Genomic DNA, 57,671 nt, shown 5'->3' on the forward strand with positions numbered 1-57,671 from the left:
GGTGTTTCAGAAGAGCTTGCTCGTGAAGCGTTTAACCTTGCTGCTCGTAAGCTGCCATTCAAAACAACTTTCGTAACTCGGACGGTAATGTGATGAAAGCAAACGAACTAAAAGATAAAAGCGTAGAAGAGCTTAATGCTGAACTTCTAGGTCTTCTTCGTGAGCAGTTTAACCTGCGCATGCAAGCAAGCACTGGTCAGCTAGCTCAGACACACACGCTAAGAACAGTACGTCGCGATATCGCGCGTGTAAAAACAATTATTAACCAGAAGGCAGGTCAATAATGAGCGATAAAATTCGTACTCTTCAAGGCCGTGTAATCAGCGACAAGATGGAAAAATCTTTCACTGTTGCTATCGCACGTTACGTGAAGCACCCAATCTATGGGAAATTCATCAAACGTACGACTAAGTTACACGTACATGACGAAAATAACACTGCAAAAGCGGGTGACGTAGTTACTATCCGTGAATGTGCACCAATTTCTAAGAACAAATCTTGGACTTTGGTAGATGTTGTTGAACGTCCAAAACAAGCTTAATTTTTAATTAAGTCTGTTTTTATAAGAAACCCCAGCTTTTGCTGGGGTTTTTTTTGCGTTTAAAAAAGCTGTAAGCGGTAAGTTTTAAGCCGTCAGCCGTCAACTGCTCGGAGTGAATTTGAGGGCCGTAGCTTGGGTTTTTAGTCTAGAGCACTCGAGAAAAAGCACGCCGTGAATACGTAATTGTCCTAATACTTTATCAATTTGAGTGATTGAATCTGACGTTAATCGTGTTAAAAATTTCTGATATACGACAGCATAGATTTTGGAGGTAGAGTAATACTGGAGTAATTGCCAAGAGCAACTAAATAACAGCTTTATAATTTACCAAACCTATGACTTTGCGAGAGTAGAGCTGCAACAATAGATAATAAAATGCATACTGCGGAAGTTACAATTAGAAAGCGGTTTTCAATTCTACTGACTTGCCTTTCGCCTACAATTTGATAGGTCACGTCCCCCTCAATAAAACGTTCGCCTTGGTATTGCTGAGTGACATTAAACGCTAAAAAATCTTCTTGCTTTGCCTGATAAGTAAAGTAGGTTTCAGCATAAAAAATTTCATACGTTGCAATAGCCAAACCATAAGGCTAATTATTAATAGCGTAAAACTCAAAATAGGCAGTTTTTTCAGTGGCACTTTGGTTGATGTTGTTACAGGTAAATAGCAATCAAAACATGCTTCGCCATAGCATCGCTTTAGCTTTTCGATTACTTCGGGAGAAGGAATGAATTGGCCATTCTCTAGTTTTGATAAGTAAGACTGTTGGATGCCTATTTCACGTGCAGCAAATGCTTGAGTCCATTTTTTGTCTGATCGAAGACGTTTTAATTCTTTTCCTAGCGATTGCATACCCATATTCTCTTCTTAATTGCAGCCACATTATTATCACTAATTAGCTAAGCCAGAGATAGAGGTCATGCCTCTATTCATGCGAATGAATAAAAGAATATCATGAATATTAATAGATTAGCGATTTTTATGGGCTACTTTAAATTATGCTAGTATTCTCAAACTAACGAAAGGATATATTGTATTATGAAAAAACACGTTTATTTATTACTTAGCTCCATCGCTTTATTCTTTGTAAGTTATCAAACTAATGCTGAACCTGTTTTTGCAGTTAAAGCCGATATTTATAAATTGAAAAATGAAATAACAATTGATAGTAAAATTTCTGAAACACTAAATTCATTGACTCCAATTCACCAACCAATGCTATTAGCTCTATTAAACGAGAGTGCACAAATAGAAATAGGGGATAAAAAACAACTAACATCACTTGAGATAAAAGCAAACGAAGATGGATCGTTTTTCAATGCATCGATGAAGTTAAAAGATAAAACAGATGGCCAATGGCAATCGATAACGTCTTTTATGCCTAACATTCCCAGTGGTCAAGCTGTATATTTTAGCCGTACTTTTATCGATAGTGTTTGGTTGATAAAGTTAACAGGAACACGATATGAATCAGAAGAGCTGGGTCTAGCTAGTTTTAAAAAACAATAATAGTAATAGCTGAAGTGCTAGTAAGCACTTATTTTTCTACTGAGGTTTAGGCTTATATTGCTAGATATCTGGATCTTGGTTTTACTCCAATTTTTAAGATGTGTTATGTACTTATTAGTAATTATAATGCGCAGTTTATAATAAAAAGCCTCTGCGTAGGCAAAGGCTTGTGTTTTCTGCGAAGCCGGAAGCCCGTTTACCAAATCATCTCTACAAATTCAGGATGATCAATATACGGGTTACGATTTCCCTGAAATTCAAACGCTGCTTGGTTGCGGTCTAATTCCATTTGGCTAACAGGATCGTTGTTATGCCACTTTAACAGCATGGCCACAACCCAGCTTTCAAATACTTGGGTACTGGTGCCATTAAGCACGTCATTACTAGCTGCGGTGTTATTTTGCCAAGCACCAATTACGTTTTGATAACGGGTTGCCATGTAAAAATAAGCACGAGCAAAGTCACCTTTAAATTCATCAATAGGTTCAAACACAGTACCGTTGTAATTAATCGTATTACTTGCAGAGCCTAATTTACTGCCGTTGGTTGAGGTAAACGAAGCGCTTGCTACTTCACCGAATGGGAAGTTGCTTCGTTTTGAATTTACATAACCGTCAGTGGCGTAAATATGATGAACATCAGAGTTCATCGGTTCAACTTTTCCACCAAACCAACTTTTAGGGAACGAATGCTCTCGGTTGTAGCAATCTGCCTCACCACTGTAGGTGCCACATTGATCGCTAACAGCTGTGTATGTGTAGCTATCAGAGCCATTGGGCTTCTCGCTGTACATATCTAAAATACTATTATCGTTTTCATAGTATTTATCACGCGCCGATGCGTCGTAAAAATTCCAAATAGCGGAATACCCCTGAGCATTATGATTATTAATAATGTTATAAAGCTCAGTTTTTAGCGTGTAACCAGACAAGCCTTGAGTTGTCACATAGTAGCCGGTTGGCGTCGGTGTTGGCTCAGTGCTTCCTAATGAGAAAGCGGTAGCTTCGGTTGTTTGAAAACTAGCTCCACTGGCGAGCAATGTGCTTTCATTATTCAAGGCGTAGCTACCACTGCCATATGAACAGCAAATACCATCGCCATAGCTGTCATTAATAGTAAATGTATACTCACCATCGGCTACGCATAATTGTTCAGTATATTGGGTGTTTGCAGCATACCCACTTCCGCTTGCAACGACACCGGTTTGGTTGTGCGCTATTTGCCAGCTGGTTTCTTCGCCGTAGTTATCTGTGGTTAGGCTAAAAGTAAGGCCGTTATCTGCGCAGCTTGGAGAGCCAATGCTGTCATTATTAGGCAAGAAGTTATCAACATAAACTAACTCGCTACCATCAAATCCCGTTGTATCATAAAAGCGTAAGCCGACATCAATGGTTTTATTACTATCAGCTGTGTAGCTGTAAGTTATACTCTGCCATTGGTTGGTTTGTGCTGGATTTGAATAGCCTTGATAACCATCTATCAACAAACGCGCCTTAAGATGGCCTTCGGTATGATACACATCTACTGAGAACTCATAAGTTTTACCCATTTCAACAGCGACTTGCTGCAAAAAATCAGTATTGCTTTGTGTGCCTGTATTAACGCTAATCGCTGCTGCTTGTGAGCCTGTGCTTACGACTGTGCTGTTGGCAGATACGTTAATACCGCTATCAATCACTGTCCACGCATCTGGGGTGTTGCCACTGTATTGTTCAAAGTTGCCATTAACCACATTAGCCATCGCGGGTAATGGGGATAATAACAAGGTGCTCAAAAGTAATTTGTTTTTATATATACCGTGTAACATAGGTGTTCCTATTTATATTTTTGCGTAATATACCTTAGAATATTAAAGTTACAAAATTGTTAAATTAAAATTTCATAAAAGGCAATAAAACCCTTTTAGGCCTATTTCGTAGGTTTTTAGATAACTTAATAACTAAATGGAATATCAAAGCAGATTCTATTCTTTTTTTATCTATGCTTAGGCGGCTATCCTGCATACTCAATTAACCTCAACAGAACTTTCTGAGTGAGGTGGCACTCATTTTAAACAATGTGAACAAGCATTGTGTTTAACGTTCAGGGTTATGAGGAAAAATTCATGTTGTTAGGTCAACTCAATGCGCTAGCAAGTCCGCTTTCGCAAGAGCAAGTACAAAAGCTACAAGGTTTAGTGGCTGAGCTTAATCCAATTCAGCAAGCCTGGGTTAGCGGCTACTTAGCTGCTAATGCTAATTCTGCAGCGCTTGGCGCGCCAGCTTCAGGTGCACCTGCAACCTCGGAGGCGGCAGCACTGACCATTTTATATGGTTCACAAACAGGTAATGCTAAAGCGGTGGCGACTAAACTTAAAGAGCAAGCTGAGTCTCGCGGCTTAGCAACAAAGCTGGTTAGCATGTCAGATTACAAACCGACTGCCCTGAAAAAAGAAAAGTTTCTAACCGTGGTTGTATCGACTTACGGCGAGGGTGAGCCACCAGAAGACGCTGAAACACTGTATGAATTTTTAATTACTAAAAAAGCGCCAAAGCTTGATGGTGTCAAAGTTGCAGTATTAGGCTTAGGTGATTCTAGCTATGAATTTTTCTGCCAAACCGCTAAAGACTTTGAAGAGCGTTTAACTAAATTAGGTGCGGAGGTTATTCATCAACGTGCTGACCTAGACGTTGATTATGATGACGAAGCAGCCACTTGGATTGAGGGCGCATTAAATGCGTTTGAACCAGATTTAAAAGCCCAGCAAGATGCAACTAGCGGTCAAGTTGTATCAATGCCATTTGGCGCTCCTGTAGCAGCGGCTAGTCAGTACACAAAGCAAAATCCGTTTGCGGCAGAGCTAAGCTTAGTGCAAAAAATTACTAGTCGTGATTCAACCAAAGATGTACGCCATGTTGAAATTTCACTAGAAGGGTCAGACATTACGTATACACCTGGTGATTCACTCGGCATTTACTTTTTAAATGATGAAGCCCGTGTAGATGAGCTACTAGCGCAAACACAAATTGATCCAACTAGCCGCGTTAAACTTGGCGATGAAGAACTCAGCGTACGTGATGCCTTAATTGAAAAACTAGAGCTAACACAATCCTACCCTGGGTTTGTTGAAAAGTACGCCACGGCTACAGGCACGCCTGAGCTGCTTAAACTAGTAGAAGATAAAGGCGCAATGCGCGAATACATTGAGCCTCGTCAAATCTTTGATGTGGTTGCACAAAACCCAGCTAAATTAGAAGCGCAAACACTAGTTGATTGCCTGCGTAAATTACAAGCACGTTTATATTCAATTGCCTCTAGCCAAGCTGAGGTTGAAGATGAGGTGCACTTAACTATTGCATTAGTTGAGTTTGAAGCGTTTGGCACAGAGCACTTAGGTGGTTGTTCAGGGTACTTAGCACGCCGCGCAGAAGAAGGCTGTAAAGTAAAAGTGTTCAGTGAACATAACGATAACTTCCGCTTACCAGTAAGTGATGACACACCAATTATTATGGTTGGTCCAGGTACTGGTATTGCGCCATTTCGCGCCTTTTTACAAGAACGTGATGCACGAGAAGCAACAGGTAAAAACTGGCTGTTTTTTGGTAACCCACACTTTACTCAAGACTTCTTGTACCAAGTAGAAATTCAAGGATACTTAAAGTCAGGTTTACTAAGTAAGATTGATGTAGCGTTTAGCCGTGACCAAGCAGAAAAAGTTTATGTACAAGACAAGTTACGTAAAAACTCAAAAGAAGTATTTGATTGGTTAGAAGCGGGCGCTCATTTTTATGTGTGTGGCGACGCTAACCGCATGGCAAAAGATGTACACAATGCCTTAGTTGATATTATTAGCGAAAACACCGGTAAAAGCTATGAAGACGCAGAGCAGTACTTAAAAGACTTAAGAAGCGCAAATCGCTATCAGAAAGACGTGTACTAAGTACACATTGTTTACTTTATAAAAAGTAACGCTAACAGCCGTCACTGTAACAAATTTAGGATTAAACATGAGCGAACAAGATAAAAACGTAAAGCTTTCTGATAACGAGCGTTTGAAAAGAGAAAGCAACTTTTTACGTGGCACTATAGAGCAAGATTTAAAAGACGAGATCACCGGTGGTTTTACCGCCGATAATTTCCAGTTAATTCGTTTTCACGGCATGTATCAACAAGATGATCGCGATATCCGTCCTGAACGTGCTAAACAAAAGCTAGAGCCATTGCATAATGTGATGTTACGCGCACGTATGCCTGGCGGTATTATTAAGCCAGAGCAATGGCTTGCAATTGATAAATTTGCTGGTGATAAAACCAGTTATGGCAGCATTCGTTTAACTACTCGCCAAACATTTCAGTTTCATGGTGTATTAAAACCTGAAATTAAAGGTATGCACCAATTGCTTAATAGTGTTGGAATTGATTCTATTGCCACTGCCGGTGATGTTAACCGTAATGTGTTATGTACTACCAATCCGGTTGAGTCTGAGTTACATCAAGAGGCCTACGAGTGGGCGGCAAAAATTTCTGAACACTTATTACCTAAAACGAAGGCATACGCTGAAATTTGGCTTAATGGCGAAAAATCTGAAACTACAGAAGAGCCTATTTTAGGTTCAACGTATTTACCGCGTAAGTTTAAAACTACAGTGACGATCCCACCTAATAATGAGGTGGACGTACATGCTAACGATTTAAACTTTGTGGCGATTGCTGAGGATGGCAAACTCGTTGGTTTTAACGTGCTAGTAGGCGGCGGTTTGGCGATGACCCATGGCGATACAGCAACCTACCCACGTAAAGCGGACGACTTTGGCTTTATTAGCCTAGAAGATACGTTAAAAATTGCTGAGCACGTAGTATCTGTTCAGCGTGATTGGGGCAACCGCTCAAATCGTAAAAATGCAAAAACTAAATACACACTCGATCGTGTTGGCACTGAAGTATTCAAAGCTGAAGTTGAAAAGCGCGCAGGCGTGAACTTTGCACCAAGCCGCCCTTATGAGTTTACTCACCGAGGGGATCGTATTGGTTGGGTAGAAGGCATTGATGGTAAGCACCACTTAACCTTATTTATTCAAAGCGGTCGTATTTTAGACTACCCAGATAAGCCGCTTAAAACAGGGTGTCGCAAAATTGCAGAAATTCATCAAGGTGATTTTCGCATGACGGCAAATCAAAACTTAATTATTGCCGGTGTACCGGCCGATCAAAAAGCAGTAATTGAAGAAATAGCCCGCAATCATGGTTTGATTGACGATAAGGACACTGAGCAACGCAAAAATTCAATGGCGTGTGTGGCATTGCCAACTTGCCCATTAGCTATGGCCGAAGCTGAGCGTTACTTACCGAGTTTAATTGAAAAAATAGAGAACTTATTAGCCAAACACGGAGTGCCAAATGACAGCATTATTATGCGTGTAGTTGGTTGTCCGAATGGCTGTGGTCGTGCCATGCTAGCAGAAGCAGGCTTGGTCGGCAAAGGCCCTGGTAAGTACAACGTTTACCTTGGGGGGAATACTGAGGGTACACGTATTCCAAAGCTTTACCTTGAAAATGTTGGCGAAGAGGTTTACTTAGAAGCATTCGATAAACTCATTGGGCAATGGGTTAGTGAGCGTAATGATGGCGAATGTTTTGGTGATTTTGTTATTCGCAAAGGTATTGTTGCAGAAGTAAAAGTATCCGTTACCGATTTTTACGCATAATTTAAAAGCAGCGCAAAGCGCTGGTGAGGTTTAAAGTTGACCATGAGTGAATTTAAAAACATATTACAGCTAGATAAGCAAAGCCAACAGGCTATGTTAGCTGATGCGAACGGTTTGCTGGCTGACATGAGCGCAGAGCAGCGCGTTGCATGGGCACTTGAAAATTTGCCTGACACTGCGTTTTTATCATCGAGCTTTGGTATTCAGGCTGCAGTTATGTTGCATTTAATGACTGCACAGCGCCCAGATATACCTGTGGTATTAACTGATACAGGCTACTTATTTCCAGAAACCTATCAGTTTATAGAGCAAATGACTTCGCAGTTATCACTTAACCTAAAAGTGTATAAAGCGCAGCTGAGCCCTGCATGGCAAGAGGCTAAATTTGGAAAATTATGGGAGCTAGGTGAGGCAGGCATTAAGCAATACAACCAGCTCAATAAAGTAGAGCCAATGACACGCGCTTTAAAGGAGCTAAATGCGAGCACTTGGTTTAGTGGCCTACGTCGAGATCAATCCTCAAGCCGTGCTGAAAAGCAAGTACTAGAAATAAGCCGAGGTACGGTAAAAGTATATCCCATTATTGAATGGAATAATCGCGATGTATATCAGTATCTAACAAAGCACAATTTGCCATACCACCCATTATGGGAGCAGGGTTATGTGTCGATGGGGGATATACATACCACGCGTAAATTAGAGCCCGGCATGAGTGAAGAGGAAACCCGCTTTTTTGGCTTAAACCGTGAGTGTGGCTTACATATAGATGGAGATGGTATTTAATTATATTATTATTCAAAGCTATAAAATCAAAAAATCGCAGCCTTTGCTGCGTTTTTTGTTGTTTAATATTTGCTGAATTGGTTCTTTTTTATTATATTGGTTGTGATGATGGATTAAACACACAGCAGGAACGCTATGAAATACTTCACCTATTTAGCAATGTCAGTGATGATATTAGCTGTAGTCTTATTATTTTTTATAAAAAAGCCAAATGGCCAGCCTTGGTTAAGTACCTCTGTTATTCACAGTGAATCAGCAGAGATTAAAAATGAAATGATAGCGCTTTCATCTAGCGCGTTAGATAGTATTACCTCAGCAATTACCACAGCGGGTGAAAAAATCACTGGGGCTACCTTTGAGACAGAAACTCCTAAGCCAATTTATAAATGGCAAGACGAGCAAGGACAATGGCATTTCTCAGATGTACCAAACAAGAATGGTAAAAGCGAAGTGGTAAAGCTTAACCCCGCCGATATTAATGTCGTGGTTGCAGAAGATACCGCCATTTTGAGTGGCAGTGCTAAATCAGCAGTAAAGCCTTTTCCTCAGCGAGCACCAGCGATATACAACAGTGAATCAATTAATAAGCTGTTTGAAGATGCTGAAAAAGCTAAAAAGAGAATAGAGCAACGCAGTAAAGAGGTCGAAAGTTTTAGCGGCTTTTAATTTTGAGGTGTTTTTGCTGTGTCTTCAAATAACGCTTTTCTGCTTCCATTAATAATATAGTTAAGTATATTTTTGTGGGCAACGATAAAAGTACGCCAATTGCAATACAGGCAGCTGCAGTAATAATACCTTTAATGCCGAACTGGTTGGTAAAGTAGCTCGATACAATTAAACCATGGCCTGTCACTATTAAGCACAATCCAAGCAAAATCGATGTTTTAAGTAGTCTTATTATTACAATTGAAGACATAGCGACCTCTGCGCAGCGTGTCTTCTTAGTGTATGTAATCTTTATAAAGCGGCATTGATTTAGCGCAAGCATCCATTAATAATATAAAAAAGCCCAGCTCATTACTGAGCCGGGCTGCATTTTCGTTTTAAGTTGTTAGTCAAGCATATTGCGCAGTACGTACTGTAAAATACCGCCATGTTTGTAGTAATCCCACTCTTTCGGAGTATCAATACGCACATCGGCACTAAAGCTAACTTGTTTACCTTCACTGTTAGTGGCAATTACACTGACTTCGTCGGTTTTATCGTATAACTCTTGAATATCAAATTGCTCTTGCCCAGTTAAGCCTAGTGATTCATGGCTTTCACCTTCTTTAAATTGTAAAGGAAGTACGCCCATACCAATTAAATTAGAACGGTGAATACGCTCATAGCTTTGTGCTATCACAGCTTTAATACCGAGTAATAATGACCCTTTTGCAGCCCAATCTCGCGAAGAGCCGGTACCATACTCTTTACCTGCTAGAACCACTAGTGGTATTCCACTTTCTTGATATGCCATTGCCGCGTCATAAATACTTTCTAGCTTATCATCAGGTTGAGTGCGGGTAACACCGCCCTCGGTACCAGGGGCTAGTAAGTTTTTAAGGCGCACATTAGCGAATGTACCGCGCATCATTACTTCGTGATTACCACGTCGTGAACCATAAGAGTTAAATTGTACTTTTTCAACCCCATTTTCTTGTAGGTAAAGCCCTGCGGGTGCCTCTGCCTTAATTGCGCCTGCTGGTGAAATATGATCAGTAGTCACCGAATCACCCAGTTTAGCTAAACAACGCGCACCCTCAATAGTTGGAATACCTGGTGGTTCAACACTCATACCATCAAAGAAGGGGGCTTTTTTGATATAAGTCGAAGCACCGTCCCAATCGTAAAGTTTACCATCAGGTATTTGAATTTTTTGCCAGCGACTGTCGCCATCGTAAACATTGGCGTAGCTTTTTTCGAACATCTCTTTAGTTACCGTACTTTTTACTAGTTCACTTACTTCTTTAACGCTCGGCCAAATATTTTTAAGGTAAATATCGTTACCATGCTTATCTTGCGCGAGTGGCTCGTTGTAAACATCAATATCGGTTCTACCCGCTATGGCATAGGCAACCACTAAAGGAGGAGACGCTAAAAAGTTCATTTTAACATCTTGATGTATGCGCCCTTCAAAGTTACGGTTACCCGATAATATTGAGCTTACAACTAATTTGTGTTTTTGAATCGCCTCACTAATTTCATCGGCAAGTGGGCCTGAATTACCAATACATGTGGTACAGCCATAACCAACTAAATTAAAGCCAAGCGCATCCAAGTCATCCATCAACCCTGCTTTTTCAAGGTAATCGGTGACCACCTGAGAACCTGGTGCAAGTGAAGTTTTAACCCAAGGTTTTACATTAATACCTAACTGACGTGCTTTTTGAGCTACTAAACCGGCAGCTAAAATAACACTTGGGTTAGATGTGTTTGTACAGCTAGTAATTGCAGCAATAACACAGGCACCATCATTTAACTCAAATTCTTCTCCATTAAAGTTTACTTTTGCTGCGCCCATAAACTGCGCTTCATCGATAGGCTCATCAGGGTTGATAGTAGGACCTTCGCTTTCAATACGCGCTTGCTCTTCATCGCTTTTATCACGACGTGCCATACGCTCGTCTTGAAAGTCTTTTAAGTGCTGACCAATAACCTTGCCGGCTTTATCCAAAGTAATTCTATCTTGCGGGCGTTTAGGGCCTGCTAGGCTAGGCACAACATCATCTAAAGTTAGTTCAAGCTTATCGGTATAATGTGCTTCGTCGCCATCGTTACGCCATAAGCCTTGGTGTTTAGCGTAATCTTCAATTAGTTTGAGCTGCTTCTCATCGCGATTAGTTAAGCGTAAGTAATTAATCGTTTCATCATCAATAGGGAAAATACCACAGGTTGCGCCATACTCTGGCGCCATATTAGCGATAGTTGCTCTATCGGCAAGTGGTAAGTCGGCAAGGCCGTCACCATAAAACTCAACAAACTTACCTACCACACCGTGGTTACGCAGCATTTCAGTAACAGTAAGTACTAAATCGGTTGCTGTAGTGCCCTCAGGTAAGCGACCATTTAATTTAACACCCACAACCTGTGGAATAAGCAAGCTAATAGGTTGGCCAAGCATGGCGGCTTCGGCTTCAATGCCGCCTACACCCCAGCCAAGTACGCCTAAACCATTAATCATCGTTGTATGAGAATCTGTACCGACTAGTGTATCTGGGTAGGCTAACGATTTGCCGTTTTTTGTATCATTAAATACTACGCGGGCTAAATACTCTAAATTCACTTGGTGAACTATACCGGTTGCAGGTGGTACAACTTTTAAGTTATCAAATGCGGTTTGTCCCCAACGTAAAAATTCGTAACGCTCTTTGTTTCGCTCATATTCTAATTTTGAGTTTAAGTCGAATGAACCATCTTTACCGTAACCATCCACTTGCACCGAGTGATCGATTACCAGCTCAGCAGGAGAAAGTGGGTTTATTTTTGCAGGATCACCACCGAGTTTTTCCATCGCATCACGCATGGCAGCTAAATCAACAATTGCAGGGACACCAGTGAAATCTTGCATTACTACGCGGGCTGGAGTGAAAGCTACCTCGGCAGAGGGCTTCGCTTTTGGATCCCAATCTAATAAGGCCTGAATATCTTGTTCTTTAATATTCACACCATCTTCATTACGTAGTAAGTTTTCTAGCAATACTTTTAACGAGAAAGGCAGGCGTTTGGCTTTATCGCCAAGTCCCATGAGCGAGTTGATATGATACTGCTCGCCATTGATAGTGAGCTGTTGTTGGGTGTCGAAACTATTTTTCATTATTTGTCCCTTCAATAAATTAGATTAATATTCTTGTAAAAGTGACCTCTGTAGTGATTTGCAAAGTGTGTACCATGATAAAAAATACCATATTGGATAATTTATTTTGGTCGTTATTTAAATAGAGATGAAGGCCAAAAGTTAAAATTCAAGGGATACTCTGAGTAATAATTGGCCACAAAACTAAACTCAAAAAAGTGCTATTTAAAGTAGTCCTGTTGTTTTAAATGGAAACTTAAATACACCAATGCAATCGCAATTATGGTGACTGCAATAGGCATAAAAATAGCGCTAATACCAAACAAGTTGATGCTATTAATAATCATAAAATTATAGTATTGCTGAGCTAAAACCGCTGCCAAAGAGATTATTAATGTTAATCTGGCTAGAGACTTTTTGAATAACAAAAGTACGCATCCTAATGCGCCGCCAAATACCGCAATAGCAAACGCTAAAGTAGCCCATAGAGGTTGGCTGTTATAAGCAAGTTGTTGTTCTTCAGGTAGTTTACTTATCATCTCTGGAGAGAGAAACAGCCGCATGACAAATGCAAGAATACCTAATATGTTCCATAATAAGGCGGTAATAAGTACGGGTTTTATCCAGCGGTTTGAGGTGTTTTCTGACATGTAAGCATCTATTTTTTATTATTGATATTCTATTAAAGAATAAAAAAGCCAGTGATGCAAACTGGCTTTTAATAACACATATAACTTAAGCAAATGTTAGCCAAATGAAATAGGGCGACGACCCGTTTTTTCATCAACTTTAGGCTTTTTAGTGCGTTTGCGTTTATTTTTAGCCGGCTCTGTTGTTGCTACTGGCGCGGCTTTTTCTGCTGTAACTGTTTCATCAATAACTGGACGTTCTGCTGGAGTGGCATCTTCACTTAACGTTAATTGAAACAACTCGCCATCAAATGCAAGTACATCACCGCTGTATAATTTTTTCCGTTTGATTGTACAAATTTCATGGTTAACACCGACATAGCCTTCGCTAATTAGGTTTTTTGCTTGACCACCACCTTCAACAAGATCTAATACCTTTAATAATTTGCACAGCTCTATAGGCTCTTCTTCTAACTCAACTTCTATATATTCTTCGTTCATCATGTTTCTCAGTGGGGGTGGTATTAGCTGTAGTATAAAGGCTCAGTGGCTATTTTGCACCAAAGTGAGCTTGTTAGGTGAGTTGATTATGTGATTTTTTATGAAACTTTGTATCTCTTTTTATAGTCTTTAAAAAAACTGAAGTAATTCAGGGTTAAGCTTCTCGCGAAAAAAATTACACATTGGCGCGCTAATTGCCAATATCGGCCGTATAAGAGATTGAATATAAATAATGGAGTAAAACATGGGCATAAGATTAGCGATGAAAAAAGAGCTAATGGGCTTAGAGCATTCAGATCTGTTAACCGCTGATGATGTAAGAGCGCATCTAGCACAACAGGTAAAAGAAGACACTGAACGTGGCTTTTCAGTTATCTCTAAGTTTAACGATACCCATAGCCAGCTAACTAGCGGGCTTAAAACCAAACAAAGTGAGCTAGTATTTGAGCGTCATCGGTTATTTAATGAAGTGCTGTACAAACGTCAGAGTGTCGATGCATGGCTAAATAACCAGACTTCAGGTTAAACAGCCAAATAAATTAAGTTGCGATTTTAAATCACTCCTTTAGACTACACTTGTAATCAACGGGGGTGATAATGAAAAATGGAATTTTAGCGTGTGCACTCATGCTATTGTTGAGTGCATGCCAACAGCCTACAGTGTATATATTTAGTAAAGGTTTATCGGACTCACAGCGCCAGCAGTTAGAGGCCGCACTCAAAACACAATCCCTACCTTACGAATATGTTGAGCATGACATTCCTCGGGAATTTGGCGTAGCTACTTTACTATTATCAAATGATAGAATTTTACGCCAAGAAACAGAGCAGTTAGCTACTATTATGCAAGGGTTAGGCTATCAACCCGAAATTAGCTACACCACACGCGCAAATCACTTTTATGGTGATGGTAATATCGGTTTTTACCTAAAAAATACTAATGCAGACGACGCTTTTACCATGCCTTCTCGGTTGCGAACAACCCAGTGCGAAAAAGATGAGTTTAATGACCTAGTCGTAACCTTTACTGATCAACATGCTGAGTTCACATTAATCAGCGGCGCAAAAGTCACATTGAAATGGGAATATTTATACGGCTATTTAGTTATTTACTACAGCAATTATTCACAAACCTACACTCATTCACAGCCATTGGTTAAGACTCCTTTTGGCGAAAAACCATCAGACACATATACCATAACAGCTCATGTAAATAAGCCAGGCTGGCTTAATTGCTCAATGCAGGTTGTTTATATGGATTAAGTTAACTGTTAACCGTGCTCTTCTATATGCTCCGAGAGTTTTGCAATGCGCAGGCTCATACCTTCAATAATACGGTCTTTAATTTTTTCGCGTATGACATTAGGTAGGCGGGTGAGAGCATCTGCAGTTATAGCCAGTACTATGGCGCTTTCTTTGGCGCGTGCATTAATACTGCGCTCTCGGTTATTAATAAATGCACCTTCACCAATAAATTCACCAGGTTCTATACTGCCCAGTTCCAGTAGGTGATTGTGTTTAAACACCATTAAAGATCCACTAAGCACAATAAACAGTCGCTTGTCGTTATCAAACTCTTTAAATAAAAACTGATTTTTATTTATTAAATAAAGTAAACCAAACGACTCAAGCAAAATCTGGCGCTCATTGAGTGTGAATTCTTTAAAAAAATCTAAGCGATTTATAATTTCCATTTGCTTAAACAAAGGGATGTTTTCAATTAACTTCATGCTTTCTCTATGCTTCTAACAATCAGCTAATATTGCGCTCTTTTAATTTTCGGGTCAACGTATTACGACCCCAACCAATTTTTACGGCAGCTTCTTGCTTATGGCCAGAACAATTAGCGAGGGCTGTTTTGATTAAGCGGGTTTCTAGCTGGGCTTGAATATCCGGCCAAATATTTTCTTTACCTTGTTTAAATTCTTGATTAAGCCACTGCTGAAATGAATCTAGCCAATCCCCTTCTTGGGTTGCGGCGGCATTATCAATAATTTCAGGAGGTAAATCTTGCTCGCCAATCAGCTCTCCTGGCGCCATAACGGTTAACCAGCGGCAGGTGTTTTCAAGTTGGCGAACATTCCCAGGCCAATTAAATAAACACAATTGTTTAATTGCTTTAGGGCTTAATATTTTGCTATCTACTTGCAGGTCTTTTGCACTTTTATGTAAAAAGTGTAGCGCTAAGCGCTCTATATCTTCGGGACGCTCGCGTAAAGCAGGTAAACGCAGGCGAACCACGTTTAAACGATGAAATAAATCATCCCTAAACTTACCTTGCTTTACCAGCTCTTCTAAATTTTGATGGGTAGCAGCAATAATGCGTACATCTACTTTTATACTTTGATGACCCCCCACGCGATAAAATTCGCCATCGGCCAATACACGCAATAAGCGGGTTTGTACATCCAGTGGCATATCACCGATTTCATCCAAAAATAAGGTACCGCCATTAGCTTGTTCAAAGCGGCCTTTACGCACGCTATCAGCCCCGGTAAAAGCGCCTTTTTCGTGGCCAAACAGTTCAGATTCAACTAATTCTTTAGGGATGGCGGCCATATTAAGGGCTATAAATTGGTTTTCTTTACGCGGGCTGTGGTTATGTAAAGCGCTGGCAACCAACTCTTTACCTGTTCCTGACTCACCGTTGATGAGTACGCTCATACTTGATGCTGACAGCTTACCTATAGCACGAAACACTTCCTGCATAGCCGGGGCTTCACCAATAATATGGGCACTTTTGGGGGGCGCGCTTTTACGTTTGGTTTTTTTAGTTGAATTAGCTCGATACGCACTTTCCACCAGTGCAACCGCTTCATTTAAATCAAACGGCTTGGCCAAATACTCAAATGCGCCTTTTTGGAATGCATTAACGGCTGAATCAAGGTCTGAGTGAGCGGTCATAATGATCACAGGTAGCCCTGGCGTTTGCTCTGCTATTAGCTCAAGTAATGCCATACCGTCCATGCCAGGCATTCGTACATCGGAAATTAATACGCTAGGTTGACTAAATTTTAGCGCGTTAAGTACATTTTGCGCATCTGCAAAACTTTCTACTTCAAACCCTGCGCGAGTCAGTGCTTTTTCTAGTACAAAGCGAATTGAGGCATCATCATCTACAAGCCAAGCTGTTTTCATGCAAACTCCAAAGTATTAATCTGTAAACGGCAGATAAATATTAAATTCAGTATGTCCCGGCCAACTATCACATTCGATATAGCCATCATGTTGATCAATCAAGGTTTGCGCTATAGATAATCCAAGTCCCGAGCCACCTTCTTTATTGGTGGTCATAGGGTAAAATAAGGTGTCGCGTAAATTGGCATCAATACCCGGGCCGTTATCCAATACTTGAATAAGGAGTGCCTTTTTAGGGGCTTTGCCAGGACGACGATGCTGGTAATTAATCCGCGTTTTTATTTTTATTTCGCCACCATCTACCAATGCTTGTTGTGCATTACGCACAATGTTTAGCACTACCTGTTGAACTTTGCTCTGATCAATATAAACATCAGGAATACTCGGATCGTAGTCTTTAACTAACCGAATATCGCGGTTGTTATCTAAGGTACTGAGTTTTACAACCGACTCTAATGTTTGATGTATATTGCCATACGATTTTTGCGGCAGCTGATTAGGCCCAAGGAGCCTATCAACTAATTCACGCAATCGATCGGCTTGTTCAATTATCAGTTCTGCACATTGATCTCTTTCTTGCTGATCACCTTCATACTGCAATAATTGCGCCGCCCCGCGAATTCCACCCAGTGGGTTTTTAATTTCATGGGCTAAACCGCGAATTAAGTTGCGTGCAGCTTGGTATTGATGCATTTGATTTGAGACTTGATCGTGCTTTATTTCGTCATCAGTTTGTCGACATTCAAATAAAATATAAAAGGTGTCGTTATGCTTTATTCGTCGTGTGCTTACCGCTAACTTTGCATGGCGAGAATCGATAAACACCACGTCAGCTCTATGCTGGTGGCAGTCTACACCATCAACCAACGAATACTGTGCAATACGTTTTAAGTCTATAGAATGGTAATTAAATAAATCATCGAACGCTTGTCCTGGTAAGCGCTTTTCGCCTAAGCCAAGTAATTCACTGGCACTGGTGTTGGCGTAAATGAGTGTAAAGCTCTCATCAAGTAACATCAGGGCGGTGGTTTGGTTTTGCCAAATTATATTTAGTAGCTCTGGGTTAAAATGTGTTTTGTTAATCATTATTGCACCATTTTAGTGCGCCTGGGGAGGTAGGCAAGGTTTTTAGTAAAATATACGCTAATTGTGCGTACTTAACTGCAATTACCGACCTATATTAAGGCCTTTGCGATGCATAAAAAATATACTTTCAGGGCTAGTTGCAATTACCTGGTTTTGTTGATTATAAAGTTTAACTTGTAATATGTGTTGCCCGCGCTCTACATCTCTTAACGCCAGCGTAGTGGTGTCACTAGGTTCACCAATGGCAACGCCATTTAAAAATAAACCAATGGTAAATCCAGCTTCAAACCGAGGCGCAATCTGAGTTGAAACATATACAGAGCCGGTGTTTTCTCTTATAGCTTGGTTGGGCTCTGGTGATGTAATGCTAATTTTAAACTTTACCGCTGTTTTAGTTGGTGAAGTATCAAGAATATCAGTATTTGTTGCAGGCATGTTGAAGTGTTGGCTAGTGAGCTTTACCTCTTTAGCACCAGGTTGAGGGGTATCTGAAAAAACCAGTACACCATTTTTATCTTTCCATGCGTAAATTTTTTTATTATTCGCATGGCTATTAAGGCTTAATATTAAAGCTATTAATAGCAATAAAACCTTACCTATCATCCTGCTAACCTGCATTGTTAAAACATACTTTACTTTAGTGTAGAACCGTTAAATTTACCATAAAAAAAGCCCGCAGAGCGGGCTTAAAACACACATTATTTATCGGTTAATAAATTAACAGCTGTAGTACATTTCAAACTCAACTGGGTGAGTTGTCATGTTAAGTTTTTCAACTTCTTTTGACTTAAGTGCAATGTAAGCATCAATTAGGTCGTTAGTAAATACGCCACCTTGGTTTAAGAACTCACGGTCTGCATCTAATGCCGCTAGTGCTTCATCTAATGAGGCTGCCACTGTTGGAATTTCTGCTGCTTCTTCAGCTGGTAAGTCGTATAAATCCTTATCCATCGCATCGCCAGGGTGAATTTTGTTTTTAATTCCGTCAAGGCCAGCCATAAGCATTGCTGAGAATGCAAGATATGGGTTAGCAGTTGGATCTGGGAAGCGCACTTCAATACGACGACCTTTTGCAGATGGAACCACTGGAATACGAATTGATGCTGAACGGTTACGGGCAGAGTATGCAAGCATTACCGGTGCTTCAAAGCCGGGTACTAAACGTTTGTACGAGTTAGTTGACGCGTTAGCAAAAGCGTTGATTGCTTTAGCATGTTTGATGATACCACCAATGTAGTAAAGCGCGTCTTCAGAAAGACCGCCGTACTTATCACCTGCGAATAAGTTTACGCCGTCTTTAGCTAAAGACTGGTGACAGTGCATACCTGAACCGTTATCGCCAACAACAGGCTTAGGCATAAAGGTTGCTGTCTTTCCGTATAAATGAGCCATGTTGTGTATAACATATTTCATTTCTTGGATTTCGTCTGCTTTTAATACCATAGTGTTAAAACGAGTTGCGATTTCATTCTGACCGGCAGTCGCCACTTCGTGGTGATGTGCTTCAACAACTTGCCCTAGCTCTTCAAGAACTAAACACGTTGCAGAACGCCAATCTTGGAAATCATCAACAGGTGCAACTGGGAAGTAACCGCCTTTAACACCTGGACGGTGGCCTGTGTTGCCATCTGCATATTCTTTATCTGAGTTCCAAGCTGCTTGCTTAGAATCAATTTTATACATTGAGCCTGACATGTCAGACTTGTATTTAACGTCGTCAAATACGAAAAACTCTGGCTCTGGACCAAATAAAACGGTATCAGCAATACCAGTAGAGCGCATGTACTCTTCAGCGCGTTTAGCTACTGAGCGTGGGTCGCGCTCATAACCTTGTAATGTAGAAGGCTCAACCACGTCACAACGAACGATTAGCGTTGTTTCTTCTGTGAAAGGGTCAAGCTTGATTGAATCTGCATCAGGTAATAACACCATGTCTGATTCATTAATGCCTTTCCAGCCAGCAATTGAAGAACCGTCGAACATTTTTCCATCTTCAAAAAAGTCTTCATCAACTTGATGATGAGGAATAGAAACATGTTGCTCTTTACCTTTTGTGTCAGTAAAGCGTAAATCAATGAACTTAACGTCATTTTCTTTAATAAAATCTAAAACCGATTGTGACATGTGTCCTCCAACTATTGGGTTTTATTATTGCTGCTTAGATACTTTAAATACTAACAAGCTGATTTTATGCCACTATTATAATCTATTGTTTTTTATGTAAAAATATATAAACAACATAAAGGTGATATAGATTAAGCACTGTTTTGGTGCGTAATAATTCCAAAAAGGTGCAACATTTACAGAGTCATAATTGCTTGCAAATTAATCACCTTAGACTAACACAAAGAAAATGCAAAATGCGCAGTAAAGTCGCTTTAAATTAACTCAAAACCACCTTTTGAGATAAATTTATAAAAATTAATCATAAAAATTAATTATTTTAAAACAAAGGGTTAATTATTTTATTGCGAAAGTTTGAAATTTTATTTTGGATAAACTTTCATCCATTCCATTTATAGGGGATAATATGCGCCCTTTTAAATCCTATGCTGGGACATCTCGTGAAAGCGCAGGTGAGTACGTATAGCCCCCTGCAGGATCAATGAGATCAATTTCTCTGAGTGAACATATGAGTATCGAAAAGTTAAGAAATATAGCAATTATCGCCCACGTTGACCACGGTAAAACAACATTGGTTGATAAACTACTTGAGCAATCAGGTACATTAGAAACACGCGGCGGTAATGAAGAGCGCGTGATGGATTCAAACGACATTGAAAAAGAACGTGGTATTACCATTTTAGCGAAAAACACCGCTATATCTTGGAATGATTACCATATCAATATCGTAGATACTCCAGGACACGCCGACTTCGGTGGTGAAGTTGAACGCGTACTTTCGATGGCTGACTCAGTACTACTACTTGTTGACGCTCAAGAAGGCCCAATGCCACAAACGCGTTTCGTAACGCAAAAGGCATTCGCGCAAGGCTTAAAGCCAATCGTTGTTATCAATAAAATTGATAAGCCAGGTGCTCGCCCTGATTGGGTTATGGATCAAATCTTTGATTTATTCGACAACTTAGGCGCAACTGATGAGCAGTTAGATTTTAAAGTAATCTACGCATCAGCAATCAATGGTTGGGCTACATTAGATTTAGACGAAGCATCAGATAACATGGAACCTATGTTCAAGATGATCGTTGACGAAGTATCACCACCGGATGCAGATCCTGAAGGTGACTTCCAAATGCAGATTTCACAGCTTGATTACAACTCTTATAAGGGTGTAATTGGTATCGGTCGTATTAAACGTGGTTCTGTTGCACCTAACCAACAAGTTACGGTTATCAGTGCAGACGGCACAACTCGTAACGGTAAGATTGGTTCAGTACAAAGCTACTTAGGCCTTGAGCGTATTGAAACTGATAAAGCTTACGCTGGTAACATCGTAACAGTAACAGGTTTAGGCGAGCTTAAGATTTCAGATACGCTTTGTTGTCCTAACAACGTTGAAGCATTACCACCACTAAGTGTTGATGAGCCAACAGTAACAATGACGTTCTCTGTAAACAACTCTCCTTTCTGTGGTAAAGAAGGTAAGTTTGTAACATCACGTAATATTCGTGAGCGTTTAGACAAAGAATTAGTACATAACGTAGCACTTCGTGTTGCTGATACAGATAACCCAGATAGCTTCCGTGTATCAGGTCGTGGTGAATTACACCTAGGTATCTTAATCGAGAACATGCGTCGTGAAGGTTACGAGCTTGCTGTTTCTCGTCCAGAAGTAATCTTACGTACTGTTGATGGTGTGTTAGAAGAACCGTATGAAACACTAACTATTGACTGTGAAGAAGAGCACCAAGGTTCTATCATGGAGCAAATTGGTCTTCGTAAGGGTGAACTTACTGACATGGCACCAGATGGTAAAGGCCGTATGCGTATGGACTTTATGATCCCAAGCCGTGGCTTAATCGGTTTCCAAACTGAGTTCATGACATTAACGTCGGGTTCTGGTTTACTTTACCATACATTCGATCACTACGGTCCGCACAAAGGTGGCGAGCTAGGTGTTCGTAAGAACGGTGTAATGATTGCAAACGCAACAGGTAAAGCACTTACTAACGCACTATTTAACTTACAAGAGCGCGGCCGTTTATTTATCGGTCACGGTGTTGAAGTTTATGAAGGTATGGTTATTGGTATTCATAGCCGTGATAACGACCTTACAGTTAACGCACTTAAAGGTAAGCAACTTACTAACGTTCGTGCATCTGGTACAGATGAAGCACAAACACTAACACCAGCACTTAACTATTCACTTGAGCAAGCGCTTGAGTTTATTGCTGATGATGAGTTAGTAGAAGTAACACCTGAGAACATTCGTATTCGTAAGCGTCATTTAACTGAAAATGAGCGTAAACGTGCGGGTCGTGCTCCTAAGTCATAATCTATTAATTTAGAACAATGATTTTAAAAGCCGCTGTATTGAAAGATACAGCGGCTTTTTTGTTTTTAAAGTAAGAGAAGCTTTCAGTTTTTAGTTATCAGTATTAAGCTCTAAAAGCGCAGCGCCTCTTACCCTCTTTGTAAAAAATTCACTTAAAAATATTTACACAAAGAGAAGAGAATGAGAAGTAAAAGAGTAAGAGCTAAAACAACTGATAATGTAAAACCCCTATTTTTTTGGTTTCGTTGCGCTCAACCCAACAAAAAGGCCAGTTCGCTAACTTCATCACTTTTTCGGTAGTAGAGTGATTTTTCCAAACACATCAGCATCTATATAGCCAAGGTTGCGACTGCCGTTAACAGGCTGTACTTCATGTGAACCCATGAAGTGCTCACGAACTTTACTGCCGTCGTTATCGCAATATGCGAGCATAAAGCCGACTACTTGCTTTGGCGTTAATTTAAGCGGAGTGTTTTGTGCGCCTTGTTGGAAATCGTTTGGGTAGAGTTTTATCGCCACTTCCCACGTGATGTTATAGGGCGCAGTGGTATTGCGTTTCCAGTTACTAACTAAGTGGTCGGTATATAAATGCGCTTTTTTATCAGGCCCATAATCGGCAGCTTGGTTATCAAGGCCAATATGATAAGCAAATGCTGTATGGTTAAATTGGTGATTACCGCCAGATGCGTCACTATCTATAAACACTTCTAAGGCATCATCGTCCCAGTATTTATCCGTTGGATCTGGGTGAGTATCAATAAGCACATCATCACTAATGTCTGCTTGTAAATACAAGTAGTTTTCATCCCACAAAAGACGATAGCGACCTTTAAAATCCTTGTCTGAGTCTGGTAGGGTGCCGTCCATTAAGTATGGCATATTATGCCAAGTGGCTTTGTCCCATGCACTTTCAGAAACCCCATCAATAGTAATAGCTGTTGGTGTATGACTAACGTTAATAGCCATGAGTGGCTGGGTAAAAAGTAAGCTAAAAGCAAGTAGTGTTTTTTTCATTAGTCATCTCATCAATTAAGGATGATTTAGCTTGGCTTAAATAGCTATTAAAAACAATCTCGTAGTCTATTTTTATACTAACTGATTGTGCCTGCTATGCTGTCTTTTAATGCGAGCATTAATAAATGCGCACTTTCTCCAGACATTTTAAAAGGATTAAAATCAATGGAGCCTGAAAACTTGAGATTCAGTGATTCGGTTAGCTTAGATTGCGGTACATAGCCCATTGACCATTTTTCAAACTCTCTTTCAGGAATTTGGGTATAGTTGAGCATAATTACATTATGGTGACGTTTATCGTTTAATATTTGTTGGTAGGTATTATTTACAGCGGTTCTAGAGCCTTCCAGACATTGTAAAAAGTAATCATTGCTAAAACATAACATGCCGGTGACGTTTGTTTTTACATTATAGGTTCTAGCACTTTGTAAAATATTTTCTATATCTTCAGGCCCAAAATCACTACTTATTTTGCTGGCGTAAATAAGTCGTACAAGAAACATAAAACCTCCACACTGTTTAGTTAATTAAACATAGTTCAGCAGAGAGGTTATTACTAAGTTTGTAAATGACTGATTAAAGTTTAATACTCTCACCTTCATTTAAAATATGCAGGGGGATTTTCGAATCCATTTTTTTGTGCATATACAATAAACGCAGTAAGGCTGAATGGCTAGTGTGGTCGCCCATTTTCCATGATGAGTTACCGTATCCCCAAGGTATCATTATTTTACAGTTAAGTTCTTGTGCTGCTGTTAGAGCGTCTTCTGGGGTTGTATGAACGTAACGATACCATTTAGGGTTGTCTTCGCTGTAGTAAGAAGCTATAGGCATTAAGCACACATCAATATCGCCATATTTTTGCTGTATATCGCTGAAGTGTTTTGAATAGCCAGTGTCGCCTGCAAAAAATAAGGAGCTGCCATTTTGTTCAAGTAGCCAGCCATTCCATAAGTCTTTATCGTTGTCTTCGTAAATAAAGGGCACTAATACACGACTGCTAAAGTGATGAGCAGGCAAGGCATGGATAGCTAAATCGCCAATATTTGTTTTTGCATACCACGCCATTTCACTAATATTAAACCCGCCTGTGGGGAAGTTGTCGGCCATGCCTAGTGGTGTTAAGTAGCGAGGTTTATTACCGATCTCTTCTATATCTGCTTTATTAAAGTGATCGTAATGAATATGCGAGTACATCACAGCGTCTAAGTTTTTCAGTTCACTATCTGTGAGCCAATCGCCGGGCTGTCGGTAAAACCCAGAGGCTAGTCTAAATGCTAAATCTACAGGTGAGTCAAACTGCTCTTTTACAGGATCAATTAACACTTGCTGTCCGTTAGGCGTGCGGATCATAAACCCAGCATGTCCCAGCCAGCGTAAGCTAAAGCCTGTATTTAAATTCATAGGCTGTTGCTCACCAATAAATTGGCAGTTTTCGCTGTCTTTTTCGCATTGTAGTTTTGGGCTAGTTGGATAGCAGTTGCTTTCACAGGTAGTCGTGTAAGTTTTTTCCCCCGGGTAGAGGTTATGAAAGCGTCCTTCTCGCTCGCCATCTTTATGTAGCGGGGTAATGGTTTGCTCCCCTGCAATAACTTCAACATGATTAGCTGTTTGGCAGGCGCTGAGCATTGTGCATGCAAGTATTAGGGTGATAGCTTTAAACTTCATTTTACTGTTCTAATTATTATTATTTTGTAAAAGTATAACAACAACAGCGGATTAACGAAGAGCTTAAAGGTAACAAAAAGTAACAATAAAAAAGCCTACAATTTAGTAGGCTTATTAAACGGACTTATAGTAATTAGCCCACGGTATTCATTTGCTCAATAAATTTATTTGAGTCTTCAATCGACTTATTCATGTCATTCATGAGTAACTGAATATCACGCTTAAGGTTAGTAAACTCACCTTTTATAGCGGCTACCGCTTGTGCGTTTAAGTTATGTTTTAAGTAAAGCACGTTATCTTGTAAAGACGATAATACTGGCTCCATTTTGCTCTCAGCGCTGCGCATTGAGCGAAGTAATTGGCTAAATTGGCGCTGAGTTGCAGCTAGTTTTTTACTGCTTTGACGCTTAAGTGAGGCGCTTTTGTATTGCTCTAACTCATCGCTCCACTCATCAAACAACGCATCAGCAACATCTTCTACTTTATTTATGTTACTTGATACTTCATTTGCCGCCGCTAAGCTCGACTCGTAATCGTCATTAAGTTGATTGTAAGCGTCTTGCAACTCACCACCATCGAAATTAATTAAAGTAGTTAGACGCTCGAGTGCTGATTGAAATTCTTCTTGCGACTCTTGTTGTGAGTCTTTCGTTTCTTCAACGCGATCAATAAGGATGTCACGTTTATGGACACCTACTTTTTCCATTGCCGAATAATAAGCCGACTGACAACCTGAAAGCATCAGCATTAACGAGAGTATGGCTGTCCCTAATAATGTTTGTTTTTTCATCTGAATTCCTATTTACGAGTGTTAATGCTGTAAATTATGGCCTTGATTGTTATTATAATCAAAAGCTCACCAACAAAGTTAATTGTATGAATGATAAGCTCTCTCATTATAAACAGCAAGTTAAGGTGTTTCTAAAACAGCAACCAGGCTGGTGGATGCAATATTTCAATCGCTGTATAGACGATCAAATAACCATTAATGCAGGGTATTTAGCATACGTTACCTTGTTGTCGTTGGTTCCGTTGATAGCGGTGGGTGTGGCAATCTTCTCTGCTTTTCCGGGGTTTGAATCGACCCGTTTAGCCATTGAAAGTTTTTTATTTACTAACTTTGTGCCGACTTCTTCCGATGTTATTAAAGAGCATATTAGCTCGTTTGCTGGTAATGCTAATCAAATGACGGCGGTAGGTATTGGTTTTTTGGCAGCCATTGCCTTGCTACTTATTCGTAATGTAGATGCCACACTAAACCGTATTTGGCGAGTAAAGAAAAAACGCCCAATGATGATATCCTTTGCTGTGTATTGGATGGTACTGAGCTTGGGACCTGTACTACTGGGTGCGAGTATTGGTGTCACCTCTTATATTGTGTCACTAGTGTCGTTTGCTGATCAGGGGATCCCTGGGTTTAGTGGTTTTTTATTAAAACTACTCCCTTATGCTATTTCTATGGCAGGTTTTATCATGCTGTATACCTTAGTGCCGAATACACGAGTTTCATTTAGGGCCGCTATTCCTGGTGCACTGTTTGCTGCAATGTTATTTGAGTTAACCAAAAAAGGCTTTGCTTTATACATTAGCCATTTTCCATCATACGAAGTGATTTATGGTGCGGTAGCAACCATTCCTATTTTGTTTGTATGGGTATACTTGTCGTGGGTAGTCGTGCTACTAGGTGCTGAATTTACTGTGTGTATTAACATGCAACATTACAATAAAAAAGAGCAACAAGCAGAGGGTAGTGAATAAATGCAAGGACTAATTCAACGGGTAACACACGCTAACGTAGCAATAGAAAAACAGGTTGTTGGCGAAATAAAGCAAGGTATTGTATTACTGCTTGGTGTTGAAAAAGAAGATGATGAGCGTGTTGCTGATAAACTATTGCACAAAGTCAGTAATTATCGAATTTTTAGTGATGAAAACGATAAAATGAACCTCAGTCTTAAAGACATACAAGGCGAGCTATTAGTCATATCGCAATTTACACTTGCAGCTAATACCAAAAAAGGCATGCGTCCTAGTTTTTCATCGGCAGCCACACCAGATCAAGCGCAAGCATTATATAATTACTTTGTTGAGCAGGCTAAATTACTCGGTATAAAGGTCGCTACCGGTGTATTTGCAGCCGATATGCAGGTTAGTTTATCTAACGACGGTCCGGTTACCTTTAATTTAACCGCTTAAAGTGTTTTTTCTACAACCACAATGTGATTCACAAATCCGGTGATCTTTTTAATACTAACGGCTCCCCCAAACACGCGCTTAAGCACAAGTTGTAGCTGCGTAAGTTGGGAGCTATGTTGCGATAAAAAGTTAATAAATAAGATGCCCCGCTGAGCAAGCGCCTCATAAATTGTTTGATAAAAACATAAATCAAATAAGAATCTAGGGGCGTCTAGTTCACTAAATAAATCTAAAATAATCCAATCTATATTCACCGCTGACTTTAAAACTGTTTGTGCGTCTTCACAGTAAATTTGGCCCTGTTCATTAAGGGCAAAAAAATCTTGATAACAGTCAATTATATGAGGGTTTTTTTCTACTGAAGTCAGCTGTACTCGAGGGTACTGTTTTAACAGGTAGTTGCGTATAGCACCACCACCTAAACCGAGCTCAAGTATTTTTTTAGGCGCTGGTCGTTGCTGCCAAACCGTTGCTAAATAGGCAAGGTGAGGAAACAGTAATACTTGTGGGCTCCGGGTTAAAATAACTGATTGCAAGGTGTTGTTAATAAGTAGCCAGCGCAGTTGTTGATGCTCTCGAACTTGTATATTTATGCCATGTTGATTATGCCAATAAAGTAACTGGCCTAGCGATGAACTATGCTCAATAAAGTGCCTGCTGATCAGGCCACTGCTATCATGGATATATTTATTCATGGTATTGAGCATAAACCAGCAGGGGCAAAGCGCAATCGATTTTGTCATTAATTTTTTACAGTCATTTATAGGAAACCAAAGTCGTATTTGCAGTTTTACCCAGATCGAGTATGGTGTTTTTCACAAAATGCACAGCGTAATATTTTTACATTTTTAATTTATGGAGTCTGTATGTTTCAAGTGAGCACCCCTCAAAGTAGTGAAGACTGGCAAGCCTATTATCAATTACGCTGGCAAGTTTTACGTGCACCATGGGGCGAACCTCGTGGTTCTGAGCAAGACGATTTAGAGCAAGAAGCTGAACACCGCTTTATTAAAAATAAAGCAGGTGAAGTACTGGGTGTGGCGCGTTTGCACTTTAATAATCAGCAACAAGCTCAAGTGCGTTATATGGCGGTTGCAGAGGGTAACCGGAATCAACATATTGGCAGCCGCTTATTGCATGAACTCGAAAAAATAGCGTGGAATCAAGATGCTGATGAATTAGTGCTGTTTGCACGTGAACGTGCCCTGGAATTTTATCAGCGCCATGGCTACGAAAACAAAGAAAAGGCGCATTTAGCCTATGGTGATGTTCAACATTATAAAATGGTTAAGCTTAAGCCGAGTGAGCCAGGTTGGTTTCGTCACCCTAATTGGACTCAAGTACTGCAAAATACATGGCGTGAATCAATCCCTATTAGTGATGCAATGGGGATAAAAGTAGAAAGCTACACCGATTGGCAATTTACTACTCGTGCAGATTTAAATGCTAACTTAAACTTACACAACACCATGTTTGCAGGCTCTATTTATAGCCTAGCTACACTAACGGGTTGGGGAGCAACGTACTTAGCATTAAAAGAAGCCGGACTTGAGGGTAATATAGTGTTAGCCGATGCTAATATTAAATACTTAAAACCACTTAATACCGACCCTAAAGGCTGTGTTGATATTCAAACCTGTAAAGGTAACTTAATAGAGTTACAAGAGGCGGGTAAGGCGAGCTATTTAGTGCCAGTAACCATTTTTGATGGTGATCAAATAGTTGCTCAGTTTGAAGGGCAGTTTGTGGTTAAAAAGTAATAAGAATAAACGAAAAAGCCAAGCGAGTTGCTTGGCTTTTTTATTAGCGGTTATTACAGTAAGTCAGTCAGTAATATACCGACACCAAAGCGTTCAATATCGGCGTTATAGTCTATTAAACTCTCACCATAGCCATTAAAGTACTGCGCATAGCCGCGTACTCTTCCCCATAGAGGGAATGACCAATCAAGCTGAATTGCCCCGCGGTTATCTGAATTTAAATTATTACGAGTCATAAAACTAAATTCATGATCGTGAAAGCGATACGCGCCACCAAATTCAAAGTAACCCATGTATTTATAGATATCAGGGTTATCGTCACCTCGTGCATCTAACGGCGCAGGCTTTTCATTTTCAGGAATGCGGTACCAAGGCTTAAAGCTGAATACAAAGCCGTCATTTTCCCAAATGAAATCGGCATATATACGGTTCCAAGAACGCGAGTTTGGTTGACTGCGGCCATTTGATTGGTGCGAAATACCAATGGCTATTGCCATTTCATCGCCCCATAAAACGTTTTCAGGGTCTAAGTAATTAATCCAGAAAATTTCTGGTTCGTAATTAGTTTCACGAAAAGGAGATGAAATATCGTCGTTATATACTTGCCAGTATGACTGCAGTGTAAAGCCAAAAAATATAGCTTGGTCTGAGTCGGCAAACTCATCATACAAAGGTACTTTAATTGATAACTGATATTTAGCTTCTAGGTTATCGAGAGGGTCGCCATCTTTTTTATCGGTTAATTCTGCAAATCCATCAAACGGGCGAGTGTTTGGGTTAGACATATATGAAACCGGTAAAATATAATTACGTTTATGCGGCGTAATTACATTACGATTCTTTTTGCCAACCGCTTCACGGGCTTGGCGTTTATCGATAGCTGTTAGCTGCTTGCTTTCTTCAACTGCAGAGCATTTTTCGCGCAATTGATCGAGGGTTTGCTTACCGTCCCCACCGATCACTTCATTTAATATACATTGTTTAACCAGCTCAAGTTCATTGTTTTGCTCGTTTTTTGCTGTTTCTTCAGCAATAACAGCAGTACTTAGTAATGTTGAGAGAAGTATCCAGTGGCGCCAACTCATTGTAATTCCTTTGTAAGTGAGAGAAGTAACAGATTTGTGGTAATTATAACGCATTTTTAACACATATACGGTGAACTTGCCCTGAACTTTAATAAAGCAAAAAGAAAAGCGACCTAAGTCGCTTTTACTGGATAACTAGCTAATAGCTTGCTAGTTAGACTCTCACGCAATGAGAAGGGGTGAGCTAAAGCTCAAAAACGTTTGTAAAAAACTTATAAAGCTCAGTGCCTTGGTTCACACTAGCTGAGGCAAAATGCAATATCGCAATCGCATCAAGATCAAAGCTTAATGTTTGCAGTGGTTGTTCGCTTAGGTAGCGTTCCATTCGCAGTATTTTAGCTATAGGTTCGCCCGCTTTAATGTGCCCACCAAGAGGGGCTAAGTATTCAACCATGCCACCCATAGGTGCATAGTAAGCAATATAATCATTTAGTTGGCAGCCATACCTTGTCATCACCTTTGGCTTGTAGGAGGCATCAACAAATACTTTCTTATGATTTAAATAACTTAAAATACTATTGGCATCGTCTAGTGCAGCGCTTAAATCTATTTTTTCTTGGCTTCCTAGCTCTACCGTAAAGGCTTCAACTTGTACGTTAAAATTTCGGCCTTGCTGAGCAAGTTGCTCGCTAAGTTGCCACCATGGACAAAAGCTCGCTTCATCCATTGCCCCATCAAAGTCATTAGGGATCACTAGCACATGGGGAATATTAAAGTAACGGGCACTTTCTGTGGCATATTCAGGACAATATAAGTGCTGACTAGAAATAGGGCCAGTGTGTAAATCTAAAACAATATCAGCCTGATGCGCTAGTCTTTGTAAGTTTAGCGCTATGCGTTTACCGGTTGTTAAACGATAGTCTGGGCCATTAAGTTGCTGCTCAACATCATTAATTAACGCGGTTTTAAATGCTGTTTTTAGAGCTGTATCGTCAGCGTCGCAGTATTGCTTTGCAAACTGTGATGCAAGCTGATTATTACAGTGATACATACGATTCCAATTAGTCCCCGTAATAGGATCGAATCGGCCAAGCGTAAATTCGCCCGATTTTTGATTACAGCCAATGGGGTTAGCGTAGGGAACTAAGGTAATGTCACCTTTTAAATTAAGGTTTTTTAGCTGTTCAAGTAGCTGATAAATAACCGCGTTACCTTGTACTTCGGCGCCATGCATATTAGCTTGTATATACACACTTGGGCCTGTGCCATCGCCCTTTAAACGATAGACAGAAATAGTCAGTGGTAGGCCATTTGCCACTTCACCAACTACAATATTTTCCTGGCTTATAGCTGTGGTGTTATTCATTTTTATTACCTCAAGTAGTGGCTTGCATCTTCTGCTTGGCGAATACAGTTGATTTCGCCATGGTGTATAACATATTCACCGGCCAGTTCATGGCACAAAAAGTACGGCATACTTTCGGTAAAACCATAAGCACCGCATTGACTAAACACCAGCCAGTCGTGTTCATCTAAATCGCCCGGTAATTGGTGCTCCCCTAAGCAATCCAGCGCGGTACATAATGGCCCATATAGGCTCATTGCTTGGTTTGCTGCGTTTGAATCACGTAATAAACGCGCAGGAAAGTCTTGATTAGTAACCGCAGGGCGCAATAAGTGATTAATACCGCCGCTCATAATTACCTGCTGTTGGCCGTAGTTTAATTTGCGCTCAACCACCGGTGTGGCGTAGTGGCCGCATTCGCCTACAGCATAGCGACCTAGTTCCATCCACAGCTCTTTAACACCCGCATCGCGTTTAATCTTTGCAAGGGCTGCTATTAATGCATCCCAGCTTAAAGTCGGGTCATTAAGGGTGTAAGGAATACCTAAACCGCCACCTAAATCTAAAATATTCAGATTTATATTTAAGTTATTAGCAAGGACTGTAAGTGGTGTAATCATTTGCGACCACAGATCTGCAAGTTTGTCGCTGCTGAGCATGTTACCCCACTGAAAAATATGTAGGCCATCAAAGCTCAATGCTGTGTAGTCTTTAGTATTTAGCGATTGCCATTCATCGCACCCTAAGCCAAATGGAGTAAGGCTATCACCACCAAGTGGGTTTTTATCACCCTCGGGCCAGCGTAATTGAACACGCAGTAATACTTGCAACTGGCACTGCTGGGCATTGGCTTGTTCGTTTAACCAACGCACCTGATTAAGACTTTCTGCCACAAAGGTGCGTACGCCACGTGCAATAAAATGTTTAATTTGTTTTGGGCTTTTAGCAGGGCCCGTGTTGAGCACGCGCTCGCTGTTAATTCCTTGGGCAAGTACTTGCTCAAGTTCGCCTTTACTTGCAACATCAAAGTTAAAACCAGCGTTATCTAAACTTTGTATCACTTTAGATAGGGGATTGGCTTTAACCGCATACCAAAGCTTTACTTCGGTTTGCGCCACTAAGTGCGCAAGGTGCGCATCTAGTGAGTCGAGGTCGTAGACAAAAAATGGAGTATCGAGTTTACTCGAAAGCTCATCAATAGCGCTTTTAACGGGCGTGCTCAAAAAGGTCATTAACGTAAAACCTCTTCAAGCAATAATGACGCGTCACTTTGCTCGTCCCGGTATTTAACAATTAAGGCACACGACATACTCAAGCCTTGAGCACGCGCCCAGTCGTTTGACGCAGGGCGAGAGCCTGGGATCACAATCGCGTATTCAGGGATTGCTTCGCCTTTATCAAGCTGACGCTCATTAACGCAGTCATAAACAGGGATGGTTGCAGATAAGCGAACACCTGGGGCTAGTACCGCGCCTTTTTTAACTACCACGCCTTCAACAATCACACAGCCTGCACCAATGAATGCATCGTCTTCTATGACCACAGGGCTTGCGCCAATGGGCTCAAGTACCCCGCCTAATTGTACCGCGGCGCTCAAATGAACATTTTTACCCACTTGCGCACATGAGCCAACCAATGCGTGGCTATCTACCATAGTGCCCTCGTCAATAAAGGCGCCAATATTTACGTACGCAGGTGGCATAATAATAGTGCCTTTGGCAATATGTGCACCACGGCGCACACTTGAACCACCTGGCACCATGCGAACGCCTGCTGTGGCTTCAAAGCATTGCGGCGCTAGATTATGTTTATCTACAAAGCCACCAGGAAACTCCATGTTAGTGCCGTTTTTAAATGCCTCTAAAATGCCTTGCTTTACTTCTACGTTAGCGTGCCATTGGCCGTTTTCGTCTTGTGTTGCTGCGCGAACTGCGCCCGTTTCTAAATTATTTAATAGTTCTAACCAGCTCATTATAAAAACCTGTATTTAATGCCAAGATAAAATGGTGTTGTTTGCCGATGAAATGTCATCTGTGTGTGTCAGCTCAAGGTGTGTTAAAGGTGGACGTAAATGCGGACTGCTAATACGCCCTTGTAAATGCATTAACACTTTGACTGGGATAGGGTTTGCTACTGAAAATAAACTATTGATAGCGCTAGACCATTGGACAAAAAGATTAGGATGTTGGCCGCTTAAACTGCGCTTTACAAACTCATGGGTTTGCACTGGCCATGCATTGGCTGCAACCGACACTAAACCTTTTGCACCTGCTTGGGCAAAATAAGGCATGAGGGCATCGTCACCACTAAAAATGGCTAGTTCAGGCGCTGCTTGTCGATAGGCTTCAAATTGAGAAATACAGCCACTGGCTTCTTTGAGTGCCCATAAATTTTTATGTTGTTTGAGGTTTTCAATGGTTGCAATGGGAATGCTAACCGCACTACGTCCTGGTACGTTATAAAGCATACAAGGATGAGAACTGGCATTGAGCAGGCTTTCAAACCAATGGGTTTGCCCCACTGCACCGGGTTTGGCGTACAAAGGCGAGCCAAGTAAAAAACCATGAATAGGCAGTTGGTTGCAGTAGTTAACCCATTCAAGCTGCTGCTTTAAGTTACTACCACCGACTGCGACCATAAGCGGGACGCTCGGCTCTAATTGGCAGACATGCTCTACGATGGCTTGCTGCTCTTTTAGGGTCAGGGCTAACCCTTCGCCAGTGCTACCAAGTAATAAAATGCCGTTGTTAGCGGCTTCTTGTTCGGCCACCAAGGTGTCTAAGGTTGCGTAATCAACTAGGCCATTTTGATCAAATGGGGTGATCAGCGCAGTCCATAAATGGAAATTGTTAATATTGAAGTTGTTGATCATCTCTCACGAACTTATAGGGCATTCGTCGAGTTATTGGCGGGTATTTAGGGTGCCTGACTCTTTGAATGTATTTATAATTCGAAGAGCGAATGGGCTTAAATAATAGGGCGCACGGCCTTATTATACTAAGACCAGAAGCTCTCCACCAAATATGTTATTGGTGACAGTCGCTAGGATTCAACCTAGTCGCCCGAAGTAACCTTTCACAAAAAAGTGTTACCTCTCGGCGTTAATTCCCCTCACGTATGCTCAATGGAGTTTGCGCTCCTAACATACGCTACCTGAATAACGCACCTCTTCCAGCCCTTTGCACTTGCTATTGAAAAATCAATCAACAAATACAATGTAATAGGGTAAGTGTGGCGATTAAACCACTTTAGCCGTCTAGGTGTCAAGTGACTAAATACAGAATAGTTCATCGATAATAGCAACGGTTACGTATTGGCTGCTTTTCTCGTAAACTAGTTTCATGGTCGAAGTAAGGTATTAAGCAGATGGAAAAATTTAGCGATATTTATAAGCGTGCAGTGGAGCGAAAGGGCTCTGAAAAAATGCTTAAATTGTTACTCTCAAAACCTTTATCAACAAAGCAACTCGTCACATTAAGTGATGATGATTGGCTAGAAGAATTTACTCGGAAAGTTTTTCAAAGTGGTTTTTATTGGTCGGTGATCAACAGTAAGTGGGCCGGATTTAGAGAGGTTTTCTGGGATTTCAGTGTTGAAAAATTATTGATGATGCCACCAGACATTTTAGAACAAAAAGCCAGTGACGAACGGATTGTGCGCAATTATAAAAAAGTAAAAACCATTACTGATAATGCGTATATGATCCACGAAGTTGCAGAGCAACACGGCAGCTTTAGTGAGTTTATTGCTAACTGGCCAAGTGAAGATATTATTGGCTTGTGGGCGTATTTAAAAAAGCATGGTGCGAGGCTGGGTGGTAATACCGGCCCTTATGCGCTGCGCGCCTTAGGAAAAGATACTTTTTTACTTTCAAGAGACGTAGAAAGCTATTTGCGTGCACATAAAATTATAGATGGTGGATTGCAAACTAAAAAGTCACTAAGTGCGGCGCAGGCATTCTTTAATGAACTGCAGCAGCAAAGCGGCTTAAGCATGCAAGAGCTAAGCTTAATTGTCGCTTATGGTGTCGGCGACAATCGCGTAGGTATCAGCCAAAAACAATAGGATTAAACATGAAATTAGTGCCAAGGTATACCGACATTGGTGAGGGGTTTGCAATTAGCGATCATCCAGCCAAGGTGACAGCGCCACAGTTATTGTTATGGAATGAGCCCTTAGCCGAACAATTTAATATACAAGTGAATGCCGATTCTCGGGCAAATATATTCAGTGGAAATGAACCTCAAGCAGTTTCTGCAGTTGCATTAGGGTATTCGGGTCATCAGTTTGGTCATTTTTCTCCACGCTTAGGAGACGGCCGAGCGCATTTACTTGGCGCGATTAGTGATGATAAAAACCAGCTTTGGGATGTGCAATTAAAAGGCGCTGGCGCTACGCCATTCTCGCGTGGTGGAGATGGGCGCTGTGCATTAGGTCCCGCCATTCGCGAGTACGTAATGAGCGAAGCAATGCATGCGCTTGGCATTCCAACAACGCGTTGTTTAGCCGTGGTTGGTAGTGGTGAAACTGTTTATCGTAACCCACCTCAACCTGGCGCTATTGTAACGCGACTCGCGAGTAGCCATATTCGAGTAGGCTCATTTCAATATTTAGCTACCCAAGGCGATTTGACCAGTCTAAAAAACTTAGCCGATTTAGCCATTCAAAGACATTACCCTGAAATTAACAGCACTGGCGCCCAGCGATACTTGGATTTTTTAGCCGCAGTGATAACCAATCAAGTTAACTTAATCGTAAGTTGGATGAGGGTGGGGTTTATTCATGGGGTAATGAATACCGACAACACCTTAATTAGTGGTGAAACCATAGATTACGGTCCATGTGCCATGATGAACCAGTTTGATTTTGATACCGTGTTTAGCTCTATTGATAAGCAAGGGCGTTACGCATTTGGTAATCAGCCAAACATGGCGAGTTGGAACTGTGCTCGCTTAGCAGAGAGTCTAATGGCACTAATAAGTGACGACGATGAGCAAGCCGTAGCAAGGCTGACACCTATCATTGCAGACTTTTCGACCCAATTTAATCAGCAATTTAGCGCTATGTGGGCACAAAAGTTAGGGCTAACAATAGCTGATGCTAAAGATAATGAGCTGGTGGGAGAGTTGCTAGGGTTATTAAAAGAATACCAGCTTGATTATACCAATACTTTTAATGCGTTAACTGAGTCGTTAAATGGGCAAGCTGAAATACCATCAGTACTCGCCTCTTGGGCGCAGAAATGGCAAACACGAACTAATGAGCACAGCTATCAAGTGATGCGACAAGCCAATCCGGGTGTGATTCCTCGTAATCATATTATTGAAGAGATTATTTCTCAGTACACTACGCATGGGGATAGTGAGCTACTCAGTCGTTTTAGCAAAGTGATGTCGAGCCCTTACACAAGCAATATGCAAGCTACAGAGTTTCAAACGCCGCCCGAAGATGATAAGAATTATCGTACTTTTTGTGGTACTTAAGTGTTGCTTTTTGCATTTGAAAATGAATATAAAAGGTCATTTTTTACCACGGCGATGTTCATTCATAGAGCAAACTATGAGCGGGTGATACCATGATACCTATAAAGGCCAGTGATCGTATGGGGTTTAAAGCGATTGTTTGCTTTTTGAACTAGTCTTTGTTCAGTAACATTTTTTATGGGCTAGTTTTATTATCCTAGATATTGGAAAAATATATTTGCGTTAAGTATTGATTAACAAAGGCTCAGTTACTGTATAGGTAAGTTAGAAGGGCTAGCAATGCTTAGCTACATTTTTAGTTGTTAAAATGGGAAGAAAACAATGAAATTGAAATCACTTACAATTGCCATTGCGTTAGCTGCAACTAGCGCATCAACTTTTGCTGCCGAACAAGAAGGTTTTTACATCGGTGCGTTCGGTGACTACTACGATGCTTCGTGGAAAAACATGCGTGATCAAGCTGGCCTTGACGTTAATGAGTCAACAGGTTGGGGTGCTGAATTAGGTTACCGCTTTAATGATTACTGGAGCGCGCGTTTAGAATACGCAGACCTAGACTTCAATGCACATGATAAAGTACTTAACAACCGCAACGATATTGACGGCGAACGTTACGGTATTGATGCGCTTTACCACTTTGGCGGCGGTCCTTTTTACGGTTTATTCGGTTTGAAAGATATTGATGTTGTTGATGACAACACGTTTGTAAATGCAGGTGTAGGTTACCGACACTTTGTTACAGACAACTTCTTTGTAAATGCTGAAACCAGTGTTTACCAAGGTTTAGATAAAGGCTACACAGATGTTGGCGCAAAGTTAGGTATTAACTACTTCTTTGGCCAGAAATCAGCACCAGTAGCACCAGTTGAACCTGCTCCTGAGCCTGTAGTTGAAGCTGCAGTAGTTGCTCCTCTAGATAGTGACAACGACGGCGTGATTGATGCTAATGACAAATGCGCCAACACACCAGTAACAGATGCAGTTGATAGTGACGGGTGCACTTTATACGAAGAGTCTAAAGTAACTACTAAGCTATTAGTCACTTTCCCACATGACTCAGCCATTGTTAAACAAAGATATTTTGATGATATAGCTGCGGTATCAAAATTCATGAAAGAGTATACAGATACAACTGTACTACTTGAGGGTCATGCTTCAGCAGTGGGTGATGCTGGCTACAATAAAAAGCTTTCTCAAAAGCGTGCCGACGATGTTGCCGATGAGTTAGTAAAAGATGGTATTTCAAGAGAGCGTATCAGTACAATAGGTTATGGTGAGGAGCGTCTTGTAAATAAAGCGAATACGGCAGAAGCACACGCAGAAAATCGCCGTGTTGAAGCGCATATATCAACCGTTGAGCGCGTAAAAGTTAAACGTAAATAGTACTACTACTTTACAAATAACCCAGCTTAGGCTGGGTTTTTTTATGGCTGTTAATAAGTATTCATGAAAGTTGATTTTATGAAATCCACTATTCATATTATTAATAATCGGTATAACTAGCTGCCTAAGTGGATGGATTTTAATCTATGCATAAAAGCTTTATAATCGAGCGTTAGAATACTATAAGTATTGGGTTATGGTTTGTTTTATAAACACTTCCGAATACTTTCACGTCACCAAGAGGGCAATACTGTGCTACAAGAATATCGTAAACACGTAGAAGAACGTGCCGCGTTAGGTATCGTACCAGCGCCATTAGATGCTCAGCAAACGGCTGATCTTATTGAGCTAATTAAAACCCCACCTGCAGGTGAAGAAGAGTTCGTACTAGAACTACTAATCAATCGTGTACCGCCGGGTGTTGATGATGCAGCCTATATTAAAGCTGGTTTTTTAGCGGCTGTTGCTAAAGGTGAAGCCGTTTCTCCACTTATCTCTAAAGAAAAAGCAGCTGAATTGCTAGGTACTATGCTTGGTGGCTACAATATCGCGCCAATGGTTGACCTACTTGATGACGAAGCGTTAGCGCCAATCGTAGTTAAGGGCCTTTCAAACACATTATTAATGTTTGATGCGTTTTACGATGTAGAAGAAAAAGCAAAAGCAGGTAATACATACGCCAAACAAATCATTGAGTCTTGGGCTGCCGCAGAATGGTTTACTAATAAGCCAGCTGTTGCTGAAAAGATCTCGGTTACTGTATTTAAAGTCACTGGTGAGACAAACACTGATGACTTATCGCCAGCCCCAGATGCATGGTCACGTCCTGATATTCCACTTCACGCACTAGCGATGCTTAAAACAGAACGTGATGGCATTAACCCTGATAAAAACGGTGAAGTAGGTCCAGTTACCCAGCTCGAAGAATTAAAAACTAAAGGCTTACCACTTGCTTACGTAGGTGATGTTGTTGGTACGGGATCTTCACGTAAATCAGCAACTAACTCTGTGCTTTGGTTTATGGGTGTTGATATCCCATTTGTACCAAATAAGCGCGTAGGTGGTGTCTGTTTAGGTAATAAGATTGCGCCTATTTTCTTTAATACAATGGAAGACTCGGGTGCATTACCAATCGAATTAAATGTTGATGAATTCAACATGGGTGACCAAATCGACATTTACCCTTATGAAGGGGTTGTTAAACGTCACGGTACTGATGACGTGATCTCTACGTTCACACTTAAATCAGACGTCATTCTTGATGAGGTTCGTGCTGGTGGTCGTATTCCACTGATCATTGGTCGCGGTCTTACAGACAAAGCACGTACATCACTGGGTTTAGGTGCAACTGACGTATTTAAAGTACCAGCAGTTACTGAAGTGTCAGATAAAGGCTTTACGCTTGCGCAAAAAATGGTGGGTAAAGCATGTAATGTTGCCGGTATTCGCCCAGGCCAATACTGTGAACCAAAAATGACTACGGTTGGCTCGCAAGATACCACCGGTCCTATGACACGTGATGAGCTTAAAGACTTAGCCTGTTTAGGCTTCTCTGCAGATTTAACCATGCAGTCTTTCTGTCATACATCGGCTTACCCTAAACCAATTGACGTAAATACGCATCATACACTTCCTGATTTCATCATGAACCGTGGCGGTGTATCGCTTCGTCCTGGTGATGGTGTAATTCACTCATGGTTGAACCGTATGTTATTACCAGACACCGTAGGTACCGGTGGTGATTCACATACGCGTTTCCCATTAGGTATTTCATTCCCAGCGGGTTCAGGTGCGGTCGCATTTGCAGCAGCAACAGGTGTTATGCCACTTGATATGCCTGAATCGATTTTGGTTCGTTTTAAAGGTGAAATGCAGCCTGGTATCACGTTGCGTGACCTCGTTCATGCCATCCCTTACTACGGTATTAAAGAAGGGCTATTAACGGTTGAGAAGAAAGGTAAAATCAACGAGTTCTCTGGTCGTATACTAGAAATTGAAGGAGTTGAGCACTTAACTGTTGAGCAAGCATTTGAACTATCAGATGCATCAGCAGAGCGCTCAGCAGCAGGTTGTACTGTTAAGCTTTCTAAAGAGTCGATCAGCGAATACCTTGAGTCTAACATTGTTATGCTTAAGTGGATGATTTCTGAGGGTTACGGCGATGTTCGTACGATTGAGCGCCGCATTACAGCAATGCAAGAATGGCTAGCTAACCCAGAACTAATGGAAGCGGACAAAGATGCAGAGTACAAGCATGTGCTTGAAATCGACTTAGCTGACATTAAAGAGCCAGTACTGTGTGCGCCAAATGACCCTGATGATGCGCGTTTACTATCTGACGTAACAGGCGAGAAAATTGATGAGGTATTCATCGGTTCTTGTATGACTAACATTGGTCACTTCCGCGCCGCGGGTAAATTACTCGATGGTTTTACAGGTCGTATCCCAACACAGCTTTGGGTTGCACCACCAACGAAGATGGACAAAGACCAGCTTACGGACGAAGGTTACTACGGTATCTTTGGTCGTGTTGGAGCACGTATTGAAACGCCTGGGTGTTCACTGTGTATGGGTAACCAAGCACGTGTTGCAGATAAAGCAACTGTTGTGTCTACCTCAACACGTAATTTCCCTAACCGTTTAGGTACAGGCGCAAATGTGTTCTTAGCTTCAGCAGAGCTGGCAGCAGTAGCGGCAATTTTAGGTAAATTACCTACTCCGGCTGAGTACCAAGAATATGCAGCGAAAATCAATGCAACGGCAGCAGATACCTACCGTTACTTGAACTTCCACCGTATGCCTCAGTACACTAAAAAAGCAGACAACGTAATTATTCAGCAAGCTGTATAATTAATAGAGTTTGAATGAAAAGCCCGCTTCGGCGGGTTTTTTATCGTTTAAATTTAATTTGGATTATTCATGCTTTAATAATCTTATATTGAATTAAATTTAATTATTATTTGCTTTTGAGTTGGATAATAAAGCAAAAAATCCTCGCTATATGCATTAAAATCCCTGCCAATATTATCATTATTATAAGCAGGATTTTATGACCGCATTAAACAACCAGAATTTACTGCAACTTCGTTTTATTAACCAAGCCAACATTGATTTGGTTAAGCCTTCTTTTGATAACTTACCTGCAAACCCATATGCAGATGGTGCGTTTCGCAAACGCCGTTATTCAGTAGTTAAACTACAAAATGATGAGCTCAACCTTCAAGCGACTAAAGCGTTTGTGCAAGACGATTCAATTAATACCTTTCAAGGTAATGTTGAACGTACTTACGAAAATTTAGAGCAAAGCTTGCTTGAGTCTGAGGGTATGAAAAATATTGTTAGCGAATTTTGTGCGATTACCGGTATTGATGCAGATCGTGATATTGAAATTCACCAATTTAGAATGCTTGCGATTGATAGCGACACGCCAGCAGCCCCTGAAGGTGTGCATCAAGACGGGTTTGACCATGTATGCGTATGTGGTGTTTCTCATGAAAATTTAGAAGGCGGTGAGCTATTGGTTTATGAAAACCAACAAGCAGAACCGTGTTTTAAAATGGAAATAAAAGACGGCATGTTTGCACTAATTAATGATCGTCAGGTATGGCATAACGCCACGCCAATGAACAAAATTGATGCCAATAAACCAGGTTACCTGGATTGTTTTGTACTAACTGCTTAAGAGAAATAAAATGAATTTAATGCAATTGCGCGCGCAATTTCCCGCTTTAATGCAAACGGTTGATGGCAAGTCACCGGTGTTTTTAGATGGACCAGGTGGCTCACAAGTACCACAACCGGTACTCAGTGCCATGACTGCTTATTTAGGGCATTATAATTCAAACTTGGGCGGTGCGTTTTTCTCAAGTGACAAAACGGTTGAACTGATGGCTAATGCGCGTCAAGCGGCGGCTGATTTGTTAAATGCCCCTAGTGCACAAAATATTGTATTTGGCCCTAATATGACCAGCCTTACGTTTAGCTTCAGCCGCGCGATTTCACGCAGTTGGCAAGCAGGCGATGAAATTATTGTGACCAATGCAGATCATTTTTCAAATGTATCGTCTTGGCAGCAAGCCGCTGAAGATAAAGGTGCAGTGGTTAACACAGCGCTAATTAACGAAGCTGATTGCAGTTTAGATATGGCGCATTTTGAAAGCTTATTAAACGCTAACACTAAATTAGTTGCGGTTACGTATGCATCAAATACCACAGGCTCTATTAACGATATTAAACGCATTATAGAGCTTGCTCACAATGTCGGTGCATTGGTGTATGTTGATGCTGTGCATTATGCCCCTCATGAACTAATCGATGTGCAAGCATTAGATTGCGATTTTTTAGCGTGTTCTGCATATAAGTTTTTTGGCCCGCACTTAGGTATGGTATACGGTAAAGCTTCGCATTTAGAAGGGTTTACACCTTATAAAGTAGAGCCAGCAAAAGATGTTGCTCCAGGTCGCTGGGAAACTGGCACACAAAGTTTTGAAGCACTAGCGGGCTTTATTGCGGGTGTTGATTACATTGCGGCAATTAGCGAACTTGATGACAGTCACTCACGCCGTGAAAAACTACGTGTTGCGTTTGAAAAAACGAAACAACACGAGATGGCGCTTAGTGAATACTTTTTAACACGTCTGGTTAATTACCCGCGTATTAAATTGTTTGGTATTGATGACTTAGCACGTTTAAGTGAGCGAACTCCTACGTTTGCACTGACCTTTGAAGGGTTAGAGCCTCGCCAAGTGTCTGAATTTTTGGGTAAACAACATGTATGTGTATGGGATGGTAATTTCTACGCCCAAGGTTTATGCAAACAACTGGGTGTGCTTGATAAGGGTGGCGTAGTGCGCATTGGTTGCATGCACTACAACACCCTAGAAGAAATGGACACGCTATTTAATTTGTTTGATGAGCTGCTAGGCTAAACCCTTATTTGTTAAGCGTTTTTTAAAGCCATAAGTAAAAATTACTTATGGCTTTTTTATTGGCTGATTACTTAGCTTTGCGGCGTTCCATATATTTGCTCTGCTCGATTGAACAAAACCCATGAGGTTAAAATATACTTATCATTTGATACTGGCTTATTGCCTCTATGTGTATGCGTGAAATATCCTGGAGCAACCACCATACTGCCTTTTTTAGGGGCTATTTTACGATTTTGATAATAAAACTCGGTTTCTCCGCCTTCTTCAACATCATTTAAATAAAACATAAATAACAATACCCGATGCAGGGCTTCATTATGTTGTAACTGCGGATACACCTCACTATGCCAATACGGGTAGCCCCCTTTATTGACCTCATATTTTTGTGCTTGAATATTACCGAGCCTAAAAATTTGCTGCACCAATAAAGGAAGTTGTGGTTTACCTACTTCGTCATAATTGGCATGAGTCAAATCTACCGGCTGACCTGTTTTTGGGTGATACACTTTTAAGCCAAATGCCCCAATCATCATAAAAATATGTTCTTCAATGTATTTAAAAACAAACTGTGCAGTGGTTTGTTGAATATGTTTTAATTGTTCTGCGTACTCAGGATGATTGTTTAAGTGCAGGTCGTGGCTATCTTTTTTATTAAGATCAACGCCACCCGATGTCATCCCTTGTTTAATATGCGGGCTTTGAGAAAAGGTAGTGATAAAGTTATCACAAAAGTCACTGCTGAGCGCGTTGTCATACACGCGGATAAAGTCCGTCATGAGTTACCTGTTTAATTATTATGGATTATTATGTTTACTGAAAAAGTGATGCCGCGCTTTAGCGAAACGGATGCACTCGGACACATCAACAATACCGTACTCCCAGTTTGGTTTGAAGCAGCCCGAGTACCTATTTTTAAATTTTTTACCCCTGATCTTAATCCTCACAATTGGAAGTTAATTATTGCTAAGGTTGAAGTGTCGTTTGTCGGCGAGCTATTTTATGCTCATGAGGTGACAATTAACACCAGCATAGAGCAGATTGGTAATAGCTCATTTGTGATCCGCCAAGAAGCCTGGCAGCAAGATAAGTGCTGTGCAATTGGTAAAACTGTCATGGTGCGATACGACTTTGCCAGCAAAACAAAGCAAACGCTTTCGGCTGATGAAAAAGCCGCATTAACACAGCACCTTGTTGCCACGAGTTAATCGCAGTTTAGTTGTGGCAAGCAGGATGTTTAGTTAAATATTGCGCCAGAGCAATGACTTGTTTTTCAGTAAAGCGTAGTCCGAGCTTAGTTCTGCGCCACAATATATCTGCGCTGCTTTTTGCCCATTCATGGTTTACTAAGTAATCAACTTCTTTTGCATATAAGCCATGGCCAAAGTGATAACCTAAATCGCCGATTGCTTGACTTTTACCCAATAATTGATAGCTAAGCGTACCATAGCTGCGAGCCATACGTTTTAAGGTGTCGATTGGCAGCCAAGAATAGCTGCTTTCTAACTGTGCGATAAGGTATGCTTGGTTACTAAAGTCGCCACCTGGTAAAGGGGTGTCTTTCGTCCACGAGCGACTCAATTTTGGGTAAAGGGGCGCTAATTTATTAACGGCATTTTCTGCAAGCTTTCTATAGGTGGTAATTTTGCCACCAAATACGCTTAATAATGGGGCGTGATCAGCTTCATTATTTAATATCAGTTTGTAATCGCGGGTGACCGCTTGGGCATCCGTTGATTTGTCATCTAACAGCGGGCGCACGCCACTAAACGTGTGCACAATATCCGCTTTGCTTATTGGCTTTTTAAAGTAATGATTAGTAATACTGATCAGGTATTCGATTTCTTGCTCACTAATTTTTACATCAGCAATATCGCCGGAATAATCTTCATCAGTGGTGCCAATTAGTGAGTAATCTTGCTCATAAGGAATAACAAATACAATACGGTTATCCTCGTTTTGTAAAATATAGGCAACCGGCTGGCTATGAACTCGAGGCACCACAATGTGACTGCCTTTTACAAGGCGAACAGTATGTGGTGTGGGCTGGGTAAATACATCTTCAAATAATGACGCGACCCAAGGGCCTGCAGCATTTACAACACTTTTAGCCTTAATATTTAGGTGTTGCTTGCTAGCTTGCTGCTCTAAAATTACATTCCAATAGTTTGCGTTACGGGTGGCTTTAATACAGCGCGTGCGTGTTGCAATTGTGGCGCCCAAATTATGCGCTGCTTGTGCGTTTAAAATCACTAAGCGCGCGTCATCAACCCAGCAGTCTGCGTATTCAAAGCCTTGGGTGACGCTGCTGTTAAGTACGCTATCGCTGTTAAACTCAATCGCCTTTGAAGGGGGTAAAGTATTACGCCAGGCTAGATGGTCATAAATAAATAACCCCATGCGAATCATCCATGGCGAACGCAAATGTGCTTGGTGCGGCAGTCGAAAAGACAGTGGCCACATAATATGCGGTGCTTTTTTTAACAGTACTTCACGCTCACGCAAGGCCTCTCTTACCAATCTAAATTGATAATTCTCTAAATAGCGAAGCCCGCCATGAATAAGTTTGCTGCTATTAGAAGAGGTAGCAGAGGCTAAATCGTTCTGCTCACATAAGAGTACTTTTAAGCCACGACCACTAGCATCGGCTGCAATGCCAGCGCCGTTAATACCACCGCCAATAATGAGTAAGTCATATTCGTTGTCGTGTGCGCTCATAGATTTCCCTGTGTTTAGTCACTCTCGTCGTCAGTACTATTAGAAAGTCTAACTTGTGCAATGCAATGTAGCCACTTTGCGTATAAATCGTTGCGCTCTTCACTGCTCATGGTTGGTTCAAAGCGACGATCGCTTTTCCACATGTTGGCAAGCTGCGCAGTTGATTCATACACCCCAGTTTGCAGCCCTGCTAAGTAGGCAACCCCCAATGAAGTGGTTTCGGTTAAGGTTGGGCGTTCAACGCTTGCGCCTAAAATGTTAGCTAAAAATGCCATGGCCCAATTATTGTTTGCCATGCCGCCATCAACCCTTAAAATACTAGGACGAAGCCCGTCACCCTCCATGGCTTTTTGTAAATCTTTGGTTTGATAACCCACCGACTGTAAGGCAGCTGCCACAATAGTACTAATGCCTGAATCTCGGGTTAGGCCTAAAATAGCGCCTCTTGCATTTGCATCCCAATAGGGCGCTCCTAAGCCAGTAAACGAGGGCACTAAAAACACCCCATGATCTAAGGGAACACCTTTGACAAGGGCTTCACTTTCACCTGCGTTTTCTAATAACTTTAGGCCTTCTACTATCCACTGCATGGTGGCACCGGCCATAAAAATGCTGCCTTCAATCGCATAGGTGGGTTTGCCGTTGAGCCGATATGCAAGAGTGGTTAATAAACGATTATTTGATTTTAGTGCTTTATCGCCAGTGTTAAGCATTAAAAAGCAGCCCGTGCCGTAGGTGCTTTTTGCCATACCTTCTTCAAAACAGGCTTGACCAATTAAAGCCGCTTGCTGATCGCCTGCAATACCACAAATAGGAATTTCACTACCGAACAACTCGCCGCTTGTTATCCCAAAATCAGCCGCTGAGTCCATTACCTCAGGCAACATAGCCAGTGGGATATCAAATAAAGCCAGTAATTCTTCATCCCAGCATTGCTGATGAATATTAAACAGTAAAGTTCGTGAGGCATTAGTGGCATCGGTTTTGTGCACTTTACCGTCGGTTAATTGCCACAATAAGTAGGTATCTACCGTGCCAAATGCTAGTTCACCTGCATGTGCTTGCTCTTTAGCGCCAGTGACGTTATCTAAAATCCAACGAACTTTGGTTGCAGAAAAATAAGGGTCGAGTACTAAACCGGTTTTATCATTCACCATTTTTGTATGCCCAGCATGACGTAAACTATCGCAATATTCACTAGTGCGTCGGTCTTGCCATACAATCGCGTTATAAATAGGTTGCCCAGTTTTTTTATTCCACACTAAAGTGGTTTCTCGCTGATTAGCAATGCCGATGGCAATTATGTCGGCGGCGGTTACTTGTTGCTGCGCTAAGAGGTTTTTGACGCTGGTTAATACAGTTTGCCAAATATCTACAGGGTTGTGTTCAACCCAACCATTTTTTACAAAATGCTGAGGGAAGGTTTGTTGAGCACTCCCTATCATCTGTGCATCTTTGCTATATAAAATAGCCCGAGAGCTTGTCGTTCCTTGATCAATCGAGAGTAAGTATTTAGCCATAAAAAATAACGTTGTTTAATTTAGATAAAGATAGCTTGTCTTTAAGCTAAACGAATAGCAATGCTTTTGCACCATAATGGTTAAAATTATAGATTAGCAGAGGGTAGGAGAGGGAAATGATAATTAAATTATGGCGCCTATTATTTAATAGACGCCAAGCAATAGTGATTAATTAGTACTCGTTAATTGTTGATGTAACCAATCTTTTAATACCATTCTGTCGTGCTTTAGCTGCTGCATAGCTTCGTCATCGATAGGTGAATCTTGTAGTTCAAGTACCCGAATTTCTTTATCGATTTCATTGTATTGTTTTGCTTTAGTAGCAAAGTTTTCATCATTTGCATTGAGTTTTGCAATTGTTTGCGTGTAATCAGGAAAGTCTTTAGTTAATGAATGGTCTTCGCCTAACATAGGTTACTCCTTGCTTATACGTATTTAATGCGTTGTTGGATAATGCAGGTCACTTTACTGATAGACAGTTTGTAACTACTGAATTACTCATATAATAGAGCTTGGGCTGATTTAAAATAAATCAACCATTGCTGATTGTAAGCGAGCTATTTGTATTAGCTGAGCTGCAAAACACTGACACCTGCAAAGCCTTCAGTTAGAATATGCATGCAATAACCATCCGCCTAATTACTTTGAGTACTTTAATACATGCTTTTAATGATCGATAACTACGACTCGTTTACCTACAATTTGGTACAGTATTTTCAACGATTAGATCAAGAAGTGGTGGTAAAACGTAACGACCAAATAACGCTGAGCGAAATTAAACAGTTAAACCCCGATCATATTGTGATTTCTCCAGGCCCTAAAAGCCCAAGTGAAGCGGGAGTATCGTTATCTGTTGTAGAGCAATTTAAAGGAACTTATCCTATATTAGGTATTTGTTTGGGGCACCAAACTATTGCTCAGGTGCTAGGTGGAAAGGTGGTGCGCGCTAAACAGGTTATGCATGGAAAAACATCGCCAATTTATCACCAGCATCAAGGTATGTTTAAAGGTTTACCCAACCCGCTGACAGTGTGCCGCTACCATTCTTTAATTGTTGAAGCGCACTCATTGCCTAAAGAACTAGAAGTAACAGCATGGACACAAAGCAACACTGGGCTGCGTGATGAAATTATGGGATTGTTGCATAATGAGCTCGCACTTGAAGGCGTGCAGTTTCACCCTGAAGCAATTTTGACCGAGCAAGGCTTAGCCTTACTTGATAACTTTTTAACGCGCTTCTAGGCTTATACCTGTAAGCTATTTTCCTTTTTTGCCTTAAGATAGAGTTTATGACCGATACATTGCAGCAACAGCGAATTGTTAACGTGCTACACCAACGAGCGCATGATTTGCTACTGGGTCATAGTTTTGCTAATCAGCAAATAGGCTTTATTCATACCTTAGACCTCAATGACGGTAAACCCGTTAAAAAGCGTACCTTATTAGAAGTTGAAGTGGCCGCTCAGCAAAAGCGTCAACAAAAAAGTACTTCACATCAAAAGTTACAGGCAAAAACCAGTCAAAAATTACATACGGTTATTGAAACCGTGATGGCCAAACGTCTTGAAGACATAGATTTAGTCATCAAAGACACTGTTGGTATAGATGATAATGTGCCCGCTATACTTGATATTCTTGCAACACGCGCGGCATCGGTCGGTCGTTTAGAGCCGCTAATTAACGATTTAAACTGGCTTGGACGAGAGCTGGTTACCTTAGTTAATTTACCTTTTTATCGTAAGCAACGCAGTAAAGGCACCTCAGTCAAAGTAGATACCCCAGCATTGGCATTACGTTATTTAGGCTTAGACAACCTGCAACTGGTAGTGCCTACTTTTGCAGTGCGCCATTGGATGCCAAACAGCACCGCACCATTTCCGCTATTAAAGCGCAGGTTAAAAGACAACACTATGTCATGTGCTATTGCGGCACAAACTCTAGCGCAGCTTAATGGGTTAAATCCCATGCATGCATTTACCTTAGGCATGTTATTAAATGTGGGGCAAATTGCCTTAGTGCGCTTATACTTAAAAGTGTTTGAGCAAGTATGGCAACGCAAAATACAGCGTGCTCGTGAAGAAGGTGACAAAAACCTACACACTGCGTTGTTAGAGTTAAAACCTGACCCGCTATTTTTAACGACATTGCTGAATGAAAAATCACTGCTTGTTAGCACCAAGGTGATTGAAACCATGTCATTTAAATACTTACCCTTTAACACTGTTATGCAGCAGTTAGTGAATGGGACAGAAAAAGGTGATAGCTTATTGCCATTATCGCAAGTAATTTTAAAAGCTCGCTGCTACTCTCAGTACTTAAATTTAAAAGAGCACCAGCTTATTGAAGACGATGAATTACAAAGCTGGTTTAGCTATTATAAGTTTACAAAAAAAGAGTTAGAGACCTTACAAACAGCTAATTTTACTAATTTGGCACTTCAAATCGATTAAATCTGTTAATTTTTTTGCGACTATTCATTCACTTTAATTCTACTTATTCATGTGCAGTTGGTTTATAAGCGCTATGCTTTTTTCGTTGTAGAGGCGCTGACTAAGGTAAATGCACATCATTACTAGCTCTCAAATAGTTATTCACTATCTATGAAATAATATCTTAAGCCCTTTATTTTAAAGGGGTACATGAAAGTTTTTGAAGAGACATAACCCTAAATTTCTGAAATAATGAGCGCCTGAAAATTGAACCACAACGTAGTTTCAGGCAAATACATAGCTATTATTTTTTGCCGACACATTTGGTTATTAACAATAATCACACCCCTATTCTACTGCTTTGTGATGCACACAATTAAGAGGAAATAAAATGACAGTCAATCGCGAATTATTTGATCACGTAATGGTTCCTAACTACGCACCTTCAAGCGTAATTCCAGTTCGAGGCGAAGGCTCTCGTGTATGGGATCAACAAGGACGAGAGTTTATCGACTTTGCTGGTGGTATTGCCGTTAACTGTCTTGGCCACTGCCATCCTGCATTAGTGGGTGCATTAAAAGAGCAGGGCGAAAAAATTTGGCATTTATCAAATGTAATGACCAATGAGCCAGCGCTTCGCTTAGCTAAAAAAATGGTTGATGCGACTTTTGCAGAAAAAGTTTACTTTGCAAACTCAGGCGCAGAAGCAAACGAAGCGGCACTTAAATTAGCGCGTCGTTTTGCGCTTGATAAATTTGGTGCAGAAAAGTCACAAATTATCGCCTTTAATAAAGGTTTCCATGGTCGTACCTTCTTCACGGTTACTGTAGGCGGTCAAGCGGCTTACTCTGACGGTTTTGGCCCTAAGCCAGGCGACATTGTTCATTGTGACTACAATGACCTTGCCGCATTTGAAGCGTTGATTAGCGATAATACCTGTGCGGTAATGATGGAGCCAATTCAAGGTGAAGGCGGTATTATCTCGCCAACTGACGAATTTGCTCAAGGCGTTCGTGATTTATGTACTAAGCACAATGCATTGCTAATTTTTGATGAAGTGCAATCAGGTGTTGGTCGTACGGGTGAGCTATACGCATACCAAGGCTTAAACGTAGTACCTGACATTTTAACTTCAGCAAAAGCACTTGGTGGTGGTTTTCCAATTGGCGCTATGCTAACAACCACTGAGATTGCACAGCATCTTAAAGTAGGTACCCATGGTTCTACTTACGGCGGTAACCCACTAGCCTGTGCAGTTGCAGAAGCTGCATTTGATACAGTGAACAACCCAGAAGTATTAGCGGGCGTTAAAGCAAAAGCGGCGTTATTTACCGAGCTACTTAATGCGATTAACGAAAAGTACCATGTATTTAGTGAAATTCGTGGCCAAGGTTTATTAATCGGTGCCGTAGTTAATGAGCAGTACAAAGGGCGCGCTAAAGAGTTTTTAGTAGCCGGTACTGAGCATGGCTTAATGTCACTTGTAGCGGGTGCTGATGTGGTTCGTTTCACTCCATCTTTAGTAATACCAGAAGCTGATATTCGCGAAGGCATGGCACGCTTTGAAAAAGCTGTAGCCCACGTTGTAAACGCGTAATCGCTAATTCAACTTCTCTAAGGGCAAACATTGTTTGCCCTGCAGTTCCTATTTACCGTTATATATAAGGGAGTAAGCGGATTCATGATGATCCTTCGCCCAATCCAAAAAAGTGATTATGCAGCTTTAGTAACCATTGCCGACGAGTCGGGACATGGCTTTACTTCTTTACCTAATAATGAAGAGTTATTACAAAAGAAGATTGCACATTCAGTTAATTCATTTACAAAAACCACGTCACAGCCTGGTGATGAAGGGTACTTATTTGTTCTTGAAGATACTGAAACTGGTGAAGTAGTTGGTACTTCAGGTATTGAAGCGGCAGTTGGCTTAGATGACGCATTTTATCACTATCATTTGAGTAAAGTGATTCACTCTTCGCGCACGCTAGATGTATATAAAGCGGTAGATATTCTCACCCTTTGTAATGACTACACTGGGGCTACAGAGCTGTGTACGCTGTTTTTAAAAGACGGTTATCGTAAAAATTGTAACGGTAAGCTGCTTTCAAAAGCACGCTTTATGTTTATAAAACAGCACCAGCAACGCTTTGCACAAACCGTTATCGCAGAAATGCGTGGCGTATCTGACGAAAACGGCAGTAGCCCGTTTTGGCAGTGGCTTGAAGAGCACTTTTTCTCAATGGATTTTCCAACCGCAGATTATCTGACGGGAATTGGCCAAAAAGTGTTTATTGCTGAGTTAATGCCTAAATACCCAATTTACGTCAACTTATTGAGTAAAGAAGCGCAAGCGGTTATTGGTCAAGTACACGATAATACGCGCCCAGCTATTCAGTTATTAAAAAGTGAAGGCTTTACTTTTAATGGTTACGTCGACATTTTTGATGCAGGCCCAACCGTTGAAGCAAAAGTAGATAACATTGCTACTGTACGTAATGCACAAAACTTTAGTGTTGAAATTGGCGAAATGACAGGTGATACCATGGTATTGCTAGCCAATGATAAGCTTGAAGACTTTAGAGCAACCGTTGTTCCTATGGCATTTGATTCACGTTCAAACAGCCTTGTGCTTACGCAAGAACTTGCTGATGCATTACATTTAAAATCGGGCGACTTTGTTACTGCTACCCCAGTTTAATTTAGGAGAAAGTATATGACTCATCCTGCACAATTTATTAATGGTCAATGGTCGCAAGGCCAAGGCACAGAATTTAACTCAGTTAATCCTGCAAATAACGACGTTATTTGGCAGGCATCAGCTGCAAGCGCAGAGCAAGTAGATAGCGCTGTAGCATCAGCACGTGAAGCATTTTACAGTTGGGCTGATAAAAGCTTTAGCGAGCGTTTAGAGATTGTAAAAACCTTTGCTGCAACATTAAAAGAGCACAGCGAAGATCTAGCGGTTGCTATTGCACAAGAAACAGGTAAACCACTTTGGGAAACACGTACTGAAGCGGGCGCCATGGTAGGTAAAATTGCCATTGCTGAAAAAGCATTTTTAGAGCGTACTGGTGATGTTGAAAACGCTATGCCGCAAGGTCGTGCGATGATCCGTCATAAGCCACATGGTGTTGTTGCTGTATTTGGTCCTTACAACTTCCCTGGGCACTTACCAAATGGCCACATTGTACCTGCACTTTTAGCCGGTAATACTGTGGTATTTAAACCATCTGAACTTACACCTATGGTGGCTGAGCTAACCCTTAAACTATGGGAAAAAGCCGGTTTACCTGCTGGGGTAATTAACCTAGTTCAAGGTGAAGTAGAAACAGGTAAAGCATTGGCGTCACACAAAGGCATTGATGGTTTATTCTTTACTGGATCTTCACGTACGGGTCATATTTTACATGAACAGTTCGCAGGTCAACCAGGTAAAATTTTAGCGCTTGAAATGGGTGGTAATAATCCACTAATCGTTAAAGATGCAGAAGATACTCTTGCTGTAGTGCATGATATTGTGCAGTCTGCGTTTATCTCAAGCGGCCAACGTTGTACCTGTGCGCGTAAATTGTTTTTACCAACAGGCGCTAAAGGCGATGAAATTTTAGCGCGCTTAATTACAGCGACTAAAGCAATTAAAGTTGGTAACTACGACGACGCTGACCAACCGTTTATGGGTTCAATGATCTCAGCGGCCGCTGCTGCTGGTATGGTTAAAGCGCAAGACGAGTTAAAAGCCATGGGTGGTGACGTGTTAGTTGAGCTTGAGCATACAGCTAACACCGGTTTTGTTACACCAGGTATTATTGAGTGTACTAATATTAATGACTTCCCAGATGAAGAGCATTTTGGTCCACTTTTAAAAGTATTCCGCTTTGATGACTTTGACCAAGCAATTGATAAAGCAAACGACACTAGCTTTGGTTTATCAGCAGGTTTATTAAGTGATAACCAAGCTGATTACGATCATTTCTTACGTCGTATTCGTGCGGGTATTGTTAACTGGAACCGTCCAATTACAGGCGCCTCAAGTGCTGCGCCGTTTGGTGGTATTGGTGCCTCAGGTAATCATAGAGCGAGCGCTTATTACGCTGCCGATTACTGTGCATACCCTGTTGCTTCTGTGGAACTTGAAAAAGTAACCATGCCAGCAACATTAAGCCCAGGCTTAAAAATAGATTAAGTACTCTGAACGTTAGTTAAGTACTACTTAATTAGTATAAAAGCAGCTTCGGCTGCTTTTTTTGTATTGCAATCTCACAAAGCTAGCAATTATCAGTGCTTTCTGCTTAAATTAAGCAATCAGTATTTTTGAGGTAAATAAACGATGGTTTTAAACAGGCAAGGGTACGATGATTTAATAATGTACCTAACTCAGAACTTAGCGTTGTTTGAAAAGGCAGGTGAAATAAAGCCAGGTGCGCCAACCGTTATTGAGTTAATTGAAGATGTAATTGCCGAAAATGTCATACGCATTTGTCAACAACACCCAGACCTTTCTACAGAGCAACGCAGTCAAATTGTGCGCGAGGTTGATGGCATTGTTTACGATTTACAAGAAGTGCTTAGTAGTGTGACCTCTCACACTGTTACAGTAGAACAGCATGCTTTTATTGACGAGTTTGCTGGACTAGTTAAAAACTTATTTGATAACGCTATTAATTAATATTTCCCCCTTTAAAAACCACGCTTTATTCGCTATTTAATTTAAATGCGCGTGAGAGCCTGCGTGTAATGAATGCAAAATTAAACTAATGAGATAAAACAATGCAAGCAAATGTAAAATGGGTTGAAGGTAATACCTATATAGGCCGCTCTAATAGTAATCATAATGTGGTATTTGATGCGGGTAGTGACGGAGCAGCACCAAGCCCAATGGAAATGGTGCTTATGTCTGTCGGTGGCTGTTCATCGGTTGATGTGGTAAGTATTTTAAAAAAAACCAAGCAAGACTTCTCATCCGTTGATGTGCAATTAACTGCTGAACGAGCAGAAACAGCCCCGCGCGTGTTCACTAAAATTAATTTGCACTTTGTTGTAACTGGTAAGAATGTATCTGAAAAACACCTAGAGCGAGCGGTTTCGCTTTCTGCCGAAAAGTATTGCTCAGTTGCATTAATGCTTGATAAAACAGTAGAAATTACCCATAGCCATGAAGTTGTTGAAGATCAGGGAAAATAACGCTTTTTCCGTGAGTGAAATTCGTATAAAATCCGCGAACTTTTCATTCTGCAGGTGCAGATTTCACTAATTTATAGGTTGGTTTATATGAACAAACCCTTCGATAAACTTAAACTTCATGGCTTTAATAATTTAACTAAAAGCCTAAGCTTTAGTATTTACGATATTTGCTATGCAAAAACAGAGCAACAACGTAAAGAATATATAGAATATATCGATGAGCAGTATAGTGCAGATAGACTAACCGACATTTTAGGTGATGTGGTTGATATTATTGGTGCCAATATTTTAAATGTTGCACGTCAAGATTATGAGCCACAAGGTGCCAGTGTAACTATTTTAGTTTCAGAAGAGCCTGTAGAAGAGCAGCAAAACTATGATGCTGACGAAGCACCAGGGCCATTACCTGACTCAGTGGTTGCACACCTTGATAAAAGCCACATTTGTGTTCACACATACCCTGAAGCACACCCAGATGATGGTATTTGTACTTTCCGTGCGGATATTGAAGTATCAACCTGTGGCATTATCTCGCCGCTTAAAGCGTTAAACTTCTTAATCCATAGTCTTGAGTCTGATGTAGTAACGATTGATTACCGCGTACGTGGTTTTACCCGTGATGTAAACGGCGTTAAACATTACATTGATCATGCAATTAATTCGATTCAAAACTTCATGACAGAAGATACCAAAGAAGCGTACCAAATGATGGACGTGAACGTGTATCAAGAAAACCTGTTCCATACCAAAATGATGTTAAAAGAAACCGATTTAAATACGTATTTATTTGGTTTATCTACTGATGATTTGTCAGATGACGAAGAAGAAGAGATTCGCTCAAAGCTAACACGTGAAATGCAAGAAATATTCTATGGCCGTAACCTGCCAGATACAGAATAATAGCAATTAGATTAAATAAAAATGGCGCTCATTGAGCGCCATTTTTGTATGTGTTGTTTAATGCTACTTAACAAGTAATAACTGGGTTTGTCGGCCATTGAGGTACCACACACCGGTTTTATCAAACATAGCATCTTCTTCAAGCATTATTCTTATTTCTTTATTCCACGGTTTTATAAACACCGCATTGTTAAGCTCAATCGAGTACGCCGTGTTTAAATGCAACGGGTAATCGCCATCCCCCGGCACACCTTGCTGAGCATCCCACATACCTAGTGTTGTACCAGCTGCATGACCATGATAGCCGAGCGGGTGAGTATAAATAGTGGGCTTTAACCCCTGTGCAATGGCTTTTTCGCGGGCGGCTTTTAATACCTGATTACCTGTTTTCCCAGCTGTAAATTCAGCCGTAAAAATGTCTTGTAGCTTATTGCCCTTTTTTAACGCATCAACAAGGTAATCGGGGGCTTTTGTTTCGTCTGGTTTTAAAACATAAGCGTGTTGTTGAGTGTCTGTATTTAAACGCAAATAATTAATACCAAAATCGATATGTAATAAGTCGCCTGCTTGAATAACATTATCGGCATAGCCGTTGGTAAAGCTGTCTTCGTGGTCGAACGATTTACTGTCGGCGCGTTGTATTGCAATACTAGGGTGAAACCACGTTTGCAGCTTAAGCTCCCTTACGCGCTCTCTAAACCACCATACTAAGTCGTCGCTGGTTGTTTTGCCCACCGTAATTACTTTATTTGAAAAGCCCTCAGCAATAATAGAGTGAGCAATAGCAACAATGTGTTTGTACATGTCCACTTCTTCTGGAATGCGTTGCTCTAACCATGCAACAGCCAGCGGCTCGGCTGAGGTTATTTTATTTTTATATATCGCAGGTAAGTTGGCCATTAAAGTGGTGTAATCGCCAAGCACTAGCCCATCGGCATGTGCCCAATCTGTAGATGTGTTGAGAGCAATATTTCGCGGTTGGTATTGCTCAATAAGCGTATTGAGCGCTTGCCACTGATTAGGCTGTGCTTGCTTATCCCAGGCTTTTTTAAAAACACTCCCTATTTTGTAAGGCGCAATTGCAAAGGCGTCAACACCGCCTTGTTTGTTAACTGCAAATAATAAAATAGTGGTGCGCCTTGCCGAGAGCCATGTAGCAGGCAGCATGGTTTTTAATATCGGGTCTTCATTATATTCGCGGCTTATCATTAGCCACATATCTATACTGTGTTGCTGCATTAATGTGGGTAATAAAGTCTTAATACGTTTTTCGGTAATGCTATCGATAAACGCAGCCCTTTCTTTCATTGATAGAATAGTAGGGGGCTCAGCGGCTTTAATGTCAGGGCTAAATAGTATGAGTATAAAAGTGAGTAAAAAAACGTATTTATTATTTTGCATGGCTGGCTTGTTTTTTAAACGAATATATAAGCTAACATTGCACAAACAATAAGATAAACAAATCATTTGCGATAAATCGTAGACACAAAAAAGCCCAGCAAAATACTGGGCTTTTGTAATAAATACTGCTTAGCCAAGCATGCTGTACAGTAACGCAAATACAGCTAATGAGCCAACAGCCAGTACAAATAAGGTACTTAAACGGTTACGGTATTTTTGTAAGCTAGGCACTTTGTAAACTGCAATCATTGGCATAATGAATAAAATCATCGCAATGATTGGCCCCGATAACTGATCCATCATATCTAGTATGCTTGGGTTCTTAACCGCGCAGAACCAAATAGCGAAAAACATCAGTACCGCACCCACTTTGTCAGCGACTTTAGGGCTCATGCTTGAGTGTTTAGTCACTAACCCAGTAAAGCTTTCGCGTGCCCCTAAAAAGTGACCTAAAAACGACGACATAATCGCAATAAAGGCAACCAAAGGTCCCAGCGTTGCAATGAATGAGTTTTCTGTAATATTAGCCAAGTAAGATAAAACAGAGACGTTTGCCGCTTTTGCTTCAGCCATTTGGTCGCCGGTAAGCGATAACACGCATGAGAACACAAATAATAAAA

Annotated in this window: 56 protein-coding genes and 1 riboswitch (2 of these 57 running past the window's edge); of the genes, 29 read left to right on the plus strand and 27 right to left on the minus strand. The window is 40.9% G+C overall.

All coding sequences use genetic code 11. The features are described from left to right. The 3 genes in view from rplP to rpsQ are tightly spaced (each overlapping or abutting the next) and all read left to right on the plus strand, a layout consistent with a single transcriptional unit that may run on beyond the window. On the plus strand, positions 1-93 hold the end of the coding sequence (gene rplP, locus FLM47_RS00835; RefSeq protein ID WP_008108352.1) for a 50S ribosomal protein L16. The gene continues 321 nt to the left of window position 1, outside the view; 93 of the gene's 414 nt are visible here — the last part of the coding sequence; the start codon falls outside the window, past its left edge; it ends in the stop codon at positions 91-93. Beyond that, a complete protein-coding gene (gene rpmC / locus FLM47_RS00840) occupies positions 93-284 on the plus strand; it encodes a 50S ribosomal protein L29 (protein WP_008108355.1) in 192 nt (63 codons plus the stop codon). The genes rplP and rpmC overlap by 1 nt, the downstream gene beginning before the upstream one ends. After that, on the plus strand, positions 284-541 hold the full coding sequence (gene rpsQ / locus FLM47_RS00845; protein WP_013463780.1) for a 30S ribosomal protein S17: 258 nt from the start codon (positions 284-286) through the stop codon (positions 539-541). The genes rpmC and rpsQ overlap by 1 nt, the downstream gene beginning before the upstream one ends. 505 nt (positions 542-1,046) lie before the next feature. Here rpsQ and FLM47_RS18805 read toward each other — a convergent pair. Beyond that, a complete protein-coding gene (locus FLM47_RS18805; RefSeq protein WP_256729588.1) occupies positions 1,047-1,400 on the minus strand; it encodes a helix-turn-helix domain-containing protein in 354 nt (117 codons plus the stop codon). A 180-nt stretch (positions 1,401-1,580) separates the two neighbouring features. Between FLM47_RS18805 and FLM47_RS00855 the strand changes: the two genes are divergently transcribed. Then, on the plus strand, positions 1,581-2,051 hold the full coding sequence (locus FLM47_RS00855) for a hypothetical protein (RefSeq protein ID WP_008108359.1): 471 nt from the start codon (positions 1,581-1,583) through the stop codon (positions 2,049-2,051). Positions 2,052-2,247: 196 nt separating this feature from the next. On the opposite strand, the gene FLM47_RS00860 is transcribed toward FLM47_RS00855, so the two are convergent. Next, on the minus strand, positions 2,248-3,858 hold the full coding sequence (locus FLM47_RS00860) for an endonuclease (RefSeq protein ID WP_178954586.1): 1,611 nt from the start codon (positions 3,856-3,858) through the stop codon (positions 2,248-2,250). 297 nt (positions 3,859-4,155) lie between these two features. On the opposite strand from FLM47_RS00860, the gene FLM47_RS00865 reads away from it, so the two are divergent. The 4 genes from FLM47_RS00865 to FLM47_RS00880 all read left to right on the plus strand — a co-directional run bounded on the left by FLM47_RS00865 (position 4,156) and on the right by FLM47_RS00880 (position 9,184). Then, complete coding sequence (locus FLM47_RS00865) at positions 4,156-5,970, plus strand: assimilatory sulfite reductase (NADPH) flavoprotein subunit (protein WP_178954588.1); 1,815 nt, start codon at positions 4,156-4,158, stop codon at positions 5,968-5,970. A 67-nt stretch (positions 5,971-6,037) separates the two neighbouring features. Further along, positions 6,038-7,735, plus strand: coding sequence for an assimilatory sulfite reductase (NADPH) hemoprotein subunit (gene cysI, locus FLM47_RS00870; RefSeq protein ID WP_178954589.1), 1,698 nt, complete (start codon positions 6,038-6,040; stop codon positions 7,733-7,735). Positions 7,736-7,777: 42 nt separating this feature from the next. After that, the gene (locus FLM47_RS00875; RefSeq protein WP_178954591.1) at positions 7,778-8,518 is read left to right on the plus strand and encodes a phosphoadenylyl-sulfate reductase; all 741 of its coding nucleotides are present in this window, start codon (positions 7,778-7,780) and stop codon (positions 8,516-8,518) included. Between the two features lie 135 nt (positions 8,519-8,653). Further along, positions 8,654-9,184 carry a DUF4124 domain-containing protein gene (locus FLM47_RS00880; RefSeq protein ID WP_178954593.1) on the plus strand — a complete coding sequence of 177 codons (531 nt, stop codon included), beginning with the start codon at positions 8,654-8,656 and terminating at the stop codon, positions 9,182-9,184. On the opposite strand, the gene FLM47_RS00885 is transcribed toward FLM47_RS00880, so the two are convergent. The 4 genes from FLM47_RS00885 to FLM47_RS00900 all read right to left on the minus strand — a co-directional run bounded on the left by FLM47_RS00885 (position 9,171) and on the right by FLM47_RS00900 (position 13,423). Then, a complete protein-coding gene (locus FLM47_RS00885) occupies positions 9,171-9,434 on the minus strand; it encodes a hypothetical protein (protein ID WP_178954595.1) in 264 nt (87 codons plus the stop codon). The genes FLM47_RS00880 and FLM47_RS00885 overlap by 14 nt on opposite strands. A gap of 135 nt (positions 9,435-9,569) precedes the next feature. Continuing rightward, positions 9,570-12,314 carry an aconitate hydratase AcnA gene (acnA, locus tag FLM47_RS00890; protein WP_178954597.1) on the minus strand — a complete coding sequence of 915 codons (2,745 nt, stop codon included), beginning with the start codon at positions 12,312-12,314 and terminating at the stop codon, positions 9,570-9,572. Positions 12,315-12,514: 200 nt separating this feature from the next. Beyond that, positions 12,515-12,943, minus strand: coding sequence for a hypothetical protein (locus FLM47_RS00895; RefSeq protein ID WP_178954599.1), 429 nt, complete (start codon positions 12,941-12,943; stop codon positions 12,515-12,517). 96 nt (positions 12,944-13,039) lie between these two features. Continuing rightward, entirely contained in the window at positions 13,040-13,423 is a 384-nt protein-coding gene (locus FLM47_RS00900) for an RNA-binding S4 domain-containing protein (RefSeq protein WP_008108378.1), read from the minus strand. A gap of 244 nt (positions 13,424-13,667) precedes the next feature. Between FLM47_RS00900 and FLM47_RS00905 the strand changes: the two genes are divergently transcribed. Further along, the gene (locus tag FLM47_RS00905) at positions 13,668-13,949 is read left to right on the plus strand and encodes a hypothetical protein (RefSeq protein ID WP_008108379.1); all 282 of its coding nucleotides are present in this window, start codon (positions 13,668-13,670) and stop codon (positions 13,947-13,949) included. A gap of 71 nt (positions 13,950-14,020) precedes the next feature. Next, entirely contained in the window at positions 14,021-14,686 is a 666-nt protein-coding gene (locus FLM47_RS00910) for a hypothetical protein (protein ID WP_178954601.1), read from the plus strand. An 8-nt stretch (positions 14,687-14,694) separates the two neighbouring features. Here the strand turns inward: FLM47_RS00910 and FLM47_RS00915 are convergent, their stop codons facing one another. From FLM47_RS00915 to glnA, 5 genes are all read right to left on the minus strand, one after another. Further along, positions 14,695-15,153, minus strand: coding sequence for a Crp/Fnr family transcriptional regulator (locus FLM47_RS00915; protein WP_008108381.1), 459 nt, complete (start codon positions 15,151-15,153; stop codon positions 14,695-14,697). A gap of 22 nt (positions 15,154-15,175) precedes the next feature. Further along, complete coding sequence (gene ntrC / locus FLM47_RS00920; protein WP_138570137.1) at positions 15,176-16,561, minus strand: nitrogen regulation protein NR(I); 1,386 nt, start codon at positions 16,559-16,561, stop codon at positions 15,176-15,178. A 15-nt stretch (positions 16,562-16,576) separates the two neighbouring features. Continuing rightward, entirely contained in the window at positions 16,577-17,647 is a 1,071-nt protein-coding gene (gene glnL, locus FLM47_RS00925) for a nitrogen regulation protein NR(II) (protein ID WP_178954603.1), read from the minus strand. Between the two features lie 81 nt (positions 17,648-17,728). After that, positions 17,729-18,250 carry a DUF4124 domain-containing protein gene (locus FLM47_RS00930; RefSeq protein WP_138606723.1) on the minus strand — a complete coding sequence of 174 codons (522 nt, stop codon included), beginning with the start codon at positions 18,248-18,250 and terminating at the stop codon, positions 17,729-17,731. A gap of 114 nt (positions 18,251-18,364) precedes the next feature. Continuing rightward, a complete protein-coding gene (glnA, locus tag FLM47_RS00935) occupies positions 18,365-19,771 on the minus strand; it encodes a glutamate--ammonia ligase (RefSeq protein ID WP_010392004.1) in 1,407 nt (468 codons plus the stop codon). Positions 19,772-20,279: 508 nt separating this feature from the next. Here glnA and typA point away from each other — a divergent pair. Further along, positions 20,280-22,103: a translational GTPase TypA gene (typA, locus tag FLM47_RS00940; protein WP_010392008.1), complete on the plus strand. Its 1,824-nt coding sequence runs from the start codon at positions 20,280-20,282 to the stop codon at positions 22,101-22,103. A gap of 285 nt (positions 22,104-22,388) precedes the next feature. On the opposite strand, the gene FLM47_RS00945 is transcribed toward typA, so the two are convergent. From FLM47_RS00945 to FLM47_RS00960, 4 genes are all read right to left on the minus strand, one after another. Continuing rightward, positions 22,389-23,117 carry a CBM9 family sugar-binding protein gene (locus tag FLM47_RS00945; RefSeq protein WP_178954604.1) on the minus strand — a complete coding sequence of 243 codons (729 nt, stop codon included), beginning with the start codon at positions 23,115-23,117 and terminating at the stop codon, positions 22,389-22,391. Between the two features lie 77 nt (positions 23,118-23,194). Then, positions 23,195-23,620 carry a BLUF domain-containing protein gene (locus tag FLM47_RS00950; RefSeq protein WP_138606719.1) on the minus strand — a complete coding sequence of 142 codons (426 nt, stop codon included), beginning with the start codon at positions 23,618-23,620 and terminating at the stop codon, positions 23,195-23,197. Positions 23,621-23,693: 73 nt separating this feature from the next. Continuing rightward, a complete protein-coding gene (locus FLM47_RS00955; protein WP_178954606.1) occupies positions 23,694-24,785 on the minus strand; it encodes an MBL fold metallo-hydrolase in 1,092 nt (363 codons plus the stop codon). A 133-nt stretch (positions 24,786-24,918) separates the two neighbouring features. Next, a complete protein-coding gene (locus FLM47_RS00960; RefSeq protein ID WP_138606715.1) occupies positions 24,919-25,575 on the minus strand; it encodes a DUF2959 domain-containing protein in 657 nt (218 codons plus the stop codon). A gap of 86 nt (positions 25,576-25,661) precedes the next feature. Between FLM47_RS00960 and FLM47_RS00965 the strand changes: the two genes are divergently transcribed. Further along, positions 25,662-26,543: a virulence factor BrkB family protein gene (locus FLM47_RS00965; protein WP_138606713.1), complete on the plus strand. Its 882-nt coding sequence runs from the start codon at positions 25,662-25,664 to the stop codon at positions 26,541-26,543. Next, complete coding sequence (gene dtd, locus FLM47_RS00970) at positions 26,544-26,981, plus strand: D-aminoacyl-tRNA deacylase (RefSeq protein WP_178954608.1); 438 nt, start codon at positions 26,544-26,546, stop codon at positions 26,979-26,981. Here dtd and FLM47_RS00975 read toward each other — a convergent pair. Then, positions 26,978-27,724: a spermidine synthase gene (locus tag FLM47_RS00975; protein ID WP_178954610.1), complete on the minus strand. Its 747-nt coding sequence runs from the start codon at positions 27,722-27,724 to the stop codon at positions 26,978-26,980. The genes dtd and FLM47_RS00975 overlap by 4 nt on opposite strands. Positions 27,725-27,847: 123 nt before the next feature. Between FLM47_RS00975 and FLM47_RS00980 the strand changes: the two genes are divergently transcribed. Beyond that, positions 27,848-28,741 carry a bifunctional GNAT family N-acetyltransferase/hotdog fold thioesterase gene (locus tag FLM47_RS00980; protein ID WP_138606709.1) on the plus strand — a complete coding sequence of 298 codons (894 nt, stop codon included), beginning with the start codon at positions 27,848-27,850 and terminating at the stop codon, positions 28,739-28,741. A 53-nt stretch (positions 28,742-28,794) separates the two neighbouring features. Here FLM47_RS00980 and FLM47_RS00985 read toward each other — a convergent pair whose 3' ends face one another. The 5 genes from FLM47_RS00985 to dapA form a co-directional block, all read right to left on the minus strand. Continuing rightward, a complete protein-coding gene (locus FLM47_RS00985; RefSeq protein ID WP_055012465.1) occupies positions 28,795-29,826 on the minus strand; it encodes a phospholipase A in 1,032 nt (343 codons plus the stop codon). A gap of 184 nt (positions 29,827-30,010) precedes the next feature. Beyond that, a complete protein-coding gene (locus tag FLM47_RS00990) occupies positions 30,011-31,132 on the minus strand; it encodes a succinylglutamate desuccinylase/aspartoacylase family protein (RefSeq protein WP_178954612.1) in 1,122 nt (373 codons plus the stop codon). A 5-nt stretch (positions 31,133-31,137) separates the two neighbouring features. Continuing rightward, the gene (locus FLM47_RS00995) at positions 31,138-32,343 is read right to left on the minus strand and encodes a PLP-dependent decarboxylase (RefSeq protein ID WP_178954614.1); all 1,206 of its coding nucleotides are present in this window, start codon (positions 32,341-32,343) and stop codon (positions 31,138-31,140) included. Continuing rightward, positions 32,343-33,083: a 2,3,4,5-tetrahydropyridine-2,6-dicarboxylate N-succinyltransferase gene (locus FLM47_RS01000; RefSeq protein WP_178954616.1), complete on the minus strand. Its 741-nt coding sequence runs from the start codon at positions 33,081-33,083 to the stop codon at positions 32,343-32,345. Before FLM47_RS01000 ends, FLM47_RS00995 begins: the two co-directional genes overlap by 1 nt. Before the next feature lie 15 nt (positions 33,084-33,098). After that, positions 33,099-33,983: a 4-hydroxy-tetrahydrodipicolinate synthase gene (dapA, locus tag FLM47_RS01005; RefSeq protein WP_178954618.1), complete on the minus strand. Its 885-nt coding sequence runs from the start codon at positions 33,981-33,983 to the stop codon at positions 33,099-33,101. 127 nt (positions 33,984-34,110) lie between these two features. Continuing rightward, positions 34,111-34,290: riboswitch (Lysine riboswitch) on the minus strand. Between the two features lie 187 nt (positions 34,291-34,477). On the opposite strand from dapA, the gene FLM47_RS01010 reads away from it, so the two are divergent. The 6 genes from FLM47_RS01010 to FLM47_RS01035 all read left to right on the plus strand — a co-directional run bounded on the left by FLM47_RS01010 (position 34,478) and on the right by FLM47_RS01035 (position 42,905). Continuing rightward, positions 34,478-35,176, plus strand: a complete 699-nt coding sequence (locus FLM47_RS01010; protein ID WP_178954620.1) for a DNA-3-methyladenine glycosylase I — start codon at positions 34,478-34,480, stop codon at positions 35,174-35,176. 8 nt (positions 35,177-35,184) lie between these two features. Next, positions 35,185-36,594, plus strand: a complete 1,410-nt coding sequence (locus FLM47_RS01015; RefSeq protein ID WP_178954621.1) for a YdiU family protein — start codon at positions 35,185-35,187, stop codon at positions 36,592-36,594. A 321-nt stretch (positions 36,595-36,915) separates the two neighbouring features. Next, on the plus strand, positions 36,916-37,977 hold the full coding sequence (locus tag FLM47_RS01020) for an OmpA family protein (RefSeq protein WP_138606695.1): 1,062 nt from the start codon (positions 36,916-36,918) through the stop codon (positions 37,975-37,977). A 252-nt stretch (positions 37,978-38,229) separates the two neighbouring features. Continuing rightward, on the plus strand, positions 38,230-40,827 hold the full coding sequence (acnB, locus tag FLM47_RS01025) for a bifunctional aconitate hydratase 2/2-methylisocitrate dehydratase (RefSeq protein WP_178954623.1): 2,598 nt from the start codon (positions 38,230-38,232) through the stop codon (positions 40,825-40,827). 199 nt (positions 40,828-41,026) lie between these two features. Next, positions 41,027-41,659 (plus strand): 2OG-Fe dioxygenase family protein, encoded by a 633-nt coding sequence (locus tag FLM47_RS01030; RefSeq protein ID WP_178954625.1) that lies wholly within the window; start codon positions 41,027-41,029, stop codon positions 41,657-41,659. A 10-nt stretch (positions 41,660-41,669) separates the two neighbouring features. Beyond that, complete coding sequence (locus tag FLM47_RS01035; protein ID WP_178954627.1) at positions 41,670-42,905, plus strand: cysteine desulfurase-like protein; 1,236 nt, start codon at positions 41,670-41,672, stop codon at positions 42,903-42,905. Between the two features lie 71 nt (positions 42,906-42,976). Here FLM47_RS01035 and FLM47_RS01040 read toward each other — a convergent pair whose 3' ends face one another. After that, complete coding sequence (locus FLM47_RS01040; protein WP_055012470.1) at positions 42,977-43,681, minus strand: 2OG-Fe(II) oxygenase; 705 nt, start codon at positions 43,679-43,681, stop codon at positions 42,977-42,979. Between the two features lie 30 nt (positions 43,682-43,711). On the opposite strand from FLM47_RS01040, the gene FLM47_RS01045 reads away from it, so the two are divergent. Next, on the plus strand, positions 43,712-44,110 hold the full coding sequence (locus FLM47_RS01045; protein ID WP_055012471.1) for a thioesterase family protein: 399 nt from the start codon (positions 43,712-43,714) through the stop codon (positions 44,108-44,110). 7 nt (positions 44,111-44,117) lie between these two features. Here FLM47_RS01045 and glpD read toward each other — a convergent pair whose 3' ends face one another. The 3 genes from glpD to FLM47_RS01060 form a co-directional block, all read right to left on the minus strand. Continuing rightward, the gene (glpD, locus tag FLM47_RS01050; protein WP_178954629.1) at positions 44,118-45,620 is read right to left on the minus strand and encodes a glycerol-3-phosphate dehydrogenase; all 1,503 of its coding nucleotides are present in this window, start codon (positions 45,618-45,620) and stop codon (positions 44,118-44,120) included. Positions 45,621-45,634: 14 nt separating this feature from the next. Next, positions 45,635-47,140: a glycerol kinase GlpK gene (glpK, locus tag FLM47_RS01055; RefSeq protein WP_178954631.1), complete on the minus strand. Its 1,506-nt coding sequence runs from the start codon at positions 47,138-47,140 to the stop codon at positions 45,635-45,637. Positions 47,141-47,308: 168 nt separating this feature from the next. Then, the gene (locus FLM47_RS01060; protein WP_054202764.1) at positions 47,309-47,551 is read right to left on the minus strand and encodes a YdcH family protein; all 243 of its coding nucleotides are present in this window, start codon (positions 47,549-47,551) and stop codon (positions 47,309-47,311) included. 249 nt (positions 47,552-47,800) lie between these two features. Here FLM47_RS01060 and FLM47_RS01065 point away from each other — a divergent pair, with 249 nt between their 5' ends. The 8 genes from FLM47_RS01065 (at position 47,801) to speD (ending at position 55,650) form a co-directional block, all read left to right on the plus strand. Next, positions 47,801-48,382 (plus strand): aminodeoxychorismate/anthranilate synthase component II, encoded by a 582-nt coding sequence (locus FLM47_RS01065; protein ID WP_010392074.1) that lies wholly within the window; start codon positions 47,801-47,803, stop codon positions 48,380-48,382. A 47-nt stretch (positions 48,383-48,429) separates the two neighbouring features. Beyond that, the gene (locus tag FLM47_RS01070) at positions 48,430-49,590 is read left to right on the plus strand and encodes an HDOD domain-containing protein (protein ID WP_109875693.1); all 1,161 of its coding nucleotides are present in this window, start codon (positions 48,430-48,432) and stop codon (positions 49,588-49,590) included. A gap of 370 nt (positions 49,591-49,960) precedes the next feature. Further along, positions 49,961-51,166, plus strand: a complete 1,206-nt coding sequence (locus FLM47_RS01075; protein ID WP_008108435.1) for an aspartate aminotransferase family protein — start codon at positions 49,961-49,963, stop codon at positions 51,164-51,166. Positions 51,167-51,250: 84 nt separating this feature from the next. Beyond that, positions 51,251-52,267 (plus strand): arginine N-succinyltransferase, encoded by a 1,017-nt coding sequence (gene astA / locus FLM47_RS01080; protein ID WP_055012478.1) that lies wholly within the window; start codon positions 51,251-51,253, stop codon positions 52,265-52,267. 15 nt (positions 52,268-52,282) lie between these two features. Continuing rightward, on the plus strand, positions 52,283-53,752 hold the full coding sequence (gene astD, locus FLM47_RS01085) for a succinylglutamate-semialdehyde dehydrogenase (protein WP_178954633.1): 1,470 nt from the start codon (positions 52,283-52,285) through the stop codon (positions 53,750-53,752). A 144-nt stretch (positions 53,753-53,896) separates the two neighbouring features. Continuing rightward, positions 53,897-54,235 carry a DUF3802 family protein gene (locus FLM47_RS01090; protein ID WP_178954635.1) on the plus strand — a complete coding sequence of 113 codons (339 nt, stop codon included), beginning with the start codon at positions 53,897-53,899 and terminating at the stop codon, positions 54,233-54,235. A gap of 101 nt (positions 54,236-54,336) precedes the next feature. Then, a complete protein-coding gene (locus FLM47_RS01095; protein ID WP_138606675.1) occupies positions 54,337-54,750 on the plus strand; it encodes an OsmC family protein in 414 nt (137 codons plus the stop codon). An 87-nt stretch (positions 54,751-54,837) separates the two neighbouring features. Beyond that, positions 54,838-55,650, plus strand: a complete 813-nt coding sequence (gene speD / locus FLM47_RS01100) for an adenosylmethionine decarboxylase (protein WP_010392088.1) — start codon at positions 54,838-54,840, stop codon at positions 55,648-55,650. Positions 55,651-55,713: 63 nt separating this feature from the next. On the opposite strand, the gene FLM47_RS01105 is transcribed toward speD, so the two are convergent. Continuing rightward, positions 55,714-57,051 (minus strand): M24 family metallopeptidase, encoded by a 1,338-nt coding sequence (locus FLM47_RS01105; protein ID WP_138623550.1) that lies wholly within the window; start codon positions 57,049-57,051, stop codon positions 55,714-55,716. Between the two features lie 129 nt (positions 57,052-57,180). After that, positions 57,181-57,671, minus strand: partial view of an aromatic amino acid transport family protein gene (locus FLM47_RS01110; RefSeq protein ID WP_138623552.1) — the 3' portion only. Its footprint extends 781 nt past the window's final position; only the last 491 of its 1,272 coding nucleotides appear in the window; the start codon falls outside the window, past its right edge; it ends in the stop codon at positions 57,181-57,183.

It is taken from the genome of Pseudoalteromonas sp. Scap06, assembly GCF_013394165.1.
In the GTDB taxonomy this organism is placed as follows: Bacteria; Pseudomonadota; Gammaproteobacteria; order Enterobacterales; family Alteromonadaceae; genus Pseudoalteromonas.

What these genes read in the sequence shown, in the direction of transcription:
- rpmC (WP_008108355.1), top strand. Translation starts at nt 93, where the DNA reads ATGAAAGCAAACGAACTAAAAGATAAAAGCGTAGAAGAGCTTAATGCT.
- rpsQ (WP_013463780.1), top strand. Translation starts at nt 284, where the DNA reads ATGAGCGATAAAATTCGTACTCTTCAAGGCCGTGTAATCAGCGACAAG.
- FLM47_RS18805 (WP_256729588.1), bottom strand. Translation starts at nt 1,400, where the DNA reads ATGGGTATGCAATCGCTAGGAAAAGAATTAAAACGTCTTCGATCAGAC.
- FLM47_RS00855 (WP_008108359.1), top strand. Translation starts at nt 1,581, where the DNA reads ATGAAAAAACACGTTTATTTATTACTTAGCTCCATCGCTTTATTCTTT.
- FLM47_RS00860 (WP_178954586.1), bottom strand. Translation starts at nt 3,858, where the DNA reads ATGTTACACGGTATATATAAAAACAAATTACTTTTGAGCACCTTGTTA.
- FLM47_RS00865 (WP_178954588.1), top strand. Translation starts at nt 4,156, where the DNA reads ATGTTGTTAGGTCAACTCAATGCGCTAGCAAGTCCGCTTTCGCAAGAG.
- cysI (WP_178954589.1), top strand. Translation starts at nt 6,038, where the DNA reads ATGAGCGAACAAGATAAAAACGTAAAGCTTTCTGATAACGAGCGTTTG.
- FLM47_RS00875 (WP_178954591.1), top strand. Translation starts at nt 7,778, where the DNA reads ATGAGTGAATTTAAAAACATATTACAGCTAGATAAGCAAAGCCAACAG.
- FLM47_RS00880 (WP_178954593.1), top strand. Translation starts at nt 8,654, where the DNA reads ATGAAATACTTCACCTATTTAGCAATGTCAGTGATGATATTAGCTGTA.
- FLM47_RS00885 (WP_178954595.1), bottom strand. Translation starts at nt 9,434, where the DNA reads ATGTCTTCAATTGTAATAATAAGACTACTTAAAACATCGATTTTGCTT.
- acnA (WP_178954597.1), bottom strand. Translation starts at nt 12,314, where the DNA reads ATGAAAAATAGTTTCGACACCCAACAACAGCTCACTATCAATGGCGAG.
- FLM47_RS00895 (WP_178954599.1), bottom strand. Translation starts at nt 12,943, where the DNA reads ATGTCAGAAAACACCTCAAACCGCTGGATAAAACCCGTACTTATTACC.
- FLM47_RS00900 (WP_008108378.1), bottom strand. Translation starts at nt 13,423, where the DNA reads ATGAACGAAGAATATATAGAAGTTGAGTTAGAAGAAGAGCCTATAGAG.
- FLM47_RS00905 (WP_008108379.1), top strand. Translation starts at nt 13,668, where the DNA reads ATGGGCATAAGATTAGCGATGAAAAAAGAGCTAATGGGCTTAGAGCAT.
- FLM47_RS00910 (WP_178954601.1), top strand. Translation starts at nt 14,021, where the DNA reads ATGAAAAATGGAATTTTAGCGTGTGCACTCATGCTATTGTTGAGTGCA.
- FLM47_RS00915 (WP_008108381.1), bottom strand. Translation starts at nt 15,153, where the DNA reads ATGAAGTTAATTGAAAACATCCCTTTGTTTAAGCAAATGGAAATTATA.
- ntrC (WP_138570137.1), bottom strand. Translation starts at nt 16,561, where the DNA reads ATGAAAACAGCTTGGCTTGTAGATGATGATGCCTCAATTCGCTTTGTA.
- glnL (WP_178954603.1), bottom strand. Translation starts at nt 17,647, where the DNA reads ATGATTAACAAAACACATTTTAACCCAGAGCTACTAAATATAATTTGG.
- FLM47_RS00930 (WP_138606723.1), bottom strand. Translation starts at nt 18,250, where the DNA reads ATGATAGGTAAGGTTTTATTGCTATTAATAGCTTTAATATTAAGCCTT.
- glnA (WP_010392004.1), bottom strand. Translation starts at nt 19,771, where the DNA reads ATGTCACAATCGGTTTTAGATTTTATTAAAGAAAATGACGTTAAGTTC.
- typA (WP_010392008.1), top strand. Translation starts at nt 20,280, where the DNA reads ATGAGTATCGAAAAGTTAAGAAATATAGCAATTATCGCCCACGTTGAC.
- FLM47_RS00945 (WP_178954604.1), bottom strand. Translation starts at nt 23,117, where the DNA reads ATGAAAAAAACACTACTTGCTTTTAGCTTACTTTTTACCCAGCCACTC.
- FLM47_RS00950 (WP_138606719.1), bottom strand. Translation starts at nt 23,620, where the DNA reads ATGTTTCTTGTACGACTTATTTACGCCAGCAAAATAAGTAGTGATTTT.
- FLM47_RS00955 (WP_178954606.1), bottom strand. Translation starts at nt 24,785, where the DNA reads ATGAAGTTTAAAGCTATCACCCTAATACTTGCATGCACAATGCTCAGC.
- FLM47_RS00960 (WP_138606715.1), bottom strand. Translation starts at nt 25,575, where the DNA reads ATGAAAAAACAAACATTATTAGGGACAGCCATACTCTCGTTAATGCTG.
- FLM47_RS00965 (WP_138606713.1), top strand. Translation starts at nt 25,662, where the DNA reads ATGAATGATAAGCTCTCTCATTATAAACAGCAAGTTAAGGTGTTTCTA.
- dtd (WP_178954608.1), top strand. Translation starts at nt 26,544, where the DNA reads ATGCAAGGACTAATTCAACGGGTAACACACGCTAACGTAGCAATAGAA.
- FLM47_RS00975 (WP_178954610.1), bottom strand. Translation starts at nt 27,724, where the DNA reads ATGACAAAATCGATTGCGCTTTGCCCCTGCTGGTTTATGCTCAATACC.
- FLM47_RS00980 (WP_138606709.1), top strand. Translation starts at nt 27,848, where the DNA reads ATGTTTCAAGTGAGCACCCCTCAAAGTAGTGAAGACTGGCAAGCCTAT.
- FLM47_RS00985 (WP_055012465.1), bottom strand. Translation starts at nt 29,826, where the DNA reads ATGAGTTGGCGCCACTGGATACTTCTCTCAACATTACTAAGTACTGCT.
- FLM47_RS00990 (WP_178954612.1), bottom strand. Translation starts at nt 31,132, where the DNA reads ATGAATAACACCACAGCTATAAGCCAGGAAAATATTGTAGTTGGTGAA.
- FLM47_RS00995 (WP_178954614.1), bottom strand. Translation starts at nt 32,343, where the DNA reads ATGACCTTTTTGAGCACGCCCGTTAAAAGCGCTATTGATGAGCTTTCG.
- FLM47_RS01000 (WP_178954616.1), bottom strand. Translation starts at nt 33,083, where the DNA reads ATGAGCTGGTTAGAACTATTAAATAATTTAGAAACGGGCGCAGTTCGC.
- dapA (WP_178954618.1), bottom strand. Translation starts at nt 33,983, where the DNA reads ATGATCAACAACTTCAATATTAACAATTTCCATTTATGGACTGCGCTG.
- FLM47_RS01010 (WP_178954620.1), top strand. Translation starts at nt 34,478, where the DNA reads ATGGAAAAATTTAGCGATATTTATAAGCGTGCAGTGGAGCGAAAGGGC.
- FLM47_RS01015 (WP_178954621.1), top strand. Translation starts at nt 35,185, where the DNA reads ATGAAATTAGTGCCAAGGTATACCGACATTGGTGAGGGGTTTGCAATT.
- FLM47_RS01020 (WP_138606695.1), top strand. Translation starts at nt 36,916, where the DNA reads ATGAAATTGAAATCACTTACAATTGCCATTGCGTTAGCTGCAACTAGC.
- FLM47_RS01030 (WP_178954625.1), top strand. Translation starts at nt 41,027, where the DNA reads ATGACCGCATTAAACAACCAGAATTTACTGCAACTTCGTTTTATTAAC.
- FLM47_RS01035 (WP_178954627.1), top strand. Translation starts at nt 41,670, where the DNA reads ATGAATTTAATGCAATTGCGCGCGCAATTTCCCGCTTTAATGCAAACG.
- FLM47_RS01040 (WP_055012470.1), bottom strand. Translation starts at nt 43,681, where the DNA reads ATGACGGACTTTATCCGCGTGTATGACAACGCGCTCAGCAGTGACTTT.
- FLM47_RS01045 (WP_055012471.1), top strand. Translation starts at nt 43,712, where the DNA reads ATGTTTACTGAAAAAGTGATGCCGCGCTTTAGCGAAACGGATGCACTC.
- glpD (WP_178954629.1), bottom strand. Translation starts at nt 45,620, where the DNA reads ATGAGCGCACACGACAACGAATATGACTTACTCATTATTGGCGGTGGT.
- glpK (WP_178954631.1), bottom strand. Translation starts at nt 47,140, where the DNA reads ATGGCTAAATACTTACTCTCGATTGATCAAGGAACGACAAGCTCTCGG.
- FLM47_RS01060 (WP_054202764.1), bottom strand. Translation starts at nt 47,551, where the DNA reads ATGTTAGGCGAAGACCATTCATTAACTAAAGACTTTCCTGATTACACG.
- FLM47_RS01065 (WP_010392074.1), top strand. Translation starts at nt 47,801, where the DNA reads ATGCTTTTAATGATCGATAACTACGACTCGTTTACCTACAATTTGGTA.
- FLM47_RS01070 (WP_109875693.1), top strand. Translation starts at nt 48,430, where the DNA reads ATGACCGATACATTGCAGCAACAGCGAATTGTTAACGTGCTACACCAA.
- FLM47_RS01075 (WP_008108435.1), top strand. Translation starts at nt 49,961, where the DNA reads ATGACAGTCAATCGCGAATTATTTGATCACGTAATGGTTCCTAACTAC.
- astA (WP_055012478.1), top strand. Translation starts at nt 51,251, where the DNA reads ATGATGATCCTTCGCCCAATCCAAAAAAGTGATTATGCAGCTTTAGTA.
- astD (WP_178954633.1), top strand. Translation starts at nt 52,283, where the DNA reads ATGACTCATCCTGCACAATTTATTAATGGTCAATGGTCGCAAGGCCAA.
- FLM47_RS01090 (WP_178954635.1), top strand. Translation starts at nt 53,897, where the DNA reads ATGGTTTTAAACAGGCAAGGGTACGATGATTTAATAATGTACCTAACT.
- FLM47_RS01095 (WP_138606675.1), top strand. Translation starts at nt 54,337, where the DNA reads ATGCAAGCAAATGTAAAATGGGTTGAAGGTAATACCTATATAGGCCGC.
- speD (WP_010392088.1), top strand. Translation starts at nt 54,838, where the DNA reads ATGAACAAACCCTTCGATAAACTTAAACTTCATGGCTTTAATAATTTA.
- FLM47_RS01105 (WP_138623550.1), bottom strand. Translation starts at nt 57,051, where the DNA reads ATGCAAAATAATAAATACGTTTTTTTACTCACTTTTATACTCATACTA.